At 36.6% G+C, this 57671-nt stretch carries 53 protein-coding genes and 5 tRNA genes (2 of these 58 running past the window's edge); 14 read left to right on the top strand and 44 right to left on the bottom strand.

Annotated features, from left to right (window positions below; translation table 11 throughout):
• The 27 genes from rpoB to AC3RVG_RS11290 form a co-directional block, all read right to left on the bottom strand.
• Positions 1 to 3042, bottom strand: partial view of a DNA-directed RNA polymerase subunit beta gene (gene rpoB / locus AC3RVG_RS11420; protein ID WP_489691586.1) — the 5' portion only. It extends 771 nt beyond the left edge of the window; only the first 3042 of its 3813 coding nucleotides appear in the window; its start codon is at positions 3040 to 3042; its stop codon lies off the left edge, out of view.
• 137 nt (positions 3043 to 3179) lie between these two features.
• Complete coding sequence (gene rplL, locus AC3RVG_RS11415; RefSeq protein WP_489691585.1) at positions 3180 to 3554, bottom strand: 50S ribosomal protein L7/L12; 375 nt, start codon at positions 3552 to 3554, stop codon at positions 3180 to 3182.
• Positions 3555 to 3612: 58 nt separating this feature from the next.
• On the bottom strand, positions 3613 to 4134 hold the full coding sequence (gene rplJ, locus AC3RVG_RS11410; RefSeq protein WP_489691584.1) for a 50S ribosomal protein L10: 522 nt from the start codon (positions 4132 to 4134) through the stop codon (positions 3613 to 3615).
• A gap of 12 nt (positions 4135 to 4146) precedes the next feature.
• A complete protein-coding gene (gene rplA / locus AC3RVG_RS11405) occupies positions 4147 to 4842 on the bottom strand; it encodes a 50S ribosomal protein L1 (RefSeq protein WP_489691583.1) in 696 nt (231 codons plus the stop codon).
• Between the two features lie 20 nt (positions 4843 to 4862).
• Entirely contained in the window at positions 4863 to 5300 is a 438-nt protein-coding gene (gene rplK, locus AC3RVG_RS11400; RefSeq protein WP_489691582.1) for a 50S ribosomal protein L11, read from the bottom strand.
• Positions 5301 to 5364: 64 nt separating this feature from the next.
• Positions 5365 to 5919, bottom strand: coding sequence for a transcription termination/antitermination protein NusG (gene nusG / locus AC3RVG_RS11395; protein ID WP_489691581.1), 555 nt, complete (start codon positions 5917 to 5919; stop codon positions 5365 to 5367).
• Between the two features lie 3 nt (positions 5920 to 5922).
• The gene (gene secE, locus AC3RVG_RS11390) at positions 5923 to 6111 is read right to left on the bottom strand and encodes a preprotein translocase subunit SecE (protein WP_489691580.1); all 189 of its coding nucleotides are present in this window, start codon (positions 6109 to 6111) and stop codon (positions 5923 to 5925) included.
• Between the two features lie 77 nt (positions 6112 to 6188).
• A tRNA-Trp gene (locus AC3RVG_RS11385) sits at positions 6189 to 6261 on the bottom strand.
• A gap of 104 nt (positions 6262 to 6365) precedes the next feature.
• On the bottom strand, positions 6366 to 7553 hold the full coding sequence (gene tuf / locus AC3RVG_RS11380) for an elongation factor Tu (RefSeq protein WP_489691579.1): 1188 nt from the start codon (positions 7551 to 7553) through the stop codon (positions 6366 to 6368).
• Positions 7554 to 7609: 56 nt separating this feature from the next.
• Positions 7610 to 7681 (bottom strand) — tRNA-Thr (locus tag AC3RVG_RS11375).
• 62 nt (positions 7682 to 7743) lie between these two features.
• A tRNA-Gly gene (locus AC3RVG_RS11370) sits at positions 7744 to 7816 on the bottom strand.
• A gap of 77 nt (positions 7817 to 7893) precedes the next feature.
• Positions 7894 to 7975 (bottom strand) — tRNA-Tyr (locus AC3RVG_RS11365).
• Positions 7976 to 8044: 69 nt separating this feature from the next.
• Positions 8045 to 8118: transfer RNA gene (locus tag AC3RVG_RS11360), tRNA-Thr, on the bottom strand.
• Positions 8119 to 8231: 113 nt separating this feature from the next.
• Complete coding sequence (gene hpf / locus AC3RVG_RS11355; protein ID WP_489691578.1) at positions 8232 to 8534, bottom strand: ribosome hibernation-promoting factor, HPF/YfiA family; 303 nt, start codon at positions 8532 to 8534, stop codon at positions 8232 to 8234.
• 64 nt (positions 8535 to 8598) lie between these two features.
• The gene (locus AC3RVG_RS11350) at positions 8599 to 9483 is read right to left on the bottom strand and encodes a tyrosine-type recombinase/integrase (RefSeq protein WP_489691577.1); all 885 of its coding nucleotides are present in this window, start codon (positions 9481 to 9483) and stop codon (positions 8599 to 8601) included.
• Between the two features lie 162 nt (positions 9484 to 9645).
• Positions 9646 to 9840: a 30S ribosomal protein S21 gene (gene rpsU, locus AC3RVG_RS11345; protein WP_489691576.1), complete on the bottom strand. Its 195-nt coding sequence runs from the start codon at positions 9838 to 9840 to the stop codon at positions 9646 to 9648.
• Between the two features lie 88 nt (positions 9841 to 9928).
• Entirely contained in the window at positions 9929 to 11347 is a 1419-nt protein-coding gene (locus AC3RVG_RS11340; protein ID WP_489691575.1) for a carboxypeptidase-like regulatory domain-containing protein, read from the bottom strand.
• A 39-nt stretch (positions 11348 to 11386) separates the two neighbouring features.
• Positions 11387 to 12553 carry an acyl-CoA dehydrogenase family protein gene (locus tag AC3RVG_RS11335; RefSeq protein ID WP_489691574.1) on the bottom strand — a complete coding sequence of 389 codons (1167 nt, stop codon included), beginning with the start codon at positions 12551 to 12553 and terminating at the stop codon, positions 11387 to 11389.
• Between the two features lie 47 nt (positions 12554 to 12600).
• The gene (locus AC3RVG_RS11330; protein ID WP_489691573.1) at positions 12601 to 13485 is read right to left on the bottom strand and encodes a ComEA family DNA-binding protein; all 885 of its coding nucleotides are present in this window, start codon (positions 13483 to 13485) and stop codon (positions 12601 to 12603) included.
• Between the two features lie 12 nt (positions 13486 to 13497).
• Positions 13498 to 15123 (bottom strand): alanine/glycine:cation symporter family protein, encoded by a 1626-nt coding sequence (locus tag AC3RVG_RS11325; protein WP_489691572.1) that lies wholly within the window; start codon positions 15121 to 15123, stop codon positions 13498 to 13500.
• A gap of 292 nt (positions 15124 to 15415) precedes the next feature.
• Positions 15416 to 17077: an alanine/glycine:cation symporter family protein gene (locus AC3RVG_RS11320; RefSeq protein WP_489691571.1), complete on the bottom strand. Its 1662-nt coding sequence runs from the start codon at positions 17075 to 17077 to the stop codon at positions 15416 to 15418.
• A gap of 99 nt (positions 17078 to 17176) precedes the next feature.
• On the bottom strand, positions 17177 to 18184 hold the full coding sequence (locus AC3RVG_RS11315; protein WP_489691570.1) for a potassium channel family protein: 1008 nt from the start codon (positions 18182 to 18184) through the stop codon (positions 17177 to 17179).
• A complete protein-coding gene (locus tag AC3RVG_RS11310; protein WP_489691569.1) occupies positions 18181 to 18411 on the bottom strand; it encodes a PspC domain-containing protein in 231 nt (76 codons plus the stop codon). The genes AC3RVG_RS11315 and AC3RVG_RS11310 overlap by 4 nt, the downstream gene beginning before the upstream one ends.
• 56 nt (positions 18412 to 18467) lie before the next feature.
• The gene (locus AC3RVG_RS11305) at positions 18468 to 19775 is read right to left on the bottom strand and encodes a DUF2851 family protein (RefSeq protein WP_489691568.1); all 1308 of its coding nucleotides are present in this window, start codon (positions 19773 to 19775) and stop codon (positions 18468 to 18470) included.
• 51 nt (positions 19776 to 19826) lie between these two features.
• Positions 19827 to 20207, bottom strand: a complete 381-nt coding sequence (locus AC3RVG_RS11300) for a DUF202 domain-containing protein (protein WP_489691567.1) — start codon at positions 20205 to 20207, stop codon at positions 19827 to 19829.
• 94 nt (positions 20208 to 20301) lie between these two features.
• Complete coding sequence (locus AC3RVG_RS11295; protein WP_489691566.1) at positions 20302 to 21660, bottom strand: pyridoxal-phosphate dependent enzyme; 1359 nt, start codon at positions 21658 to 21660, stop codon at positions 20302 to 20304.
• A 65-nt stretch (positions 21661 to 21725) separates the two neighbouring features.
• Positions 21726 to 22961: an ABC transporter permease gene (locus tag AC3RVG_RS11290; protein WP_489691565.1), complete on the bottom strand. Its 1236-nt coding sequence runs from the start codon at positions 22959 to 22961 to the stop codon at positions 21726 to 21728.
• A gap of 9 nt (positions 22962 to 22970) precedes the next feature.
• Here AC3RVG_RS11290 and AC3RVG_RS11285 point away from each other — a divergent pair, with 9 nt between their 5' ends.
• Entirely contained in the window at positions 22971 to 24305 is a 1335-nt protein-coding gene (locus AC3RVG_RS11285; RefSeq protein WP_489691564.1) for an exo-beta-N-acetylmuramidase NamZ family protein, read from the top strand.
• 75 nt (positions 24306 to 24380) lie between these two features.
• On the opposite strand, the gene AC3RVG_RS11280 is transcribed toward AC3RVG_RS11285, so the two are convergent.
• The 4 genes from AC3RVG_RS11280 to AC3RVG_RS11265 all read right to left on the bottom strand — a co-directional run bounded on the left by AC3RVG_RS11280 (position 24381) and on the right by AC3RVG_RS11265 (position 31523).
• Positions 24381 to 24881, bottom strand: coding sequence for a YkgJ family cysteine cluster protein (locus AC3RVG_RS11280; RefSeq protein WP_489691563.1), 501 nt, complete (start codon positions 24879 to 24881; stop codon positions 24381 to 24383).
• Between the two features lie 74 nt (positions 24882 to 24955).
• Positions 24956 to 26593: an amidohydrolase gene (locus tag AC3RVG_RS11275; protein WP_489691562.1), complete on the bottom strand. Its 1638-nt coding sequence runs from the start codon at positions 26591 to 26593 to the stop codon at positions 24956 to 24958.
• 81 nt (positions 26594 to 26674) lie between these two features.
• On the bottom strand, positions 26675 to 28411 hold the full coding sequence (locus AC3RVG_RS11270) for a porin family protein (RefSeq protein WP_489691561.1): 1737 nt from the start codon (positions 28409 to 28411) through the stop codon (positions 26675 to 26677).
• A 97-nt stretch (positions 28412 to 28508) separates the two neighbouring features.
• Positions 28509 to 31523 carry a tetratricopeptide repeat protein gene (locus tag AC3RVG_RS11265; protein WP_489691560.1) on the bottom strand — a complete coding sequence of 1005 codons (3015 nt, stop codon included), beginning with the start codon at positions 31521 to 31523 and terminating at the stop codon, positions 28509 to 28511.
• Between the two features lie 216 nt (positions 31524 to 31739).
• Between AC3RVG_RS11265 and AC3RVG_RS11260 the strand changes: the two genes are divergently transcribed.
• The 4 genes from AC3RVG_RS11260 to AC3RVG_RS11245 all read left to right on the top strand — a co-directional run bounded on the left by AC3RVG_RS11260 (position 31740) and on the right by AC3RVG_RS11245 (position 34836).
• On the top strand, positions 31740 to 32291 hold the full coding sequence (locus AC3RVG_RS11260; protein WP_489691559.1) for a transposase: 552 nt from the start codon (positions 31740 to 31742) through the stop codon (positions 32289 to 32291).
• A gap of 70 nt (positions 32292 to 32361) precedes the next feature.
• Positions 32362 to 32838: a hypothetical protein gene (locus AC3RVG_RS11255; protein ID WP_489691558.1), complete on the top strand. Its 477-nt coding sequence runs from the start codon at positions 32362 to 32364 to the stop codon at positions 32836 to 32838.
• Positions 32835 to 34202, top strand: a complete 1368-nt coding sequence (locus AC3RVG_RS11250; RefSeq protein ID WP_489691557.1) for a hypothetical protein — start codon at positions 32835 to 32837, stop codon at positions 34200 to 34202. Before AC3RVG_RS11255 ends, AC3RVG_RS11250 begins: the two co-directional genes overlap by 4 nt.
• Entirely contained in the window at positions 34153 to 34836 is a 684-nt protein-coding gene (locus AC3RVG_RS11245; RefSeq protein ID WP_489691556.1) for a cell division ATP-binding protein FtsE, read from the top strand. The genes AC3RVG_RS11250 and AC3RVG_RS11245 overlap by 50 nt, the downstream gene beginning before the upstream one ends.
• A 45-nt stretch (positions 34837 to 34881) precedes the next feature.
• On the opposite strand, the gene AC3RVG_RS11240 is transcribed toward AC3RVG_RS11245, so the two are convergent.
• Positions 34882 to 36516 carry a S8 family peptidase gene (locus AC3RVG_RS11240; protein ID WP_489691555.1) on the bottom strand — a complete coding sequence of 545 codons (1635 nt, stop codon included), beginning with the start codon at positions 36514 to 36516 and terminating at the stop codon, positions 34882 to 34884.
• Between the two features lie 121 nt (positions 36517 to 36637).
• Here AC3RVG_RS11240 and AC3RVG_RS11235 point away from each other — a divergent pair, with 121 nt between their 5' ends.
• The 3 genes from AC3RVG_RS11235 to AC3RVG_RS11225 are packed head-to-tail and all read left to right on the top strand — an operon-like array spanning position 36638 to position 39177.
• Complete coding sequence (locus tag AC3RVG_RS11235; RefSeq protein WP_489691554.1) at positions 36638 to 37363, top strand: class I SAM-dependent methyltransferase; 726 nt, start codon at positions 36638 to 36640, stop codon at positions 37361 to 37363.
• The gene (locus AC3RVG_RS11230; protein WP_489691553.1) at positions 37360 to 38238 is read left to right on the top strand and encodes a glycosyltransferase; all 879 of its coding nucleotides are present in this window, start codon (positions 37360 to 37362) and stop codon (positions 38236 to 38238) included. Before AC3RVG_RS11235 ends, AC3RVG_RS11230 begins: the two co-directional genes overlap by 4 nt.
• Before the next feature lie 12 nt (positions 38239 to 38250).
• Positions 38251 to 39177 carry a glycosyltransferase family 2 protein gene (locus AC3RVG_RS11225; RefSeq protein WP_489691552.1) on the top strand — a complete coding sequence of 309 codons (927 nt, stop codon included), beginning with the start codon at positions 38251 to 38253 and terminating at the stop codon, positions 39175 to 39177.
• Here AC3RVG_RS11225 and AC3RVG_RS11220 read toward each other — a convergent pair.
• Both AC3RVG_RS11220 and AC3RVG_RS11215 read right to left on the bottom strand, forming a co-directional pair.
• Positions 39160 to 39579 carry a sugar 3,4-ketoisomerase gene (locus AC3RVG_RS11220; protein ID WP_489691551.1) on the bottom strand — a complete coding sequence of 140 codons (420 nt, stop codon included), beginning with the start codon at positions 39577 to 39579 and terminating at the stop codon, positions 39160 to 39162. The genes AC3RVG_RS11225 and AC3RVG_RS11220 overlap by 18 nt on opposite strands.
• The gene (locus tag AC3RVG_RS11215) at positions 39566 to 40675 is read right to left on the bottom strand and encodes a glycosyltransferase (protein ID WP_489691550.1); all 1110 of its coding nucleotides are present in this window, start codon (positions 40673 to 40675) and stop codon (positions 39566 to 39568) included. The genes AC3RVG_RS11220 and AC3RVG_RS11215 overlap by 14 nt, the downstream gene beginning before the upstream one ends.
• 181 nt (positions 40676 to 40856) lie before the next feature.
• Between AC3RVG_RS11215 and AC3RVG_RS11210 the strand changes: the two genes are divergently transcribed.
• Positions 40857 to 41996 carry a glycosyltransferase gene (locus AC3RVG_RS11210; protein WP_489691549.1) on the top strand — a complete coding sequence of 380 codons (1140 nt, stop codon included), beginning with the start codon at positions 40857 to 40859 and terminating at the stop codon, positions 41994 to 41996.
• Between the two features lie 8 nt (positions 41997 to 42004).
• Here the strand turns inward: AC3RVG_RS11210 and AC3RVG_RS11205 are convergent, their stop codons facing one another.
• The 9 genes from AC3RVG_RS11205 to typA form a co-directional block, all read right to left on the bottom strand.
• Complete coding sequence (locus AC3RVG_RS11205) at positions 42005 to 42988, bottom strand: hypothetical protein (protein ID WP_489691548.1); 984 nt, start codon at positions 42986 to 42988, stop codon at positions 42005 to 42007.
• 129 nt (positions 42989 to 43117) lie between these two features.
• Positions 43118 to 44407 (bottom strand): O-antigen translocase, encoded by a 1290-nt coding sequence (locus tag AC3RVG_RS11200; protein WP_489691547.1) that lies wholly within the window; start codon positions 44405 to 44407, stop codon positions 43118 to 43120.
• Positions 44408 to 45508 carry a DegT/DnrJ/EryC1/StrS family aminotransferase gene (locus AC3RVG_RS11195; RefSeq protein WP_489691546.1) on the bottom strand — a complete coding sequence of 367 codons (1101 nt, stop codon included), beginning with the start codon at positions 45506 to 45508 and terminating at the stop codon, positions 44408 to 44410.
• Complete coding sequence (locus AC3RVG_RS11190; RefSeq protein WP_489691545.1) at positions 45505 to 46509, bottom strand: GNAT family N-acetyltransferase; 1005 nt, start codon at positions 46507 to 46509, stop codon at positions 45505 to 45507. Before AC3RVG_RS11190 ends, AC3RVG_RS11195 begins: the two co-directional genes overlap by 4 nt.
• Complete coding sequence (locus AC3RVG_RS11185) at positions 46499 to 47950, bottom strand: sulfatase-like hydrolase/transferase (protein ID WP_489691544.1); 1452 nt, start codon at positions 47948 to 47950, stop codon at positions 46499 to 46501. The genes AC3RVG_RS11190 and AC3RVG_RS11185 overlap by 11 nt, the downstream gene beginning before the upstream one ends.
• 15 nt (positions 47951 to 47965) lie before the next feature.
• A complete protein-coding gene (locus AC3RVG_RS11180) occupies positions 47966 to 49447 on the bottom strand; it encodes a sulfatase-like hydrolase/transferase (protein ID WP_489691543.1) in 1482 nt (493 codons plus the stop codon).
• On the bottom strand, positions 49437 to 50831 hold the full coding sequence (locus tag AC3RVG_RS11175) for a class I SAM-dependent methyltransferase (RefSeq protein WP_489691542.1): 1395 nt from the start codon (positions 50829 to 50831) through the stop codon (positions 49437 to 49439). The genes AC3RVG_RS11180 and AC3RVG_RS11175 overlap by 11 nt, the downstream gene beginning before the upstream one ends.
• Entirely contained in the window at positions 50815 to 51018 is a 204-nt protein-coding gene (locus AC3RVG_RS11170; protein ID WP_489691541.1) for a hypothetical protein, read from the bottom strand. Before AC3RVG_RS11170 ends, AC3RVG_RS11175 begins: the two co-directional genes overlap by 17 nt.
• 203 nt (positions 51019 to 51221) lie before the next feature.
• Positions 51222 to 53015 carry a translational GTPase TypA gene (gene typA / locus AC3RVG_RS11165; protein ID WP_489691540.1) on the bottom strand — a complete coding sequence of 598 codons (1794 nt, stop codon included), beginning with the start codon at positions 53013 to 53015 and terminating at the stop codon, positions 51222 to 51224.
• Between the two features lie 116 nt (positions 53016 to 53131).
• Here typA and AC3RVG_RS11160 point away from each other — a divergent pair, with 116 nt between their 5' ends.
• Together AC3RVG_RS11160 and kdsA are read left to right on the top strand one after the other, a co-directional pair.
• Positions 53132 to 54523, top strand: coding sequence for a T9SS type A sorting domain-containing protein (locus tag AC3RVG_RS11160; RefSeq protein ID WP_489691539.1), 1392 nt, complete (start codon positions 53132 to 53134; stop codon positions 54521 to 54523).
• A gap of 82 nt (positions 54524 to 54605) precedes the next feature.
• On the top strand, positions 54606 to 55424 hold the full coding sequence (kdsA, locus tag AC3RVG_RS11155) for a 3-deoxy-8-phosphooctulonate synthase (RefSeq protein ID WP_489691538.1): 819 nt from the start codon (positions 54606 to 54608) through the stop codon (positions 55422 to 55424).
• Here the strand turns inward: kdsA and AC3RVG_RS11150 are convergent.
• Entirely contained in the window at positions 55415 to 55774 is a 360-nt protein-coding gene (locus AC3RVG_RS11150) for a DUF1801 domain-containing protein (protein ID WP_489691537.1), read from the bottom strand. The two genes, kdsA and AC3RVG_RS11150, sit on opposite strands and share 10 nt — an antisense overlap.
• Positions 55775 to 56310: 536 nt before the next feature.
• Between AC3RVG_RS11150 and AC3RVG_RS11145 the strand changes: the two genes are divergently transcribed.
• The 3 genes from AC3RVG_RS11145 to creD form a co-directional block, all read left to right on the top strand.
• Positions 56311 to 56919, top strand: coding sequence for a hypothetical protein (locus tag AC3RVG_RS11145; protein ID WP_489691536.1), 609 nt, complete (start codon positions 56311 to 56313; stop codon positions 56917 to 56919).
• Positions 56920 to 57219, top strand: a complete 300-nt coding sequence (locus AC3RVG_RS11140) for a winged helix-turn-helix domain-containing protein (protein ID WP_489691535.1) — start codon at positions 56920 to 56922, stop codon at positions 57217 to 57219. It begins immediately after the preceding gene.
• 94 nt (positions 57220 to 57313) lie between these two features.
• On the top strand, positions 57314 to 57671 hold the 5' end (the start) of the coding sequence (creD, locus tag AC3RVG_RS11135; protein ID WP_489691534.1) for a cell envelope integrity protein CreD. Its footprint extends 992 nt past the window's final position; 358 of the gene's 1350 nt are visible here — the first part of the coding sequence; the start codon lies at positions 57314 to 57316; its stop codon lies off the right edge, out of view.

Genomic DNA, 57671 nt, shown 5'->3' with positions numbered 1-57671 from the left:
ACGACGCAAGTTACCTTGAAGGTCGTTTTCCTTAATTTTATAGTTGTGCATTAAATCTGCAACCAACACGTTGGTTTCATCATCTGTAGTCCAAGTACCTCCAATTAAGTGGGTATAATCATCTACAGAATGAAGCATTTTTAATGTGAACTTTTTCCCTTTTGGGAATACAATTTCACCAAGGTCATTGTTTATACCTTGTGCAGTTTTTCCGCCAACAATAGTGAAAAGTTTTTCAACTAAAACATCTTGAAGAGCTATAAATTTAGCTTCGTATTTTGCTTCAAGTTCTGCGATGTCTTCTTTGTCTTTCGCACGTTTGCGTTTGTCTTTTACCGCACGGGCAAACAATTTCTTCTCAATTACAACACCGTGTAAAGATGGCGAAGCTTTAAGCGAAGCATCTTTTACATCTCCTGCTTTGTCACCAAAAATGGCACGAAGTAGTTTTTCTTCTGGCGTTGGATCGCTTTCTCCTTTTGGAGTAATCTTTCCGATAAGAATGTCGCCAGGTTTTACCTCGGCTCCGATTCTAATCATACCAGCTTCATCCAAATCTTTTGTAGCTTCTTCAGACACGTTTGGAATATCGTTCGTCAATTCTTCGTTACCTAATTTGGTGTCTCGAACTTCCAATGAATACTCGTCAATGTGAATAGATGTGAAAATATCTTCACGAACTACTTTTTCAGAAATCACGATTGCATCCTCAAAGTTGTAACCTTTCCAAGGCATGAAGGCAACCTTCATGTTACGTCCTAGTGCAAGTTCTCCTTTTTCAGTAGCATAACCTTGACAAAGTACTTGTCCTTTTTTAACTCTGTCGCCTTTGCGAACAATAGGCTTCAAGTTAATAGATGTACTCTGGTTTGTTTTTCTGAATTTTACTAATTGATATGTTTTGTCGTCAGTATCAAAACTAACCATACGTTCATTTTCGGTACGGTCATATTTAATAGTGATTTCATTTGCATCTACATATTCTACAACACCATCTCCTTCAGCATTAATTAAAACACGACTATCTGAAGCAACTTGTCTTTCAAGACCAGTTCCAACGATTGGTGAGTCTGCAATTAATAAAGGTACAGCCTGACGCATCATATTTGAGCCCATCAGTGCACGGTTAGCATCATCGTGTTCCAAGAAAGGAATTAACGATGCCGAAATAGATGCAATTTGGTTTGGCGCAACATCTGCGTAATTTAGAATACTAGGATCAACCAATGGGAAATCGCCTTCCATTCGGGCAATTACCTTTTCTGCTTCAATTACACCTTTATCAGAAAGTGGAATGTTAGCTTGTGCAATGTGCTGATCTTCTTCTTCCTCTGCAGAAAGATAAATAGGAGCATGTTTCAAGTCTATTTTACCATCTACTACTTTACGATAAGGCGTTTCGATGAAACCTAGATTGTTCACTTTCGCATAAACCGCAAGTGAGGAAATCAAACCAATGTTTGGTCCTTCTGGAGTTTCAATCGGGCAAAGACGTCCGTAGTGTGTATAGTGAACATCACGAACCTCAAAACCTGCTCTTTCACGAGATAAACCTCCTGGTCCAAGAGCAGAAAGACGACGCTTGTGCGTAATCTCTGCCAATGGGTTGGTCTGGTCCATAAATTGTGAAAGCTGGTTGGTACCAAAAAATGAGTTAATAACTGAAGAAAGTGTCTTCGCGTTAATCAAATCTATTGGTGTAAATACCTCGTTGTCACGAACGTTCATACGCTCGCGGATGGTACGTGCCATACGGGCAAGACCAACACCAAACTGTTGAGACAATTGCTCCCCTACAGTACGTACACGACGGTTACTAAGGTGGTCAATATCATCAATCTCAGCTTTAGAGTTGATAAGCTCGATAAGATATTTTACTATGGTAATGATATCTTCCTTGGTAAGCACTTGCTTGTCCATTGGGATATCAAGACCCAGTTTTTTATTCATTCTGTAACGACCTACTTCACCAAGATTATATCTTTGGTCGCTGAAGAAAAGTTTGTGGATAATTCCACGAGCAGTTTCCTCATCTGGCGGCTCAGCGTTACGTAATTGTCTATAAATGTGCTCTACCGCCTCTTTTTCAGAGTTAGTAGGATCCTTTTGCAATGTATTGTGAATAATGGCGTAATCTGCCAATAAATTATCCTCTTTGTGCAACAAGATTGTTTTTGATCCAGAATCGATGATTTCATCAATGTGTTCTTTTTCAAGTACAGTATCACGGTCCAAAATAATTTCGTTACGCTCAATAGAAACTACCTCGCCAGTATCTTCATCTACGAAATCCTCGTGCCAAGTTTTTAGCACACGTGCGGCAAGTTTACGGCCAATGTATTTTTTAAGTCCTGTTTTTGAAGCTTTCACTTCTTCCGCAAGGTCAAATATTTCAAGAATATCCTTATCCCTTTCAAAACCAATGGCACGGAAAAGTGTAGTTACAGGTAACTTTTTCTTACGGTCAATGTACGCGTACATTACACTGTTAATATCTGTGGCAAACTCAATCCAGGAACCTTTAAAAGGAATTACACGAGCAGAGTATAGTTTAGTTCCGTTTGCGTGGAACGACTGGCCAAAGAATACACCAGGTGAACGGTGAAGTTGCGATACAACAACACGCTCAGCCCCATTAATGCAGAAAGTTCCGCTTGGGGTCATGTAAGGAATAGTACCGAGGTAAACATCCTGCACGATTGTTTCAAAATCTTCGTGCTCGGCATCTGTACAGTACAGTTTTAAACGCGCTTTAAGAGGCACGCTATAAGTAAGACCACGTTCAATACATTCCTGAATGGAGTATCTTGGTGGATCTACGAAATAGTCTAAAAACTCTAAAACGAATTGGTTTCGGGTATCGGTAATCGGGAAATTTTCCAAAAAGGTTTTGTATAATCCTTCTTGGCCTCTTTCTTCTGATTTGGTTTCCAACTGGAAAAAATCCTGAAAGGATTTAATCTGAATGTCCAAAAAGTCGGGATAATCCGGCTTATTTTTTACAGAGGAAAAATTCAATCTTTCAGTTTGCGTTGCTGACATCTATGGACGGAATTTTAATTAAAATAATAATGAAAATCGTATAAAAAAGGTGTTAACCATTATATACGCAAAATGGTTTAGGTCTTTCCGAAGTAAATTCGGAAGACCTAAACCTAAGGGTTTGGAACGTAGTGAGCTTACTTAAGCTCAACCTCAGCTCCAGCTTCTTCTAATTGTGCTTTTAAAGCCTCAGCTTCATCTTTAGATACACCTTCTTTTATTGGAGAAGGAGCACTATCAACCAATTCTTTTGCTTCTTTAAGACCAGCACCAGTTAATTCCTTAACTAGTTTTACAACTGCAAGTTTAGATGCACCAGCAGCTTTCAACATTACTGTGAATTCTGATTGCTCTTCAACTGCTTCTGCACCAGCACCACCACCAGCAGCAACAGCTACAGCTGCAGCAGCAGGCTCAATACCGTACTCGTCTTTTAATATTGTAGCTAACTCATTAACTTCTTTTACTGTTAGGTTAACCAATTTTTCTGCGAAATCTTTCAAATCTGCCATTTCTATCGTTTTTAAAAATAATTGTGTTTATATAAAATAATTAGTGCTAAATGAAATTTTATCCTTCTCTTTCGGATAAGGTTTTAACAAGTCCTGCGATTGTGTTACCACCACTCTTAAGAGCAGAAATAACGTTTTTAGCAGGTGATTGTAACAACCCGATAATTTCTCCAACAAGTTCGTCTTTAGATTTAAGTTCAACCAAGTTATCCAATTGATCGTCGCCAACGTAAATTGACTCTTGGATATAGGCTCCTTTTAAAAGCGGCTTATCAGATTTTTTTCTGAATTCTTTAATTACTTTGGCAGGTCCATTACCTGTTTCAGAGAACATTAAAGAAGTGTTTCCTTTAAGTATATCTGCTAATTCACCAAAGTCTTTATCAGAACTCTCCATTGCTTTTTTAAGCAATGTGTTCTTAACAACTGCTAACTGAATTCCTGCTTTGAAACAAGCACGACGAAGGTTAGTAGTACTCCCTGCATTAAGGCCTGAAATGTCTGCCAAATAAATGTTGGCATTATCAGACAACTGCGCAGTTAACGTTTCAATTACTTGTGATTTTTCTTCTCTTGTCATAATTTCCAGTTTTTACTGCTCAGAAAACCTTTTTGTGTCAATTTCAACACCTGGGCTCATGGTACTAGACATATAGATACTCTTTATGTATATTCCTTTTGCGGCCTGTGGCTTAAGTTTAACGAGGGTTGTTAATAATTCTCTTGCGTTTCCTGCAATTTTATCTGCATCAAAAGATGCTTTACCGATTGCTGCGTGTACAATACCAGTTTTATCCACTTTAAAGTCGATTTTACCAGCTTTTACATCAGAAACTGCTTTAGCAACGTCCATAGTTACTGTACCTGTTTTTGGGTTTGGCATAAGGCCACGTGGACCTAATATGCGTCCTAAAGGACCTAATTTACCCATTACACTTGGCATAGTTACAATTACGTCAACATCTGTCCATCCTCCTTTAATTTTGTCGAGGTACTCATCAAGACCTACGTAGTCTGCTCCTGCTTCTTTAGCTTCGGCCTCCTTATCTGGAGTAACCAATGCTAATACTTTAACGTCTTTACCTGTTCCGTGTGGAAGGGTTACAACGCCTCTAACCATTTGGTTCGCTTTACGTGGATCCACGTTAAGACGAATTGCAAGGTCAACTGAAGCATCAAACTTTACGCTGGTGATTTCTTTTATTAAAGCAGAAGCTTCAGCTACGGTATAGGTTCTATCCTCTACCTTAAGTTTAGCTTCCTTTTGCTTTTTAGTTAATTGTGCCATTTTATAGATTCTTTTTTAGATTAAAAAGGTGCATCACCTTTTAATTTAACTCCCATAGAACGTGCAGTACCAGCTACCATTTTCATAGCAGACTCAATAGTAAATGCATTAAGATCGGGCATTTTATCTTCCGCGATTGTCTTAACTTGATCCCAAGAGATTGTGGCTATTTTTTTTGCGTGTGGTTCACCGGAGCCTTTTTTTACTTTAACAGCTTCTAGTATTTGTACCGCAGCGGGTGGAGTTTTAATAACAAAATCGAAAGATTTGTCTTTAAAAACCGTGATCGCTACTGGCAATACTTTTCCTTGCTTATCTTGAGTTCTAGCATTAAACTGCTTACAGAACTCCATGATGTTAACACCGGCAGCACCAAGAGCAGGTCCAACTGGTGGTGATGGATTAGCAGCACCTCCACGAACTTGCAACTTAACTACTTTACTGATTTCTTTTGCCATTTCTAATTTTTAATGTGGTCTATCAAAAGTGGAAGCCTCTGAAAAAACCTATTAAGCGTAACAATTAAACTTTTTCTACTTGCATATAACTTAATTCTAACGGTGTCTTTCTTCCGAAAATTTTCACCATTACCTCAAGCTTGCGTTTTTCTTCATTTATTTTTTCAACAGTACCGTTAAATCCATTAAATGGACCATCAATAACTTTTACTGTTTCGCCAGTAACGAAAGGTATATTAACGTTATCATCTTTTACAGACAACTCATCAACTTTACCTAACATTCTGTTTACTTCAGATTGTCTAAGTGGCACAGGATCTCCTCCTTTTACTTCACCTAAAAATCCAATAACGCCGTTAATGGATTTTATGATGTGTGGAATTTCACCACCCAAATTAGCTTGAACCATTATATAACCAGGAAAGTAAACGCGTTCTTTGTTTACTTTTTTTCCGTTACGGATCTGTATTACTTTTTCAGTTGGCACGAGTACCTGATCAATATGATCTTCAAGCTCCAATCGTTTTATCTCAGATTCGATATACGATTTGATCTTGTTTTCCTGTCCACTAACTGAACGGACTACATACCACTTTTTTGTACTTGTTGTTTCGGACATTTCTTACGACTTGATCCAGATGAAATATTGATCTACCACCCAGTGGAATACTGTATCTACTCCCCAAACTGCTAAGGCTAATAGAACGGAAAACACAGCTACAATAACTGTTAGCTTCTGTGCTTCTGCCCATGGAGTCCAGGTAACGTGATTTTTAAGTTCTTTATACGATTCTGTAATATAGTTTACCATTTTGTCGCAGTATTAATTTTGGGTCTTTCTGAAATTTTTGGCTTGTGCTAAGCTTTTCAGAAAAAATATGTTTTTTGCACGGGTTGGGAGACTCGAACTCACGACACCTGGTTTTGGAGACCAGTGCTCTACCAACTGAGCTAAACCCGTTTATTAGGATTAGCACAATTAATTACAATACGCTAAACCCGTTATAAAAGCCAAGGTATCCCGAAGTATATTCGGGACACCCAGTACTTTTAATTATATGATAATTAGTCTAAAATTTCAGTAACCTGACCTGCACCTACAGTACGTCCACCTTCACGAATCGCGAAACGAAGACCTACGTTCATTGCAATAGCTTGAAGCAACTCAACGTGAATAGTTAAGTTATCACCAGGCATAACCATTTCAACACCATCAGGAAGCATAATTGTTCCAGTTACGTCAGTTGTACGAACGTAAAACTGTGGACGGTAGTTATTATGGAATGGAGTGTGACGTCCACCTTCTTCTTTTTTAAGGATATAAACCTCAGCTTTGAATTTAGCGTGTGGAGTTACAGATCCTTTTTTACAGATAACCATACCACGACTGATATCAGATTTCTCTATACCTCTTAGTAGGATACCTACGTTATCTCCTGCTTCACCTCTATCAAGAATTTTACGAAACATTTCAACTCCAGTAATTGTAGAAGTTAATTTTTCAGCACCCATACCAATGATGTCAACAACATCACCTGTGTTTGCTATACCGGTTTCAATACGGCCTGTTGCAACAGTACCACGACCAGTAATAGAGAATACATCTTCAATAGGCATTAGGAAAGGCTTGTCAACATCACGAACAGGAAGTTCGATCCATACATCTACCTCAGCCATTAATTTCAATACAGTATCAACCCATTTTTGCTCACCGTTAAGTGCGCCAAGAGCTGAACCTTGTACTACAGGTCCATTATCACCATCATACTCGTAAAAGTTAAGAAGGTCACGAATTTCCATTTCTACTAGCTCAAGTAATTCCTCATCATCAACCATATCCACTTTATTCATGAATACAACGATACGTGGAATACCTACCTGGCGACCAAGAAGGATGTGTTCGCGTGTTTGTGGCATTGGTCCATCTGTTGAAGCAACAACAAGAATAGCACCGTCCATTTGGGCAGCACCAGTAACCATGTTTTTTACGTAATCCGCGTGACCAGGACAGTCAACGTGTGCGTAATGACGATTAGCAGTTTGGTACTCAACGTGTGAAGAGTTAATTGTAATACCTCTTTCTTTTTCTTCTGGAGCGTTATCAATTTGATCAAATGATCTGGCTTCTGAAAAACCAGCATCAGCCATTACTTTGGTAATAGCTGCGGTTAAAGTTGTTTTACCGTGATCTACGTGTCCAATTGTACCTATGTTTAAGTGAGGTTTTGACCGATCGAATGTTTCTTTTGCCATTTTGTATTAATTTTAATCTTAGTTATATATTAGTGTTCAATTGCTTTCACAACTCGAGCCAATGATGGGAATTGAACCCATGACCTCTTCCTTACCAAGGAAACGCTCTACCCCTGAGCTACACCGGCGTAAAGTATTTAATCTTTTCCTTTTAGAAAAGGACGAGATCCCTGCCTTCGCAGGAATTTAGAGCGGGAGACCGGGTTCGAACCGGCGACATTCAGCTTGGAAGGCTGACGCTCTACCAACTGAGCTACTCCCGCATTTTTAATTCTGAAAAATCAGAATCTTGGATTTCATTATTTCAATTACTCCGTTTTCTCTGTTGAGAAAATTGATGTGGGGAGAGCAGGATTCGAACCTGCGAAGACGTAGTCAGCAGATTTACAGTCTGCCCTCGTTGGCCGCTTGAGTATCTCCCCGATTAGGAATCTCCAAAAAAGAAATTCCAAATTTTCAATATTTCAAAAATCCTTATTCAGAATCTTTAGAGCCGATAGAGGGACTCGAACCCACGACCTGCTGATTACAAATCAGCTGCTCTAGCCAGCTGAGCTACATCGGCTTTTTGATCTCTTTTTCGGGCTATATTTTAGCCATAAAAAAGTCCGCTATTTCTAACGGACTGCAAATGTAGAGAATTTATTTTTTCTACAAAACTTTTTCTAAAAAATATTACTATAAATATGCTTTTTCTTTTTGTTTCCTTTTTTTAAGTTGGCGCTCCAAAGTCTTAACAACTTCATCTGTAGCTTCTTCAAAAGTTCTGGCTTCTTTCTTAACCATCACCTCATCTCCTGGAATACTTAGCAATACTTCAACAATTTTATTTTCTTTCTCGCGTGTTTTCTGCACTTTTAAAAACACATCCGCAAAAACTATCCTATCGTAGAAGTGTTCCAGTTTCAATAATTTCTTTTCAACAAATACCAAAAGTTCATCCTTGGCAGCAAAATTGGGGGTTTGCACGTTTACTCTCATATTATATAATTTTAAAAGTTTAAATACTAAGTATTTTTATACCATACACCTCTTTTTGTTAGTTTTAGTTTCTAGGGTGAGCGTTTTTATAAACCTCTTTCAATTTAGCTATGCTATTTTGTGTGTAAACTTGTGTGGAAGCAAGACTGGAATGTCCCAACAACTCCTTTACCGCATTTATATCTGCTCCTTCATTTAAAAGATGTGTTGCAAAAGAATGCCGCAAAATATGCGGACTTTTCTTCACCTTTTCTGAAGTTTTACTAAAGTATGAATTAATAATCCGATAGACAAGATTTTCGTAGATTTTAACCCCCTTTTGGGTAAGAAACAAATATTCTGAATCTTTACTATTTTCAAGTTCATTCCTAAAAGGAAGATATTCTGTAATAGTTGCCAAAACCGTAGGCAAAAGTGGAATAATGCGCTCTTTGCTTCTTTTTCCTAAAACCTTGATTGTTTTTTGAGCGAAAGATACATCGTTCAATTTTACATTAATCAGCTCTGCCCTACGCACGCCAGTAGAATAAAACAATTCTACTATTAAGCGGTCGCGTAATCCTTCAAAATCTTTTTCCGTTGAAAGCAACTCCATAACATTTCCTATTTCATTTTCTGAAAATGGAACTTGAATTTTTTTGGAGGTTTTCAACGCTTTGTGTTTCGCCAAAGGATTCACTTCAATCTGTGCCGTTTTCAGCAGAAATTTATAATAGGTTTTAAGTGAAGAAATTTTTCGGTTTACCGTGCGGTTAGAAATGCCCGAATCTACGAGTGAAACAACCCAACTACGAACAATGGAATAATTTACAGTTACAATATTAGCATATTGAAATTCTTCCGAAGCAAACGTTTCAAAATCCTGCAAATCTCTTAAATAAGCAGTCACCGTATGTGGCGAATACTTTTTTTCAAGTTGCAAATAGTCTATGAAGGCTTGGAAGGACATTTTTTCGGTTATCTGTTATCTGTTATCTGTTATCTGTTATCTGTTATCTGGAACATTACAAAATAACTCAATAACCCATTAACGCAATAATTTTTACCCATAAAAAAATCCGTTGGAATAAATTCCAACGGATTTTTAGTTTCTATTTTCAAAAAAGAAATACTAGATTTCTTCCTGATCTCTTAAGTTCTGAATGTATTGAGCTTTTTGCATTTGTGCTCTTTTCTTAACAGATGGCTTCGAAAAAGCTTGTCTAGAACGCAACTGGCGCATAGTTCCTGTACGATCAAATTTACGTTTGAAACGCTTCAGGGCTCTGTCGATATTTTCTCCGTCTTTAACTGGTATAATTAACATAGTGTCATCACCTCCTCTCTTTAGGACGGCAAAAGTATAAAAAAGTATTTAGTTTTCAGTAATCAGTATTCAATTTTTTTAATAAAAATTATTCTTTATATAAAGAAGCACGTTTACTCAAGTCCTGAATTAGCTTTTCCTCTTCTTTACTCTCCAGCAATACGTTGTAATTCTTCCAAAACGACTCATTGTATGGTTTGCTAGAAAATATATCTGCAGACCAATCATTTTGTTGTAATTCTTGGTTTATTAATTCCGGATCTTGAATTATATCACTGAATAATATTTCCTGAATGGTGTAATAATATTGTTCGTCTTTATCAAATCCTGGCTCTGCTTCAGTTTTCACTCTTTCTGAAGATCGATCACCCGTGTTTACAAGCTTTGGAGTTTCGTAGTAAATATAGTTGGGATACATCTTTCCGTCGTATTCCATATACGTTATAACGAGTTTGTGGATAGTTTGAGAATCAAACAGGCTTTTACTGCGCTTTTTCTGAACATCAGAAGCCGCTACAAGTTCGTATTCCACCTTTTTAATAGCGTAGTTGTCGTAATAAATATAAATCCACCCTTTTGGCTCAAAACCTTCATTGTAGATGTTTGGAGTATTTAATCCTACAAAATCTGCACCTTTAGAAATTTTAATTTTATAAAGCTTTCTTCCGTTATCCACCAAGATAGTGTCTAAAGTAAACTGTTGCTTTTCAAAAATATTTTTCCCTAATAAGGCACCCGTAACATTCGAATTTCGAACTAAATTAAGTTTTCCTTTAAAAAGATTTTCCAAGCCGTTAACTCTGCTATCATTCCATTTTATGGCATCTACCAACGATTTCGTTTTTACTGAATTTCTACTTACCGTTCCAGTTTTCATCCCTTTACTTTTAAGAAATGCCGAATAGGTAAACAAACTATCCACATCTCTTAGATCGTAGCTTTTGCGGTTTTCGTCAACGTTAATCTTTAGGTTATTTTTCGCGCCAGCGGCATAACTAGAATCATACAAAGTGATGGCGCTTTCAACAAGCCACTTGTATTCTTTTTTATTGCGCTCTTTGTGACGTAAAAAACCTTTTTGAAGATAAGCTTGCTCGGGCAAATTACTTGGTAGTTTTTCAATGGCTTTCGCTACAATGCCGTTACCAGTAGTAGGTCGTGGATCTGCAATTATCACTACTTCATCTAAGGAGGCTACATCTTCTTCTAAAAAAATATCGGAGCCGTTTTCAAATTCACTAATTAATACATTGAAGCTTTTATAACCAATAGACGAAATTACCAACGTATCATTCAAATATTGCTGCGGAACTTTTAAAACGAAGTTTCCATCTGCATTTGTTATTGAACCCGTGGTAGTATTTTTTATGTAAACACTTGCGCTTTCAATGGGTTGATACGTTAAGAAATCTGCAACCTTTCCTTTTAGTTCGCTTTGGGCGAAGGTGGTGGCACCGATAAAAAAAATAACTAATGTGAGTAATTGGCTTTTATTGAAATACTTCATTTTTAAAGTTAGGTTTAAATTTTAGGTGAATATAAACAACTAAGTCGCAGGCTTATATTCTTTGCCTTCAATAACCATTTTCGAAATGATTTCTCGTAAAATTTCTGAAGTTCCACCGCCAATTGGCCCTAACCTACTATCGCGCATTAAACGCGCCAATGGATACTCTTCCATATAACCGTAACCACCTAAAAATTGCAGACATTCAGTCATAACCTCATCGGCAACTTTGGTAGAAATAAGTTTACTCATGGTTGCTTCCTTTACCACATATTCGCCATCATTCAAGCGTTTTGCGGTAACGTAATTAAATGTTTTACAAACTTCAATTTCGCTCGCAATCTGTGCAACGCGGTGACGCAAGGCCTGAAATTTTGAAATACTCTTTCCAAAAGCCGTGCGCTCTTTCATATATTGAATTGTATATTCTAAAGCAAACTCGCTACGCGCATGGGCATTAACCCCCATAATTAGCCTTTCTAAAGCGAAATGCTGCATTATATACGGAAAGCCAGCATTCTCATCGCCCATTAAATTTGTAAGCGGAATTTCAACATTATCGAAAGCTATTTCTGCTGTGTCGCTTGCACGCCAACCCAATTTGTCGAGTTTAGTTGCAGAAACGCCTTTTGTATCGCGGTCTACCACAAAAATGCTAATCCCTTTATTCCCCAATTCTGGTGAAGTCTTTGCAGCAACAATAAGATAGTCGCTATAAATTCCGTTGGTAATAAATGTTTTTGAACCGTTTAAAATATAGCTATCGCCTTTTTTTACAGCCGTCGTTCGCATACCAGAAACATCGCTTCCGCCAAATGGTTCGGTAATGCAAAGACAACCTATTTTTTCACCTGTTATACTTGGTGCTAAATATTTTTCTTTTTGTTCGTGATTTGCTTCTTTTTTAAGGTGCGTCATCGCCAAATAAGCGTGTGCCCACATCGCTGCAGCAAATCCGCCACTATTTACTTTCTGAAGTTCTTCTAAGAAAATTATGGTGTAAAAAAGATCTAAATCTAACCCTCCGTATTCTTCGGGCTGAAAAATCCCAAAGTAACCCATTTCTCCAAATTTCTCCCAAATAAAGCGCTCAATGTGCCCCGTTTTTTCCCACTTTTCAATATGTGGTACTGCTTCCTTTTGTAGAAAATCTTGAAAACTTTTTCTGAAAAATTCGTGCTCCTCTGTAAAATACATCTTATTCATACTGGTCTAAAACTATTATTTATAAGCCTTTTGGCGATTTATAAAATTTACTCAACGGACAAATATAACTGAATTAGCTGTAACTTTCTTACCGTCATTCCTTCAATTTTTTCCAGTTCTTGAATGCTGTTTATTTTTTCGCGTAGTCGTCTGTATTCCCAGATTTTCTTTGCCATTTCAAATGAAACTCCGGGAATGGTGGAAATATCGGAAGCGGAGGCTGTATTTATATTTATTTGTGAAATTACTTTTGGAGATTTTACGGTGAAAAGATTAAGCGTTCGTTGCACAACGGCAGCATCCAATCCATAAACACTGTTTAGTTGAATATCATTAGAAAATCCACCCATTTTTTCCCGATAAGAAACGATACGTTTACTCAGCGCTGCCCCAATACCACTAACTTGTTGTAGCTCTTCTTCTGTCGCTTTATTGAGATCGCCTTTCTGCGCGAAAGTCTTTTCACTAAATCCCTTTTCACTTTTATAATCATTAAAATCGCGTTTGGGTTTTGGATTTGTAACCCAATCTGGGAATTTAAAATAGGGACTCAACTCATTTAACAAAGAATCTGAAACGCCAGTTATATTTTTAAAATCTGCGGCGGAATTAATCCATTTCCCTTCGCTTCGAAATTGAAGAAGCCTATCAATTTCTTCGTTAGACATGCCTAAAACGTAGCCTTTATAATCGGTAATAAAATTAGGGTTGAACGGATATCTTTTCGGTTTTCTATTTTCAATTTCAACTATACGAAGCGAATCCAATTCCTTTTGAAGCGAAACAATTTCAGCGGATGTAGCGTCGAAACTATCTTCTTCAGAAAAATCGACAAACCAATAAACGCACAGTATCGAAACGATGAGTAGTAACAAAAGCAAAATCCCACTCCGTTGCTGTTTGCTGAACGTGAAGTGGGATTTTAATTCCATATAAATTAGTTTTTACATATGCTTCTGCAAATCTTCCAAACCGTCGTCGATTGCATCATGTTTGGTTTTGATGGCTTTCATATAGCGGTTTAATTCTTTTCTAACAACTGGTGTTAATAGCACTACCCCGATAATATTCGGCACTACCATTGCAAAAATCATTGCATCAGAGAAGTTGATTACGGAACCAAGACTGATTACCGATCCAACCCATATAAAGATACAAAATAACAGTTTATAAATAAGTTCGGTAACTTTTCCTCTCCCGAAAAGGTAGATCCAACCTTGCATTCCGTAGTACGACCAAGAAATCATAGTTGAAAAAGCGAAGAGAATTACGGCTATTGTAAGTACAATTGAAAAGTGTGGAATAACACTATCAAAAGCAGTCGCAGTTAGCTCAACTCCTTCTTTCACTTCAACACCGTATTGGATAATATTGTTGTCGAAATTTGTAATTACAATTACCAAAGCAGTCATTGTACAGATTACTACGGTATCAATAAAAGGCTCCAAAAGAGCTACAATTCCTTCAGAAGCAGGATATTTTGTGCGCACTGCAGAGTGGGCAATGGCGGCAGAACCAACCCCCGCTTCGTTTGAAAATGCACCACGACGAATTCCTTGAATCATAACACCTACCAATCCACCAGCAATTCCAAGACCGGAGAATGCACCTTCAAAAATTAATGCGAACGCATCGCCAATGTGGTGATAGTTTACAACCAGAACCACAAGTGCGCCCAAGACATAAAGTCCCGCCATAAATGGTACAACTTTCTCAGTTACTTTCGCGATACGCTTAATACCACCAATAATTACCACGGCAACAACTATTGCCATTACAATTCCAAACCAGATTGCTGCACTGGTTCCCTGTAAATCAAAAAGTTGAACAAATTGGGCAGCCGCTTGGTTTGCTTGGAACATATTTCCACCACCAAAAGAACCCCCAATTACAAATATTGCGAAAACTACTGCAAGTACTTTACCTAAACCGGCCATTCCTTTTTGAGCCAAACCTTTTTTAAGATAATACATAGGGCCACCGTAAACTGTGCCATCCGGACCTACATCTCGATATTTAACACCCAAAGTACATTCGGCGAATTTTGAAGCCATACCCAGCAAACCCGCCACTATCATCCAGAAAGTTGCACCCGGCCCACCAATGGAAAGCGCCACAGCAACACCTGCAATATTTCCTAAACCTACCGTAGCAGAAAGTGCTGCAGTTAAAGCTTGAAAGTGCGAAACCTCGCCTTCGGCACTGTCATCGCGAATGGTTTCAATTAAGTTTTCTTGTTCATTGGCAGTTACATCTCCATAGAGTGTGTCTGCTCCGTGTTTTTCAATGTCTTCATATTTTCCACGTACCACTTTTATAGCAGTTCCAAAACCCGTGAAATTTATTAACTTAAAATAAATAGTGAAATAAGTAGCTCCACCAATCAATACAATTAAAACCCAGGGTATCTGAAAAGATTCAGAAAATGGTATTTCATAAAAAATAAGATCTACAAACCAGCCGGTATAATTAGCAAAAGCCTCGTCGATATACTGAGAGGCGGTGGTTTCTTGAGCAAAGGTGATAATAGGAAGTAAAAAAGCAATTAGCGAAATAAGATATTTCTTCATAGTTTATTTTTAAGATGAAACGCTTTTTGAAATAAAACGAAGCAAGATGCTTAAAAAAAACCACAATTTCAATAAAATGTAGGAAAATTTGTTAACGGTTTCTTAAACCCCGAATTCATTAATAACTCCTTCAGCTTGTTGAGAAATCTCTAAGTAATTATGGATACAACTTCTTCATAAAAATGTAGTACAACAGAATTTCAAAAATGAAATAACTAATTGCAACAAAAAAAAATCCCACTTCGTGTTTCTTAATGAACATGAAGTGGGATTATATTTTCAGAAATAAAATTTAAATTTCTCTCTCTTCTTTACTTTCTTTATGAATAGTAGCATCCATTTTATCTATTTTAATAGCATTTAAGTATTTTTTCAATTCCTTTTTCACTTTAGGCGATAGCAATACTAAACCAATAATATTCGGGAAAACCATAGCAAAAATCATAGCATCAGAAAAACCGATTACAGCTCCTAAACTTGAAGAGGCTCCAATAACTAAAAATATTAAAAACAAGACTTTGTAAGTTGTATCGGAAACTTTTCCTTTTCCAAAAAGAAACTTCCAAGATTGAAGTCCGTAATAAGACCAAGATATCATTGTAGAAATTGCAAAAAGAACAACAGCAATAGTAAGTACAATTGAAAAGTGTGGAATTGCAGAATCGAAAGCTACCGAGGTTAAATCAACTCCGTTAATTGGTTCGTTCGTTGCATTAAGCATTACATTACTCGACTCATCAAGATTACCGTATGTAAATAAATTGTGCTTGGCATTTGTAATTACAATCACGATAGCTGTCATTGTACAAATAATAACGGTATCCACAAAAGGTCCAAGTAAAGCAGTTAATCCTTCACTAGCTGGATATCGGGTTTTTACTGCAGAGTGTGCAATGGCAGCAGAACCTACACCAGCTTCATTAGAAAATGCTGCACGTTGAAACCCTACTATTAATACTCCCATTACACCACCAAAAGCAGCATTAGGATTTATTGCTCCTTGCCAAATTTGTGTCGCAGCATAAGGAATCATATCATAATTTATTCCTAGAATTATCATTCCGGCACCTACATAAATTATAGCCATAAAAGGAACAACCTTTTCGGTAACAGAACCAATTCTTTTAATTCCACCAATAATTACAAGACCCACAATAACAGCCATAACCAGACCTACATAGAGTCCTGCATTTGGGCCATCCCAATCCATTAATTGCGTTAACTGTGCGGCTGCTTGATTAGATTGAAACATATTTCCACCTCCAAAGGATCCTCCTATACACATAACGGCAAAAAATACGGCCAAGACTTTTCCGAATCCAGCCATACCCATTTCTTTTAGACCACTTGAAAGGTAATACATCGGTCCACCGTAAGTTTTTCCATCGCCATCTACTTCTCTATATTTTACTCCTAAAGTACATTCCACAAACTTTGACGCCATTCCTAATAATCCAGCTACAATCATCCATATTGTTGCTCCTGGACCACCAATGGCGATTGCAACAGCAACACCAGCAATGTTTCCTAATCCCACCGTGGCGGACAAGGAAGCTGTTAGTGCCTGAAAGTGTGAAACTTCTCCTGGAACATCGCCCGTTAATTGAACGGTATCGTGAATTTCACCGTCTTTTACTACAATTTCTTTATCTGCTGGAACGTGATGATCTAGTTTATCATACTTTCCTGAGGCTGTTTTTATACAAATTTTGATGTATCTAAAATTGACTCCATTAAAGTATAGCGTAAAAAAGAGTGCTCCCAACAGTAATATAATAATTACAATTGGCATATCCTTTCCCGCTATTGTTACGGGATAGAAAATTAAATCTACGATTGGTGTTGTATATTTAGCGAAAAGGCCGTCGATTTTTTCACCGAAACTTTTTTGCTCTTGGGCGAATGTGATAAATGGTAAGAAAAATACAATTAGCGAAAGAAGAAATTTCTTCATAATGGATTTTTAAGATTTGTTTTAGAAATGTAAAAAAAGCAAGATGCCTAAATTTTATTACAATTTCAATGAATCCACTATAAATTTGTTAACGAATCGTTAAACTCCGTATTCTTTTTTAAGGCTTTCTATCTGATCAGGACGCCCTATCAGTATTAATTTTGAGTTTTTCTGAAGAACCAAAGACGGTTCTGGATTTACAATATATTCTCCCGTAGGAGAACGATACCCAATAATAGAACAACCTGTTTTTTTACGAACATCCAAATCTTTAATGGCTTGCTCCCTGCCTTGCGGGCACATTTTTTCAAAAGGTATTTGTTCTACATTAATGCTATCCTGCTCTCCGGCAACGGTTAAATTGTCTAAAAACTCTACAAGATCTGGCACAACGACCAAAGAGGCCATGTGATCGCCCCCTATTTTGTCTGGCATAATTACATTATCTGCGCCGCCAAGTTTCAGTTTTTTATAGCTAGTCTCTTCGCTGGCGCGACTTATTATTTTAAGGTTTTTATTCATTTGCCGCGCTGAAAGCACGATAAACAAATTGTCTGCATCATTAGGAGTAGCGCATATTAAAGTGGAAGCTCTTTCTATTCCAGCTTTTATTAAAATTTCATCTTCTATTGCATTACCTAAAACGAAGAGATATCCATCGCTTGAAAAACGATCTATTATTTCTTCATCCTTTTCAATAATAACGAAGGGACGATTATAGGCTGACAGCTTCTGGGCTGCTTGTTTTCCGTTTCTTCCATAACCGCAAACGATGATGTGATTATGCATGGAGTCCAATTTTTTCTGCACTTTTTTCTGTCTTAAAATACCTATGTTTTTACTTAAAATATATTCTGTTATAACCGAAATAGCATAACCAACGATAAAGATACTCGAAATGATTAGAAGCGAAACAAAAATTTTTTCACTGGGACTCAGCGGCATTACTTCGCCATAACCCACCGTAGTTACAGTAATAACCGTCATATAAAATGCATCGATCCAACTGTAATCTGAAAAATAATGAAAGCCAATTACACCCGTCATAAATACTACAATTAAGAGTATTATGGCGACTGTTATTTTAGAACTGAAGAATTGCTTCATAAATCAAAAACCGAGGTTCGTTTGGTATTCACCAAATCTTTCAACCTTAAAACGAAGGCTAAAGTAAGATAGATTGCAAAGCCTGCGCCCAAAGTGGCAAAGGAAACATATATAAAAAAAAGACGCACACTTTTAGCGCGCATACCTAACCTATCTGCCAAACGAGTAGATACGTAGAATCCACGTTTTTCAAGGTAATGCCGTAATGAATAAACCGCTTGCAACATACCTGCAAATTACGCTTTTTCACGATAAACTTGTAAACTGTAATGAAGAAAAAAAATCAGTTTTCAATCTTTGCATCTGTACTCCCTTTATCTTGGGAGCCAAGAAAAACATTTCCAATAGCACATTGCAAACATTTGTTTTTATCGCAATATTCATTTTTTAGTTGAAGCAGCGCTTGGCTTTGCCATGCTTTAATTGCAATGTTTTGTAGTGAGTTGTATTTATTTACAACGGTGTTTTTTTCGGAAGAAATTTCAGAAGCCAGTTGCATTATTTCGTCGGAAGCGTCCTTGCCGTGTTGTATTGCATAGCAGAACTTCAACGGAATAATGGTATTGATTATTAATAAATCGACAAAACTTTTGGTAATCCGCTTTTTACGTCCTAAAGAACCAATGCCAAAATTGTAATGAGTATCCCAATATTCGCTGCCAGATACATTAAAAAGCGAATAAAAATCTTTTAAATTATTGGTGTCAATTACCTGAGAAAACAAGTTTTCCCGCTCAGAATAAAGCGTTGCAAATTGTGCTAAACGTACGGTGGGAAAGTTTGGAGGCCGCAACCTAAAAAATTTGGGAGCAATGACAGTTTCATTTTCCAACCCAAATTTATGTTTTAAATATTTGTAGGTTGTTTTAAGTGTTTTAAAATACCAATCTTCGGTTTCACCTTCCAGCAAACCTGCTTGACCAATGAGCAATGCTTCAAGATCTTGCCGTTCTTGGCTACATTTTTTTATCACAGAAAAATCTATAGACTTCGCTATGCTGAAAAAGGAGTCGCTATTTACCTTTAACCCAAAATTTTTACACAGCATTCTAAAAAGCAAAGATTCCCAGTGATTCTGAGTGTCTTTCAATTCTTTTAAAAGCAACTCTTCCTTTTTTTGAAGCCTTTCAAAATAAAGTCGTTCCAACCAATTCTGAAAAGTAAAAGAATCCACAGACGCAAATTCGTTTTCACAATTAATCCACTTTTTTTCTCCTGAAAATAATTTTTGGTATTGTACAAGTGAAGTTTTCGGAATGTGTTTTTGTACTACAAAAGTAGGAATGACGCTCCCGTCTTTTCTATAAATTTCGGCGTCATGTTCCCAAACAACGTGCAGTATTACATTGTCATAAGCAGCATCAGTTTCGTGGCCGTGCGCGTACCAGTCTGAAGATTTTATGTGTATTTCAATATTGCCTGCCCAAAGTTGCCCGTCTAGCTCTATCTGGGCATTGAAAAAATCAGGACCCGAATTTAAGTTGTGGCTCCCTGGTTTTTTTATGTGGAGATTTTCATCATTCGAAGTGTAAAAACTGCTCACATCAAATTTCTGAAATTTCCACACATAGTGCAGAAAATCTTCTTTCATTTGAATAATATTTAAGTGAGGAGCTCTAGAAAGTAAAGGTAGGTAAAAATGTTAGGCCTCAGCCTCCTCCTTTTGCTTTTTATTGCGCGTATCAGCTTGTTTTTCAACTTTTTCTGTGATAGTATCCACATACAGAATGCGGTTCCACTTGTATAATCTTCGTGAAAGTAAAACATATCTGAAAATGCCAATTGCTAAAAAAATTACACAAACAACCAATGCAACATAGCCCAACCATTGTATTCTTTCAAAATCTTTTAATTGTAAAATACCGATGCCGCCCAAAAGGAGATAGAGTGAAGAACGTATGTAGGAAAGCAGCGTGCGTTCATTTGCCAATTTGGTTCGCTCCAACGCCAGAATTTCATTGGTATTGGCAGGAACAGGCCTGGTGCGCAGAAAGCGGAATAATTTTTTAGCTTCATTTTTCATAGAAGTCTAAAATTACGAATTATTTTGATGAAAGTTTAACCACGAATTCACGAATTATAATTTTTACTTTATTCGCGAATTCGTGGTGGTAAACTTAAAGCGCGCGTATAATATCGTGCTTTGTAATTATATTGAATTTCCCTTCTCCTAAATCTACCAAGACAGCGTTGTTGTCTTTATGTATTAATTTTGAAACTTCTTCAATAGTTGTGGTTTTCTTCACTATTGGGAAGGGTTTGTGCATCACTTCTCTAATTGGAAGATCTGCCACATTTTTGTTTTCAAGATATTTTCTAAGTAAATCAGTTTCATCCACAGCGCCCACAAAACCTGTTGTGTCTTCCACTGGAATTTGGCTGATGTTGTATTTTTTCATGCGCTCAATGGCGTGACCAACTAATTCTTCGGTTCTTACCGTAATCAAAGGTTTGTCTGCGTGCTCCTGTATTAAATCGGAAGCATTTTTAGCTTCGTCTTCTACAAAACCGCGTTCGCGCATCCACTCGTCGTTGTACATTTTACCCACATATCTACTTCCGTGATCGTGGAAAAGAATGACTACCACATCATCTTTCGTGAAATGGTCTTTTAGTTGGAGTAAGCCTTTTATTGCTGCTCCAGCAGAATTCCCCAAAAAGAAGCCTTCCATTTTAGCGAGCTTTTGGGTGTAGATTGCAGCGTCTTTATCGGTTACTTTCGTAAAACCATCAATTACACTAAAATCTACATTCTTCGGAAGAATATCTTCACCAATTCCTTCGGTTATGTATGGGTAAATTTCGTTTTCATCAAAAATCCCAGTTTCGTGATATTTTTTGAAAACACTTCCGTAGGTATCAATTCCCCAAACTTTTACATTTGGGTTTTGTTCCTTTAAGTATTTACCAACACCGCTAATAGTTCCGCCAGTTCCAACGCCTACAACAAAATGTGTTACTTTTCCATCGGTCTGTTTCCAGATTTCTGGGCCAGTGCTTTCGTAATGTGCTTTTGCATTGCTAGGGTTATCGTACTGATTTACGTACCAACTATTTGGAGTTTCTTCAGCAAGTCTTTTTGAAGTAGAATAATAACTACGCGGATCTTCGGGCGCAACGTTTGTAGGACAGACAACTACTTTGCTCCCTACAGCCTTTAAAATATCAATCTTTTCTTTACTTTGTTTGTCGCTGATTACGCAAATCATTTTGTAACCTTTAATAATGGCAACCAAAGCTAAGCCCATCCCAGTATTTCCAGATGTGCCTTCAATGATTGTTCCGCCCGGTTTTAAACTGCCATTGGCTTCTGCATCTTCAATCATTTTTACCGCCATTCGGTCTTTTACCGAGTTGCCGGGATTAAAAGTTTCGTATTTGGCAAGCACCAAAGCGGGAATGTCTCCAATTATTTTATTGATTTTCACCATTGGCGTGTTGCCGATGGTTCCTAATATATTTTCTGCGTATTCCATAATAAATTTTAGAATGGCAAAGGTACAAAAGAGAATTAGGATAGATTGCTTCGTTCCTTGCAATGTTATTCAAAACGAATCGCCTTCACCGGAGAAATCTTCGCAATAATAAATGAAGGAATTAAAAGCATTATAAGACACAGTAGAAAAGTGCCCGCATTCAATATTAAAATGTAATCCCAATTTAAATAAATAGGAGCTTCATTTACATAATAGGTGTCTGGATTTAGTTTGAAAACTTTGCCGTATTTCTGAACCAAAAGCAGTCCAATGCCAATCACATTTCCCCAAAAAAGACCGACGCCAATTAAATACATCGCATTGTAAAGAAATACTTTGCGCACGCTCCAATCGCTACTTCCCAAAGCTTTTAGAATCCCGATCATTTGGGTGCGCTCCAAAATTAAGACCAAAAGCGCAGTAATCATATTAATCCCCGCAACCAAAATCATAATCCCAATAATCATTATAATGTTGAAGTCGAAAAGATCCAGCCATTCAAAAATGGAGGCGTATTTTTGGCGGATGGTTTGGGTGTCTAGCGTGCTGCTGGTTTCGTTGTAAACGTCGTTACCGATTGGTATAATCTGATCAAAATCGTTTACAAAAACTTCAAAAGCACCAATCTGATCGTCTTCCCATTTGTTTAATCGCTGAACGTGGCGAATGTCTGTAATTATAAATTGCTCGTCAAATTGTTGAAAACCGCTATTGTAAATACCCACAATATTAAAACCACGACTGCGTGGTGTTTTAGAAACCTCGTCATTTAAAAAGAAAGTGGTTATTCTATCGCCAAGTTTTAAGTTTAGCCTGTTCACCAAATATTCCGAAATCAAAATATCGCCGTTCAAATCACCTTTAAAATCAGGGATTTTTCCTTCAATTAAATAGTCTTCAAAATATTCCCAAGAATAATCGTCACCTACGCCTTTTACAACCACGCCTTCAAAATCGGTTTCTGTGCGGATTACGCCACCTTTAGAAGCGGTAATCTGTACGTGTTTTATGCCTTCAATGTTTTTGAACGTTGGATAAAAATCTTGGTTTTTTGAAATTGGGTTTTGGGAATCGTTGGAAAAATTGGTGTCGAAATTCGTAATAATAATATCACCATTGAAAGCAGAAACCTTTTCGCGTATCTTTTTTTGAAGTCCGACGCCAGTTGCTATTGAGATTAGCATCATAATAATACCGAGCGCGATTGCAGTGATTGCAATTTTTATTATCGGTGCCGAAATACTACTTTTATAGTCCTTGGAAGCAATGATGCGCCGGGCGATGAAAAATTCGAAATTCACTGAAGTTTTATGGCTTTAACTTTTTTCAAAAATACAGTTTTATTGGTTGTTTTGACCATTTTTTCCTGCGGAAGTTCGGTGGAGAAAAAAGAACAAAGAGAAAAGAACAAAGACAAAAATCAGGACCAGAAAACAAGACTCATTACTCAAGACGACACTTCGACTTCGCTCAGTGACCAAGAAATTATTGTTGGTGCAGAGAAATTTTATCTTTATGCTGAACTTTTGAAAGGTAAAAATGTTGGCGTTGTTGCCAATCAAACTTCAATTGTATATCAAGAATCTAACCGACCCGATATTTACCCTGAACGAAATACACCAATTACAAATGTGCATTTGGTAGATTTTCTAATTTCGAAAAAAGTTTCCGTAAAAAAAGTTTTTGCCCCAGAACACGGTTTCCGTGGCACTGCCGATGCGGGGGAACATGTAAAAGATGGCATTGATTCAAAAACGGGCGTTCCCTTAATTTCACTTTACGGAAGCAACAAAAAACCGTCGCAGGAACAATTAAAAGGAATTGATGTTGTGGTTTTCGATATTCAAGATGTTGGCGCACGGTTTTACACTTATATTTCTACGCTGCATTATGTTATGGAAGCTTGCGCAGAGTTGGGAATTCCTGTGATAGTTTTAGACCGTCCGAACCCGAACGGGCACTTTATTGACGGACCAATTTTAGAAAAAGAGCATCAAAGTTTTGTGGGAATGCACCCAGTGCCTATCGTTCATGGAATGACTATTGGCGAATACGCCGCTATGATAAATGGTGAAGGGTGGTTAGATAATTTAGGAAGCGATTGGTCTAAAAAAAGAACGTATTGCGACCTTACCATTATAAAAATGAAAAACTACACGCACCAAAAACCATATTCCTTACCCATAAAACCGTCACCAAATTTGCCGAACGATCAATCCATAAACCTCTACCCTAGCCTCTGTTTTTTTGAAGGTACATTTATAAATGCTGGTCGTGGCACGGATATGCAATTTCAAGTTTTTGGGGCACCGAGTCTGCCTGCTTCAAAATATACTTTTGCATATACACCGCAATCCAACGATGGCGCGAAAGACCCAAAATTTAAAGGCCAACTTTGCCACGGAAAAGATCTTCGGAAGGAACCGCGATTGAGTAAAATTAATTTGGAATGGTTGATTGACGCATTCAACGCCAACGGGAAAAAGAAAGATTTTTTCAATTCGTTTTTCGTGAAATTAGCTGGAACAAAAACATTGCAGCAACAGATTGAACAAGGATTATCTGCGGAAGAAATTCGGGATTCTTGGAAGGAAGGACTTGTAGATTTTGAGAAGGTACGGAGCAAGTATTTGCTTTACCCTTGAATAAGTAGCAGAGGCAGTTGCAGTTGGCAGTCTGAGTGAATACTGCGCAATGCAACTGCCTACTGCTACTTTTTTTCACTGATACTTACTTAAAAGTCGTTTCATTTCCTCCACAATATTAAATGCCGCCGGACAAATAGCAACATTCTGCATCGTTAAGTTTGAAATCTGCTGAAACTTTTTTCGATCTGTATGTGGGAATTCGCGGCAAGCTTTCGGGCGCACATCGTAAATACTACAATAATTATCGGCTCCCAAAAAAGTGCAGGGAACACTTTTTAAAACATAATCTTTGTCTTCATCAACCCGTAGATAGGCTTCAATAAACTGCTGCGGTTTCATTCGGAAATGTTTCGAAATACGCTCAACGTCTTTATCGGTAAAAAGCGGACCCGTGGTTTTGCAGCAATTGGCGCAGGTAAGGCAATCGGTTCTTTTAAACTCTTCCTCGTGCAATTCCTGCATTAAAGTGTCCAAATGTTTGGGCGGCTTTTTCTTCAGCTTTGCGAAAAACTTTTTGTTTTCAGGCTCAGCTTCCTTTGCTTTCTTCGGAAGTTGTTTCAGAATATTTTCCATTATAATCCTTCTTTACGACTTAACGGCTTGGCGTGCAAAAATTTCTCGCAAAGGCGCAAAGACGCAAAGTCTTATTATTTCGCTTTGTAAACCAAATCGCCATTAATGAAAGTGGCAATTACTTTTGTATTCGGAAGTTCTTTTTCGTCAACCTTCATAATATCTCTATCGAGCACAGTGAAATCTGCAAATTTCCCTACTTCTATACTTCCTTTTTCATCTTCTTCAAAATTGGCAAATGCAGCCCAAATGGTCATTCCGCGTAAGGCTTCTTCGCGCGTTAAAGCATTATTCATTTGAAAACCATTTTCTGGATAGTTTTTCAAATCTTTTCGCGCCACAGCTGCAAAAAAAGTGTACATCGGGTTAACGTGCTCAACTGGAAAATCTGTTCCCAAAGCAATACTTCCAGCTTTTTCCAACAATTCTTTATAAGCATAAGCACCTTTCATTCGCTCTGCTCCTATTCTATCTTCAGCCCAATACATATCGCTGGTGCCGTGAGTAGGCTGTACGGAAGGAAGTATATTGTTTTTGTCATCAAAATAATTGAAATCCTGTGGCGAAATAATCTGCGCATGCTCTACGCGCCAACGTCTATCTGTTTTACCTTCCAACGCTTTTTTGTAAGCTCGTAGAACCGCAATATTTGCAGAATCGCCAATTGCGTGGGTATTCATTTGGAAATCTGACGCTGCAATTTTCTCGGCTAAATAATTCAAACTATCGGCTGTGGTAATCATAGCTCCAAAATGTCCGGGCATATCGCTGTACGGCTCGCGCATTGCGGCACCTCGCGAACCTAATGCGCCATCAGAATAAACTTTAAAAGAACGTACATTCAGCCTATCGGTTTTATAAACTCCTTTGTTTAAATAATAGTCACGATTTTCCCGACTATGACTAATCATAGCATACATTCTGAGTTTGAACTTTCCTTCTTTTTGAAGCGCATCTATTAATTCAATAATATTTCTATCTAAACCAGCATCATCAACAGTTGTTAGGCCGTATTGAAGACTGATTTTTTCAGCTTCCAAAAGCGCTTCTGTTGAAACTTCACTTGTAATTTCGGGAAAAGTTTTTCTAATCAAAGCCATCGGGGCATCGATGATTATTCCGCTGGGTTCGCCATTTTCTAAAACCACTTCGCCTCCAGCTACCTTTGTTTTTTTAGTTATTCCCGCAAGTTCCAATGCTTTTGAATTCACCAAATAAGCATGCCCATCTACACGTTGCAGCGCAACAGGAGTATTTGGAAATAAGGAATCCAATTCTTTTTTAGATGGAAAATTTTTATCGTCCCAATCATTTTGATCCCACCCGCGACCAATAATATAAGACACATCTTTTTCTTGTTGAAAAGCCACTACTCGCCCTAAAACTTCTTTATAACTGGCAGTGCCAATTAAATCTACGTTAAGCAAACCAAGTCCGAGTCCGTACAAATGTGCGTGTGCATCAATCAAACCGGGAACCACTGTGTTACCTTTGGCATCGTAGGTTTCCTTTATATTATATTTCAACTCAAGTTCGGGTTTTAGTCCTATTTCGAGGATTTTTCCGTCTTTTACAACCAAAGCGTTTGCCGTGCTGAAATCTTTGTCAACCGTATAAATAGTGGCATTTTTTATAAGTAAATCTGCAGCTATTTTATCGGGGGCGCAGGAAAAAAGTGAAACTGCGAATAATAGGGAAAGTAGTTTTTTCATCAATGGTAATATTTAAGGTGTAAAAATAAAAAAACATCCGCCACAGACGGATGTTTTATGAAATTATAATTTATTGGGTTTTTACCAGTCAAACTTATAGGTAGCCCCTGCCAAACCTTGAATTCCCTGCACAGGATAATTCATCCATTTTTCGTAATTATCGCCAAATAGATTACTTCCTTTTACAAAAACAGAGAGCCTATCGGTAAATCTATACCCAAAATTCACATTGGCGTCTACGTAACCATCCAGCGTTACTTCCTCAGCGAATGAACTGTTGAAAGGACTGTTATTATAAATTAAATCTTTTCTTTCGCCAACATAAAACAATGAAGCCCCACCGTATAATTTTTCAGTAATGTTGAAATTTGAAAATATTGAAGCCTTTAAATCTGGCAAGTTCCAAGCTTCAGTTTGCAAATCTGTGCTATAACTGTAATAATTTGCATTAATTCCTAAGGAGAATTTATCTGAAATTTCCACTTTCAATTCCCCGAAAAAAGCCAAGGTATTTATGTCGTCATAAACTACGTTGAAAGAATTTCTGTATTCATAACCTTCTAAATTCGGATTCGGATTTAGATTATTCATTGCATTGGCTTGAAAAAGCGCTCTGTTTTCATCTTTTCCGTAGGAAGCTCTTACGTTATAACCAACGGAATTGGACAATTTTCCTTTAATTCCTCCAAAACCTTCATAGAGATTTTTGGTTGGAAGAATATATAAAGTAGGCGATACAAAAGGATTTTCTTCCTTGAAATTATAATACGTATTTTGCTGAAGTCCGCCTTCGGCACCTCCGTATAAAATTACCATTTCGTCCATTAATCGGTACGATAGATTAAGTTTTGGATACAGTGAAAATTCAGAATCGCTATTCTCAGAATCTACACTTATAAATCCTGCAACACCCAACGAAACGGTTAAATCATCATTTACAAATACAATTGACGGAGCTATTCCAGCATTTAAATAACTGTATTTAATATCGGAATTGTTTGCATAATTTCTATCAAAACTTCCGCTTAAATAGTCAACATCGCCATCAATTTTTAAAGTCAAACTTTCTAAAGGAAACGAAAACTCGGGTTTAAATGTGGCGTTAAATTCCGAAGAAGAAAAAGCATCGCTCAAATAGCGAATATTTGCAGTCCCTTTTTCGAAAAACGAATCATCAATTGCAATACTACCGCCAACATAACCACTTATATAAGTTTGTTGCGGATCAATATCCACATTTGGGTTTTGTGCAAAAATAACATCCGGCACCCCGTACCAATTATATAGCTGATGCTCCACACCCGCGTCAAGCCTATAAGTTGCTTCTCGCTGGCGACTTGTATAATTTGCGTCAAGACTTGTATCGTAATATTTATTATCCAACTTTACGTCTTTAATATCGCCCTGTGACGAATTGTGACGAAAGAAAAACCCAGCATTATCCGTTCTGCTTATTTCGAAATTGCTATACAATTCACCTAAAATAGATGTGTAATTTCCGAAGCCAAGCGTGGCGTAATTATCGTACAATTTTATTGCTTTTGCCTTTTCTACAGTAGTTGCTTTTCCTTTTGCAGGCGTAAAAGTTGAAGCTACTGGCACAGAGAAAATACTGTATTTCACAGCTTTTTTTGTTGTGGAAATAGAATCGTTCAACGATGGCGTTTCCTTTACTTTAAAAGCATCCGAAATTGAGGGAGTGTATGGTTTAACAATGTTCACCACTTCAGGGTCCAGTTCTTTTTCTTGTGAAAAAGCCGAAAAATGAAATAGAAATAAGGCTGGAATTGAAAATAAAACTATTTGTTTTATGGACATATTTTCAAATTTTTATAGATTTTTTTTATAGTTTGCTCTGCGTTCTTTGCGCCTCTGCGGTGGAATAATTACCGCAAAAACGCAGAGGAAGCTGAGATTAGTTTCCGGTTTCTACCGATGAATTAGTTTTTGCTTCTGCGTTTTTAATTATCGCTAGTTCCGCTTTTGCTTCTGCGACCACCTCTGGGAAATCGGTGAAATTTTTAGTTACACTTTCCAAAATATACGAAGCTTGGTATGCATCTTTTAAAGCGTAAAAATTCTTCGCCATTAGCACCAAACCTTTAGCACCGTATAATTTGTAACCAGAATAATCCTTCGCCAATTTCTGTACTGAAGCATTTGAAGCTTCATACTTTCCTTCCTTATTTTTGAAATAGGCATCAAAATAAAGCGATTCCGCAGCAAGTTGGCCGATTGCAATTTTTTGCACTTCGGCGTAGGCGGTCTTAGCTTTGGATTCGTTATTGGTTTTCATTGCAGAACGGGCAATAATTACCTGCGCATCACTTTTTATTGAATTGTCAATTTTAGAATTCTGAAGTACTTTTTCGGCATAGTTTACAGCTTCAGCATATCTTTTCAATTCATACGAAGCTTTCATACTATTGGTCTGTGCAAAAATAATGTTCTGCGGAAAATCTGCTTCGGCCTCTAAACGCGTTAAGTATTTTAATGCGTTCTGATAATCCTTTTTGCCTAAATACAATTCTGAAACACGAGCTAAAGCTTGCTCGGTAAATTCGCTTCTTTCGCGTTTAACTACAGTTTCAAAATGTGGGATGGCTTGATCACTTTTTCCGTCAGCGAAATAAATCTGACCTAAATAGAAGTGCGCATTTAAGGCGTGTTGTCCATTCGGGAATTGTCTTAAATAATCTTCAAAACGGCTCTGCGCTTGTTTTTGATTGTTTTCTAAATAAGGCTGCTCTGCTGCGGAATAAGCTGCATCATCGAGTTCCGTATCGCCCACTTGCACGTAATCTAAAGTTTTTACCCAACGTGCATATTCGTCAACATTTCCTTGATCTATATAAATAAGTTTAGCTGAAGAAACGGCCTGCAAAGCTTCTGCCGTTGACGGGAAATCTTTCGCAACTCGTTTAAAAATAGCTAACGCCTCATTACTTTTTCCTGTATTTTCATAAATCAATGCTTTTTTCAGCAATGCTTTTGAAACAAAACTGCTGTTTGGAATATCGCGAACCAATTGGTCGTAGCTCGAGATTGCTTCATTATTTCTATTTTTTGCAACGTATGTATTTCCCAATTCATACAAAGCATCATCGCGGTAAACAGAATTTGGATATTTTTTTATGAATGCAATTAATTCTTCAATTTTGGTGTCGCTTCTATCCACAAAACCATAACTAATGGCTTTTTGAAATTGCGCATAATCGTTGTCGCCGCCCATTTCCATAGCGGTATTGTAGTTTTCCATTGCTGGCCAATACTGGCTAGTAACAAAATAACTATCGCCCAAACGCAAATACGCGTCCTTTTTACGCACTTTTTCTGCGGAAGAAGAATTCACATAACTTTTAAAATTGGTTATGGCGTCCGTGTAATTTTTCTGTTTAAATTGATTGTAAGCTAAGTTGTACTTCAAATTTTTATTTTCTGAAGTATTTTGTGCACCAGGCATCTGCGCAAACTTTTTATAACCAGCCAACGATTTGTCGAAATTTGATAGCTGAAAATCACTTTCTGCTTTCCAATATGTAGCGCGAGCAGTAAAATTAGCGTCTTGAGGTTCCTTTAAACTTTTATCGAAAAAAGTAATTGCTAGGTTGTAATCTGCTTCATTATAAAGTTCAATCCCGCGATAAAAAGCAACTTTCTGATACGCCGTTTTATCTGCGAAATTTTTGTTGTTTTCTAACAAATCCAACGCTTCCTTATAATTTTTTGAAGTGATGTAACTATCAATCAACAATTTTTTAAGTTCGTCGTTATTGGCATTATTCGGATATTTTTCAATAAACGAAAGCAAAACCTGAGGCGTGCTTTTGTAGCTGTTACCAATTTCGTAACTCAACTTTGCATAGTTTAAATATGCGTCCTCTTGAATTTCGAGACTGAAATCCATTTCCGAAGCATTTTTAAACGCGTTTAAAGCTTCCTGTTTTTTATCTAGTTTCAAATAGCTTTCCGCCAAATGGTAATAGGCGTTTTGGGCAACGGCATTCTTTCCGTCTACAATTTTATTGAACTCGCCAATTGCACTTTCAAAATCGCCTTCTTTGTAATAAGCGTATCCCAATTGGTAATAATCTGTGTTATTCCATTTGCCGCGAGTGCCTTTATATTCCTTCAAATATGGAATTGCTTCAGCATATTTTTCAAGATTAAAATAGCTTTCGCCAATAATTTTTGAAAGCTGACTTTGTTCCTGCGGATTGCTTTTGCTGTACTGCTCCTTCCCCATATCAATAGCTTTTTGGAAGTTACCGAGTTTAAAATTCATATCGGCTTGGTAATAACTAAGATCTTCGGAATAGCGCTCTTCGCCTTTTACTTCTTCGAAATTTTTGTTCGCTTCTTCATAATCATCGCCTTCGTAAGCAATAAAACCTAAATAATATTTTGCTTGTGAACCGTATTTCTGAGAATTTGAAACCTTATTAAAATAGCTTTTAGCGTCGTCGTATCTTTTCGCTTTAAAGTAAGCGTAGCCGTTGTTAAAATTGAAACGTTCCTGCTCGCTTCGGCTTAAACTACTGGCATCAACTTTATCGTACCATTTTTGAGCGTGCGAATATTTTCCGTTTTCAAAATAAAAATTCGCCACATCTATATATGCCGAATTTCGTTTTAAACTCGTCGGGTATTTTTCTACAAAACTTTCCATCAGTTTGTCAGCATTTTGCTGATTCAACCGCACGGCAGCATTGGCGATGTAATAAGCGCAATCGCTTTCCACAGTTTCATCGTTGCTACTGCTTTTTATTTTGTCGAAAAGACTTTGGGCAGCTAAATATTGACCATTATTATAAAGTTCTAGCGCCTGATTAAAGTCCGCTAGGTCGTTTGAATAGGCCGCAGTTTGCTGCGAAAAAGATGAAAATGAAAGGAATAGAAAAAGCGATAAGACAAGGAAATTCTTAACCATTTGTTACAGTTTTTTTGTGGTGTAAAGGTATTTAACTTTAAAGGTAGCTTTATACGATACTGTAATTTTTTAAGGTTTTATTAACGAATGATTTTTCGGTGAATTTCTCGGTATCATAACGGCACAATTAGCAATAAATTACATTTCAAATTTATATAGGAATATTATTTATTTTTAATAATTAAATTTTTTTTTCAATGATTTGAAAATCAATTGATGATGAAAAAATTCAAAGGAAAATATAGAATTGAATCCATTCGTGCACAATGGTGGGATTACGGATGGAACGGCGCCTATTTTATAACAATTTGCACCAAAAATAGAAATCATTTTTTTGGCGAAATAAACAATGGGAAGATGGTAATTTCACCGTTAGGGATTATTGTGGATATGTTATGGCTCGAAATTACAAATCATTCAACCCACATTTCATTGGGTGAATTTGTTGTTATGCCCAACCATATCCACGGTATTTTATTGATTGATAAACCTGATGACGATGATGCTGCAGAGGCAAGGCATGCCTTGCCTCTACGGGGCACAACGGGCAAAAATCGATTCCAAAATCAGGGGAAAAATACCATTTCATCAATCGTGGGTTCCTATAAATCGGCGGTCACGCGACATGCCAATCGTTTACAAATAGAAAATGGTTGGCAGGCAGGGTTTTATGATGTTATTATTCGGAACCATGGGCAATATAACCGTATTGAAAATTATATTAAAAAAAATCCACAAAATTGGAAAGAGGATAAATTCCATAATTAATACCCTAACTGAAAAATCAAAAATGTCCTAATCCATAAATATCACCTATTTTTATAAAAATTTAATTTTCATGAAAAGAATCATAACTACAGTCTTTATAATAACTGTCCTGCTATTTTGTTTTTCCGCAACGGCCCAGCGTAACCCATTTAATAACCTTACCGAAAAAGATGGAAAAATTGGTATCGGAACCAATTTTCCCGACGAACTTTTAACCGTAAAAGGAAAAATACACACGCAGGAAGTTTTGGTAGATTTGAATGGTGTATTAGCACCCGATTTTGTTTTTGAAAGCTATTTCAATGGTTTTTCGGAAGCCATGCCTGAATACAACTTAATTTCGTTGGAAGAATTGGAAGTATTTTTAAAAGAAAACAATCATTTACCAAATATACCTTCCGCCGAAGAAATGCAACAGCAAGGAATTTCGTTAAAAGAAATGAATCTCCTTTTACTTCAAAAAATTGAAGAATTGACGCTTTATACACTTCAGCAGCAAAAGGAAATTGACGCGCTGAAAAAATTCGTTCAAACTTCAAATAAATGATTTTAAAAAAAACGTGGGAATGGGCTAAAAACCATCCCTATACTTTTCTTTTCGTTTTTGGAGTATTGGCGCGGGTTTTAGTGTACGTACTTTATAATGGGCACATAAGTATTTTTAATGATTCTGGCGGTTATATAACCATCGCCGAAATGATTAAAAACTGTGATTTCACCAACTATAATGGCACGCGTACTCCTGGATATCCGTTCTTAATATTTTTAGCAAATCTCTCTGTACCAATTACCGCCTTTTATCAAAACATACTGGGGATACTGACTTCTTTTATGCTTTTTTATATTTTTTATAAGAATAGCAGAAACATAAATTTTTCACTTTTTGTTGGACTTATTCCTTCTGTTTTTATGCATCTTCTTTTTTACGAACGTGCAATTCTTACAGAATACCTCACCCTGTTTAGTTTGGTGCTTTGCGTTTGGGTTTTGTTTAAAACTGGTTTTTTCGCGCAGCGGCTAAGTTACCTCAATATTTTACTGATAGGTTTAGCGGCAACATTGGCACTTATTGTGCGACCTATGTTTGTAATTCTTCCACCGTTTATTGCCTTTTATTATTTGGTTTTAAACTTCCGAAGAGGAATATTTCACAATGCTATTAGTGTAATTCTTTTATGTCTTCCAGCTTTCCTTTTTTATATATCCTGGAGTTCTTTCAACGAAAAACATACCGGATACAAAGCCATTACAGCATACTCAGGGATAACTATAGCCCAAACAACTGTGTTCTTTGCCGAAAGTGCAGATGCTAAATACGCCGATCTTAGAGATTTACACGTTCGGAAAAGAGATTCACTGATTATTATTGGCAAAGATCCTGCAATGGCTATTTGGCATGTTTTTGCAGAATTGGAAAGAAAAGACTCTATTTCAGTGGCAGATTTTTCTCAGCTACTTAAACCAATGAACGACGATTTATTAAAAAATAATAAGCTAGCATACATAAAAAGAGTCTCATTATCTTGGATAGACTTTTGGGGAACAGGCATAATGTGGGATTACGATTCATTCTCAATCAAAGAAATTAAGTGGGTTTTAGCAGGATTTTGGCTGTTTATAATGACGCCAATCATTATTTTACTGAAAATACTTTTTTTAATAATATGTGCATTTCATTTTTATGAAAGAATACGTAATAGAAAATGGCTATTTACTTTTGAATTCTTCTGTGTTTTACTAATTTTGGGGGCATCGCTCGGTCAAGCTTTGGTTGTCTTTGGAGGTAACTCCCGCTTTTCAATGCCATTTTTCCCATTAATACTTATAGTTGTAGTTCAATTTTACCTAAACAATAAAAAATATGTCCCAGACAGTTTTAGAATTAAAAAACGCAGCCATTTATCAAACTGATAACTTGGTGCTCTCCGACGTTAGCGTGCGGGTTGATAAAGGTGAATTTGTTTACCTAATCGGGAAAACAGGAACTGGGAAAAGTAGTTTTATGAAAACCCTCTATGGCGATTTGCCGCTTCGAGAAGGCGAAGGAAATATTGTGGGTTATGATCTTGCAACCTTAAAAGAAAAAGACATCCCGTTTTTACGTAGAAAATTAGGCGTAGTCTTTCAGGATTTTAAATTACTGAATGATCGCACCGTTCACAACAACTTACTTTTTGTACTTACTGCAACTGGCTGGAAAGATAAGCCCGCAATGGAAAGTAAAATTAACGACGTTTTGTCTAAGGTAGATATGAAAACCAAAGCGTTTAAATATCCCTACCAACTTTCTGGTGGCGAGCAACAGCGCGTGGCAATTGCCCGAGCACTTTTAAACGACCCAGAATTGATTCTTGCAGATGAGCCAACTGGAAACCTCGATCCGCAAACTAGCGTGGAAGTAATGGAAGTTTTACGCGAAATAAACAAAAATGGAAACACCATTTTAATGGCAACGCACGATTACGCTTTACTATTGAAATATCCTTCCAAAACATTAAAATGCGACGAAAACCAAATTTTTGAAGTAGTTCAAAAAACAGTTTAGCTCTTTAATTGAAAAAAGTCATGGTTCAAAATGTCCTGCCAAGAACTAATCATCCAAAATACTAGGATCCCGAAGTTGAAGCTCACAATCTTTTGTTAGTGAAGGGTCTATTTTCAGATGAATTTTACCCAAAGCATTGGGTTTTAAAACCGTATTTTTTGAAATAATTATTCTCTTTTTCGAAGTTAAATTCAAAGTAGCGTTTTCCGTAAATTCTTGATTTTGGATCATTACTTCCGAAATAGCATTTAGTTTAAAATCCCAGCGGCTAAAACGCTGATTTTCGATTCTAACTGGTTCTTTTTCAGCAAACATATCAAACACCATTTTCACTGCACGACCTGTATTTAGCATTCCCGCGCCGTACATTCCTGCGTAAGGTTTATTGGGCTCTACATCGTCAATGTTCGTAGAAGTTAGTTTTATGATGCTCTCCACTTGTTCGGCAGGAAGACACGGATAAAGTGAAAACATAAGTGCTACACTTCCCGTTACCAATGGAGCCACCCCCGAAGTTTGATTAAATTCACTCACGTCTATTTTATCCCGCAGTGAGAGTTCACTGTATCTAAATATTCCACTTGAAGGCGCTACAATATCAATTGCACTGTTCAAGTTTCGGATACTAATAGGATACATATGCGGAACTTGTGTAGTATCATTATTTTTAAAACCTGCAGTAAGCCCAACATAATTGCGGATGTTTTTCACATAATACAATCCTTTGTCTTCTTCTATTTGTATGTTTTCCTCAAAATTCTCATAACGGTGCGAAGCTGAACTAACCGCGATTACTCCATCATAAGATGCGGGATAGTAAAATTTCTTTCCGTGGGTTTTAATATAAGATGGGTTATGGCCGATGGCAACCACTACAGTTCCATTTTCCAGCATTTCATAAATGGCTTGTTGTGCTGTTTCATAATAGTGTGTAAGTCCCCAACTGCAATTAATTACTTTCACGCCCAATTTAGAAAGCTCCACCAACTGTTCTAAACTATCAAAATGGCGGTAATTTGTAGAATAAATACTGCAATCGTAACAAACTCCTGCAATTCCGTAAGCGTTATTCCCTTGTCCTGCAGCAGATTCAGCTACCGAAATACCGTGACCTTTTGCCAAATATGACTCTTGAATAACCTTGCTTTTTCCTGCAAATTCTTTGTCGTCAGGGGGCACGGAACCGTCTGAAATCCCAACAATAACATCGCGAGAACCTGTTGTATAATACCAAGCTTTTGGCACGCCCATCACATCCAGATAGTCGAGGTTTACTTGCGCGCCTAAATTTTCACCTATCGTACTAGTCAAGCCATAATCATTTGGCTCAAATATTTTTTTGTCTTCCTCGGCTATCAATTCGCCAAATTCAAAAAGATGAGAAGCATTTTGCAGCAAATCTGTCATCATTGCTTCATTATTGGCAATTACAAAAAATGTCTTTTTCAGATTTTCCTTCTTGGCGTGCTTCCACGTTTTTTTGAAACTCTTGATTTTATAATTTCGTAATGCGGCTTTTAACCTGGCATCGTTGCCTTTATAAATTAAAAACTCATCTTCTTTTTCAAACTTTGGCACGAATGCCGTATCGCGTGCACGCAGATAAAACCAAGCATCAGGCTGCGCATTTGCTGAAAATGCAATGAGAAAAATTAGAGAAAATAGGAGAGTTATACGCACTTAAAATTCTTTTCACACAAGATACTTCTTTTTTAGAAAATTGAAGAAATATTGAAACTTTACGAGGCATTTCTAATAAGAAATATTCCGCATCCAAAAAAGTTTGCTGTATTTTAGCGGCATGTATCAAACACTTAAAAAAGTAGCACTTTCGTTAGTTCCGAAGAAAATTCTTTTTAAACACGAAGTGTTTTTTCGCTCCATTTTTGCATTTCACTTACGCGGAAAAACCCACGAGTGTCCCGTATGCGGAAAGGGTGTTAAAAGCTTTATTGAAATACCTGCCGATCTACTCTGCCCCTTTTGTGGAAGCCGTTCGCGAACCCGAAGACTTTATTCACTCCTAATTGAAAAGAACTTACTTCACGGAAAAGTGCTTCATTTTTCGCCTTCCCGAAGTGTTTACAGATTACTAAAGAAAAACCCAAACATAAATTATTTCAGCACCGATTACGAAGATGAATTTATTGCTGAATACAATTACGATATCACCAAAATTCCGTTGGAAGACGATGTTTTCGATTTGATAATATGCTATCATATTTTAGAGCATATCGAGGACGATAAAAAAGCCATGGAAGAATTGTTTCGAGTTTTGAAAGCGGATGGAACTTGTATTATCCAAACCCCTTTTAAAGAAGGTACTATTTACGAAGATTTTTCAAAAAAGTCGCCAATAGAGCGGCTGGAAGCTTTCGGGCAAGAAGACCATGTGCGCGTTTATTCTGTGGATGGATTACAAAAAAGACTTAAAGAAAACGGTTTCCAAAATGTTGAAATCAAAACTTTTTCTGCAAACGAGCATTACGGGTTTATGGAAGAAACTATACTAATTGCAAAAAAATGATTTCAATCCTAATTCCTACTTATAATTACAATGTATTTCCGTTGGTTGAATCATTGCATAGTCAGGCTATAAAACTGGCGATCGACTTTGAAATCAATGTTTACGACGACTGTTCGCCAAACCCCGTTGCTGCTAACGAAAATATAAATAGCTTAGAAAATGCCTCTTTCCAAATATTGAAGAACAATATTGGCAGAAGTGCAATTCGGAATCTTTTGGCGAAAAACGCGAAATACGAAAATCTACTTTTTCTAGATGCAGATACCGAAGTGATAAAAGAAGATTTTCTTCAAAATTATATTGCCGCAATTCAAAAAGATACTGAGATAATATATGGCGGAATCCTTTACCAAGCCGATCCTCCCGCAAAATCAGAAACATTGCGCTGGCACTACGGCCAAAAGCGAGAAGCTTTGCCTGTTTTGGAAAGACAAAAACAGCCACATTTACGATTTCTGACTTTAAATTTTCTGATAAAAAAATCAGTTTTTTCCAAATTAGCATTCAACGAAGAAATACCTAATTTAAGACACGAAGACACACTTTTCGCTTTAGACGCTAAAGCAAAAAATGTAAATGTTACACACATTGATAATCCCGTAATCCATCTTGGATTGGAGAGCAGCGAGATATTTCTTAGAAAATCAAGAGAATCTGTTGAAAGTCTACATAGCTTTGTTTCTCAAGGTCTCATAAACTTTGATCAAACAGCACTTTCTAAAAAAGCTCAAACGCTAAAAAATTATAAATTGAAAAGTGTGTCGGCTGTATTTTACAAAACTTTTCGCGGCATTATGGAGCAAAACCTTTTGTCGTCTCAACCATCATTAATTATCTTCGACATCTATAGATTGGGATATTACCTCAGTTTGTAAAAAATTAAAAAAATGAAGTTTTCTGTAGTCATATCGGTATTTAACAAAGAAAAGTACATTGGTGATACTTTAAAATGTGTCTTGGCTCAAACAATTACTAATTTTGAAATCGTTATTATAAACGACGGCTCCACAGATAATAGTGAAGCCGAAATCTTAAAATTCAAAGATCCGCGGATTTGTTATTTTTCACAAAAAAACCAAGGCGCTGCCGCAGCCCGAAACGCAGCAATTGAAAAAGCAAAGCACGAAAACATAGCCCTTTTAGACGCAGACGATTATTGGTATCCATTCTATTTGGAAGAACAAAATAGGTTGTTAACAGAGTTTCCGAACGAATCCGTTTTTGCCACCGCCGCCGAAATTAAGCGTAACGGAAAAACTTTTCAAAATAGTTATTCCATCAAAACCATTGGCAAAGATGCCGTGCTCGTAGATTATTTTGAAGCAAGCCAAATAGACTCGGTTTTGCACAGTTCGTCAACTGTTATAAAAAAAGAAGTGTTCGAAAAAGTTGGTTGGTACGACTCAACAATAAAAAGCGGCGAAGACACAGATTTGTATGTGCGAATAGGCCTGAAATATAAAGTTGTTTTTAGCCCGAAAGTTTGCGCTACATACGCAGTTAGAGAAAACGGTTTATTTAAAAGCGTACGAAAACTTGACGAAAAAGCAAATTTTGAATCGTACGAACCATTCGAAGAGTACAACCCTGCTCTTAAAAAGTTTCTGGATTTAAATAGATATTCGCTTTGTATTTTTGCGAAAATGGAAGGTGATGAAGAAGCATTTCAGAAAAATTTCAGAAAAATAGATCAGAGCAATCTCGGTAAAAAGCAACAGTTCTTATTGAAGCAAAATAAAACTATTTTGAAATATATGTTGAAAACCAAAAACGGACTCGAGAAATTAGGGCTGCGATTAGGTACTTTTAAATAGCTTGAATTCGTCGTATTCGCGGATATAATCATCTTCGTTATATTCTGCGCTAACCAACGATAAACAAACAGCTCCGGAAGAGAAAGTTTCTAACTCTCGCCAAACGCCATTCGGAATTAACAATCCTCTGTCTGGTCTATTCAAAGTTATAGTTCTTCGCTTTATTCCATTGTCCAAAACCACGTCGAAACTCCCACTTAACGCAATTAAAAATTGCTGTAGCTCCTTGTGAGCGTGACCTCCGCGGGTAGAAGAACTTGGAACATCGTACAAATAATAAACCCGTTCTATAACAAATGGAAGAAAATTCTTTTCAACCACCGAAAGGTTTCCACGACCGTCCGGATCGCTTATTTTGGGGATTTCTTTAAGTTCAATTTTATCTAAATCAACGTATTGCATGGTGTAAAGTTTGATTCCATTTTTCGGAAATGTGTTGCATTGAAAATTTTTCTACGGAAGGTTTTGTATTCTTCTTTAATTTTTGATAAAGTGTTTCATCAAAACAAATGCTTTGGAGCGCTTCAGAAAATAAAGGTAAACTTCTTTCGGCAATCAACAAGCCGTTTTTTTGGTGTTGTATTATTTCCGAAGGCCCTGAAATTATATCCAACGAAACCACCGGAGTCCCTAAAGATAGTGATTCTACAAGCACCATCGGGAAACCTTCGTATTTGCTCGTTAAGGTTACGCAATGCGCATTTTTTATTATTTGAAAAGGAGTTTTTGTGAATGGTAAAAAGATAATTTGATTTGAACATTCTTTAGAATTCACCAACTTTTGAAGCATTTTCTTATCCTCCCCATCGCCCAAAATAACAAGATTTACGCCCTTTTGCCAAACTTTGGATTGCGAAAAAGCCTCAATTAAAAACGAAAAATCTTTTATAGAATCATCCAACCTTCCGTAAGAAAGTATGTATTTTTTATTTTGAAGAATTTCGGGTAATTCGCTGCTATCATTTTCCCAAGATGGGTCAAATGCGTTATGGATTGTTGCGGAATTTTCGATTCCTTCTTTTCTTAAAATTTCCCTTTCAATGTATTCAGATACAGCAACATTCAAAATATTTTTTCGACAAATTTTTGAAAATGCGCTTAGATTTTCAGTTAAGTATTCTGTCTTTTTCGAGCTGTGAACCACGTATATTTTATTGATTTCACGATAAATGAATTTTGAATAAAACCGTTCGCGCTCCAAATTATTTTTTGGTCGGTGATCGATAACAACATCAAAATTTTCGGTTTTAAGATAATTGCGAAATTTTCGAAATCTGAGCAACCGTTTTACCAACGTATCTTTTTCAGTTTTCAGCTTACCCAAATTGAGCAATTTTCCGCTAAATGGATAATCAATTTCATCATTTAAAACTACCAAATGCACTTCGTGACCTTGCGTTTCCAACATTTGAGAAAGCATTGCGCAAGACCGCTCCAACCCGCCTTTTGCAAGCGAAATTGAAACTAGGCACACTTTGAATTTCTTTTCAGTTGCCATCGTTTTTATTTGTGTATTTTTGGTTGCACAGGGCAAATATAGGTTTATAAGAATACTTTTAATCTGGTGCACGAAAAAATTAACGACAAACTTTTCACCGCAAAAGTGCGGAGCTCGCAAAGAAATCTTTGTGAACTTTGCGTAAAGTCTTGGTGCCGTTTGTGGTAAAATAAAGCGAACAATGAAAATACTTTTGGTAGGCGAATACAGCAGACTCCACAATTCCTTAAAAGAAGGATTATTGGCGCTGGGCCACGAAGTAACGTTAGTTTCCACAGGCGATGAATTTAAAAGTTTTCCGTCAGACGTACTACTAAAACGCAATTACGATTCTGGAATCTTCAAAAAAGTGAAGGTTGGATTGTACAGACTTTTCGGTTTGGATATTACTTCGCTTTCTTTGAAAAACCAATTTTTTCAGCAAAAAGAAAAATTTAAAGGTTTTGATGCCGTGCAATTAATAAACGAAAGTCCGTTCGGAATTTTGCCGAAATACGAAAAGGAAATCATTTCATATTTAAAAACTAACAACAAAAAACTATTTCTAGTTTCCTGCGGCACGGATTATACGAGCGTAAAATATGCTTTTGAAAAGAAGTTTCGTTACTCTATTTTCAATCCACTTTTTGAAGGGAAAATTTCAGAAAAAGACTATTTCCCAGCCTTAAAATATTTAAAACCCGAATACGAAGATTTACACAAATTTGTTCTTAAAAATGTAAGTGGTGTAGCCGCTTCAGATTTTGATTATGACATTCCACTTTTGGGAACTGAAAAGTATTTCGGACTAATTCCGAACCCTGTAAATACTGAGAAATTAAAATTTCAATCTATTTCATCACAGGGGAAAATCATCATTTTTCACGGCATAAATAGAGAAAATTATTTCAAAAAAGGAAATGATTATTTTGAAGCTGCGCTTGAAAAAATACTAAAAAAACACCCTTCAAAAGTTGAAGTAATTACCGTTGAAAATGTACCGTATTCAGAATATATCGAAAAATACAATTCGGCACATATACTTTTAGACCAAGTGTTTGCGTACGACCAAGGTTATAACGCGTTGGAGGCAATGGCAAAAGGAAAAGTGGTTTTTACCGGAGCCGAAACCGAGTTTTTAGAAAGGTTTAATTTGAAGGAAGACGAAGTGTGCATTAACACGCTTCCCGATGTAGATTATTTAGTCGAAAAGCTAGAAAACTTGATTTTAAATCCTGAAAAACTGAGTGCCATTTCAACCAATGCCCGAAAGTTTATAGAACGGGAACACCACTATATTTCCATCGCCAAAAAATATTTGGAGTTTTGGAATGCGGATTAATTTCGACTTTAAAAAGGCAATTCAATAGATTCGGGATCGATAAAATCTTTGGAATATGGATTCTCAAGAAAGCTAAGTGGCGGCTTTTGAAACTTTAAAATATCTTCTCTTTCAATACCATAAACCTGCCAATAATTGGAAAGTAATTGGGCAAATATATCTTCATCCCAAAACCCGAAAAGCGGCTTGCTACCCACAGCTTTAACGGGCAAAGATTCAACGATAATTTTATCTTCTCGTGTTTCAATTTTGTACTCAGGTTTATATTGATATATATAATCTGAATAGTGAAAACGCGCGTATAATTCCTCAAATTGAATAGGATGTAAAACGTGGCCTTTCATTTTTTCAACGATATCATTTTGCTTCTCTCCTATTACACCATTATCCTGCAAACACGCAATAATTCCAAAACCATTAACGCCCATTGAAAACATTAAATTCACAGTGTCATCGCGGTAACTAAAAATATCTGATGAATATTTAAGTGGGAAAACGATAATGCTCCAAGGCTTTTTGCCAACAAATGAAACTGGGTTTATTAATGATTGAAGCATTAAATGAAAATTTCCAAATCGTTCCCGAAGCATCGGAGAAAGTTTAAATTCCTCACCTTGCCTTAGCAGCCTGTCTTTTTCATAAACCATCTCGTAATACAAAAGTCCATATACAATTCTACCTGTCCATTGAAAAAGCACTTCTTCATCAAGAGCTGCTACGCCTTCAAAGCCTTTATTATATGCTGTTTGAACTTTTAAATCGAGTTCTGCGAAAGCTTTTTTTACCTCAGGAGAGCAGGGCAATTCAAGATCGGAATATTTGTAAGATTTGGTTTTATCCATCATCTCAATTTTCTCTTCACCAAATTTAAAATGATCCATCAGCCATTCCGGAAAAACCGAGATGCGCTCATTCGTTAATGCCCCCGAAAGGAAGCAAAAGTGTTCGTCAAAAATTAAATCGTCAAATGGATTGAAAAGAGTAAAAGACATAAAAATTAAGCTTCAAAATTTTGCTGCAAAGATAACCATATTGAATTGTTTGCGCCGCCCAATTTCCAAAGAGATTACTACAGAATTACAATAAAGAAATCCCTAAATAAAAGAATCAAGTTTTACTTACTATTCAACTACTTTGGGTTGTTTTTTGAAATAACGGAACACTAGGAAGAATACCACAAAAAAGTAAATTACATATCGTATAAAGTGCGCCATTACTACGCCTTCAATGCCGTAAATTCCAGCTAAATAATAGGCAAAACCATAAAAAACTGCAAGTGAAAGTAATTCTGAAAATATGAAATTTCGCACCATTTTTTTAGCTAAAAATTGATACCCTAAAACCAGAGCTGCCAAACGCACAAAATCGCCCAACAATTGCCATTTGAAAAGGGGCGCCATTGCCACAAAATCTGGATAAATAATTTGGATTACGTAATCTCGTAAAAAGAAAAGCAGCAACATCCCAACAGCAAAAAGTGGTAGTAATGTTTTGTAGATATTGAAAAGTTCTGCTTTAAAATCAGTTTTATTGTGAATTCCTGCAAACTTTGGAAGCACATACAGCGTAAAAATGGCACTCGAAAAAACCATGTAATTTTTTGAAATATTGGTCATCGCGGTCCAAATTCCCGCATCGGACATTGTGATGCGATTTTGAATCATAACACGAATATCAATTTCAACATAGTTCAACAAAACCGTAGAGAAAAAAGACATTAATGAAAAAGCCAACAACCCTTTGGCCATCGGCATTTTAAAAGAAAGTTTGGAAAACTGAACGTATTCCCGAAGTACTTTTATAAAAATGAAAAGCAATACAAAAAACTGTAATGCGGGAGTAATAGCGATGGCAACAAGTGCGCCATCAATATTGTTGTTAAGCAATAAAACCACTGTTAAAACAGCACTCAAAATATAACTGAAAAGATCTATTCCAGCCAATTTTTTATAACGCGAAAGCCCGTTGACTATCCCATTAAAGATGCGATACATACTTATAAATGGCACAATTACGGCCAAAAGTTTTATAAGGTATATATAATCTGGAGAGTCGAAAATAGTAGTGCTTAAATAGCTTGAACCAAAAAACAGGACTGTGGAAACTACAATTGTACCTACAGTGGTAAAAACAAAAGTGGTAGAAAACAATTTTTGAAGCTGCTCTTTATCATCTTTATATTCGGCAACGTATTTTACAACGCCACTGAAAATACCCACAGATGCAAATGAGCTAAGCATTTCCAAAAGGTTACGGAGGGAACCGATTTTTGCGATTCCAGCTTCTCCAACCATTTCAGCCAATAATCGCTGAATAAAAAGGGAAATAAACAACCTAACGCCAATAACACCGGCGTTTAAAGAAGTCATCTTTAAGAGTAAATTTCCTTTTATGAATTGTGGAACTTTCAATTAGTAAAGATTTAAAATTGAAATCACTTTTGTTACTTCTTCTTTTGTCATTATCGGACTCATAGGAATACTTATTACCTCGTTGTGTATTATTTCGGTAGTTGGAAAACTTAACTGTGAAAACTCTGAAAGTGCCTGTTGTCTGTGCGGTGGAATTGGGTAATGTATTAAATGACCGATTCCATTTCTGTCCAAATAATCTATAAAAGCATTCCTATTTTTTACGCGAACCACAAAAAGATGAAACACGTGATTTTCACTGCTATCGTACTTCGGAAGTACGATTTTTTCATTCTTTATTTCAGAAATGTACCTTTTCGCAATTTCTCTTCGGTTTTCGTTATCAGCATCCAACGTTGGCAATTTTACATTCAAAAATGCTGCTTGCAACTCATCCAGTCTAGAGTTAAAACCTAAATATTCGTTGACGTATTTTGTTGAAGTGCCGTAATTTCTAAGCTTGTGAATTACTTCGGCTAAAGCCTTGTCATTAGTAGTTACTGCTCCCCCATCTCCCATAGCTCCGAGGTTTTTAGAGGGATAAAAACTAAAACCCGCAGCATCGCTTAAATTTCCTGCGCTTTTGCCAACTTCATTTTTTGCTCCGTGCGCTTGTGCCGCATCTTCAATAACTAACAAATTCTTTTCACTGGAAAATTTCAAAATCTCCTCCATTGGCGAAAGCTGGCCGTATAAATGAACGGGCATTATCGCTTTTGTTTTTTTGGAAATAGAATTTTTAAGTGAAGTTATATCGAAATTATAATTATCGAAATCTGCTTCTACCAAAACTGGTTTTAAACCCGCCTGTTTTATTGCTAAAATTGTTGCAATATATGTATTTGAAGCCACCAGCACTTCATCATTTTCTTCTAGCTTCCCAAGTATTTTATAACCCTCTAAAATCAACCGCAGTGCGTCCAAACCGTTTCCAAGGCCTATGCAATAAGTTGTTCCGCAATAGCGCGCAAAATTGGCTTCAAATAGCTTAACCTGATTTCCTAAAATATAATAACCAGAATCCAAAAATTGTTGGAATTCATTTTGAAATTTCGCTTCAAAACGCTGGTTGATTGCTTTCAAATCTAAAAAGGGAATCATATAAATACGTCGTTTAAAAGGTGATGGTTCTCCGTTCTAATTTCATAAAAGTCGTGAACAATACTTCTCCCGCCGAAGCTTTCTTTCCAGTTTAAAAGCCCTTTGTTCACTTGCATTCCCTGCGCTTCGTTACTGATGCCAAAGTCGAAATATCTTTTATGCGAAAAATGCTCCAATAAATGATTAAAGAGAAAATCTAAACCACCTGTTTGTTTCCCAATTTCGTTTGCCGAAATATATTGGGCGTGTGCTACAGTAGCCGATTCAAAAATGGTGGTTCCGGCTACAATTTTTTCGCCTTTATAAACATCGAATTGTTTGATGTTTTCAGGAAAGCGAGATTGCAGTAACACAATTTCTTCTAAAGAATGAACAGGTTTTTGATTGTGAATTTGTTCTAAATTAGGCTCCAAAACTTCGTTCCAAAAAGGTGCGAAATTTGCTTCTTCCCTAATCTCCAATTCATTTTTGACTCCTTTTTTTATTCCGCGTAAGCGATTTGAAGATTTAATTTTCAAACGGTTTTCGAAATCAACACAGCTGGTTAAATCGCTACGTGTTAATGTGGCTTTGATTAAAAAAAGTAGATATTGAATTTCGTCACTTGGTAATTGATGATAAATTTTTGGAAGCATTTTCAGCCTTAATACATCTATTCCCTCATTATTCAGAAAAGTAAGTATGTTTTTGAAAATCGGCAAAATTTCTTCGAAAGTGGCTTTCTTACTTAAAACTAGTCCGCCATAACTTAAACCTTGATGCGAAAGTAGCTCGGCACCCGAGATATTTGCAGGAAGTATCGCAACCAACTTTTCGCCTTTAAAAACCAACAACGAATGGTCTGTAAACCTTTCGGAATGATAGTCCATAAAATCCCGCTGAAACAAAAACGTAGCATTCTTTGCTTCTTTTACAAAGCTGTCCCACACAGTTTTTTGCGATGGTTGATATTTTTCTATGTTGTAATTATCCAATTCGCTAGTTTCGGTTTTAATTTGCAATCACTTTTCCACTGTCGTCAATTACTGCCCTCACAGATTTTGAAAAAGTGCCATTCTGTAGGTTATAACTCGAATCATCTTCCAAATATTTCAAATACTCAGAATTTTCGCTCAAAATTGAAAATAGCACTCGAAATACATTTACGTTGCTTTTCAATTCAGCATCCATTCCTTCCACTAAATTTCCGTTCCATTTTATGGCTGCCAAAGTAGAATAAGTGGAATGTATTTGATTTGCATCTGTGGTTGAAAACATTTCTGGGTAACTTCCTAAACCAACCCAACCACCGTGATCAGCTAAAATTACAATAATTGCATTCGGGTCTTTCTCAGAAATATAATTTACCGTGTTTTCCAACCAGCTATTAACCTCTTTAATTTTTTCAATATACGTATCGCGCTCCTCCTCTTTTGAAGCTGCAAAATGTATGTGATGCGGCAACAATTTTTCCACAAAGAAAAACTTGGGACCGTCGATTTCTACCGTATCCATTGCAGCTTTTAGATCGTCAAAAACTACTTTTTTCACATTATTATCGTTGCTAAAATATGGTATTTCATCAGTATTTAAATTGTAATAATCGTAGTTCGCTTTTGGGCGATTTTGCTGAAAATATTCGTCTTGAACGATGAAGAAATTTTTATACCCATTGTTCCGTAAAGTTGCAATGGCGGAGTTGTCTCCAGCAATTAGATCGCGCGAATTCGGCATATCAATCGATGGAAAAAGCACCTGTCCAAAACGGTGTTGCTTCATTGAAAAAAGCGATGAATTGGAGGTTAAACTAGCTGGATAATTACTTCGGAAATTATTATAAATCTTAAAACCATTATTTTCCAACCAACCGTAAAATGGATTGTCAAAATGATACAATTCACTTTCCATCATATCTCGCCCTACGTAGCCGTCTGGCTGAATCATATAAATATTTGGAGTAGTTTTAAATGTAGTTTTTGTAATAGAATCTGGTAACTGCGTCCACTTCATTTGCTGCTCGTGCTCCACAATTTTTATAATGCAAGTGATCGTTGGGAGAATACTCATCAACAGAATTATAACAAGTAATTTTTTAAAATGTGCGTGTAATTTCCAAGCTGCCAAAATTGAAACAATCAGCAGTCCCAAAAGCATTTTCTTTTTAATTGTAAGATACATTGCTTGCGACATAAGCGTAGCCACAGTCATAATTATCAGTACAAAAAGTATATGAGTTTTATATTTTGAAAGTGTTTCAGAATATTTGAAGACTAACGAAGCGATCGAAAAAACAACGACTGGAATACCAATAAAAAACAGTAGAAAAAATCCTAAATGCTCCCACGAATTAATAGCCGAAAAGTTATTCGAAAAATAAAAAACTAGCGGATAAAATCCACAAATTAGACCCGTGAGCAACGGATTAAAATTTCCTTTGAAGTATTTTACCAAGAAATTACTCATTAAGTTTTTATGAATTTATACTTTTTTAGACACTATATTTCCGCTATCGTCAATGCATTTATATACGCCCGGCTTGACTCCTTCCTTTAAAATAAGGTAGCTGCCATCCGCTTCTAAATGCTGCAAATATTTTTGATCATTGCTTAAATAGGAGAACAAAATCCTGAAAACGTTCACACAACTTTTTAAATGTGAATCTATTTCGGGTGCTTCACCATCGGGCCATTTTATAGCCAGCATAGCTCCAAAAGTAGTATAAATTATCTCGGGATTTGTGGTTTTCGTGTAAACTTGGCGGGTATAATCTAAGCCCACGAAACCACCGTGGTCGGCCATAATCATGATCAAAGCTTCCGGGTCTTTTTCGGAAATAAGAGTTACCATTTTTTCAATTTTGCTATTGGCCACTTGTAGCTTTTCAATCCACTGCTCCCGCTCTGCTTCTTTTCCTTTCGACGCTTCCTTTGTTGTGGAAATATGACTGGGCTCAAAGATTTCAATAAAGAAGAAATTTCCACCGTCCTTTTTAGCGGCAATTGCATTTTCTAAATCTGGATAAACTTCTCTTTTAACATTGAAACCAGTGGTGATATACGGTATTTCGCCATAATTAAAATTGACAAAATCGAACCCCACTTTTGGGCGATTCACCAATAAATAGGGATGCTCCGTAATAAAGTGCGTTTTGTAACCATTGTTTTTAAAAATAGAAAGCACCGGGTTTTCTGTGATAATATTTTTCCGGGCGTTTAGCATTTCAGAATAGTCCTTTCCATTATTGTAGTAATGGTGCTTCATCATAAGCGTAGCGCTGTTTGATGTAATAGTTGTAATATAATTACTTCGAAAATCGGGGTAATTATTAAAGCTGTTTTTAGCCAATAATGCATTGAAATCTGAATTATCTACTTTATAATAATCACTTTTCATTTCAGAAAAACTAGCGTAACCATCGGGCTGAATATAGTAAATGTTTGGCTTTTTCTGAAAAACAACTTCTTCAATATTGTCGGGTTGCTGCATCCAATCTGAAGAATAATTAAGATATTTAAACAGCATTGGTATTAAACCTACAAACCCAATAACCGCTAAAATTAACTGAAGCAAAATCCACTTTTTGAAATGTTTGTACAGAAAATAGGCTATCAGTGCGGAAACAATAAAAATTCCCAATATAATTTTACGCTCAATAGCGGCGTACAAAATGATTTTGATGTAAAATAGAAATATGAAAATACTGAAAAACGGAAGCATAAATTTACCCCATTTTGAAGTAAATGTGAACGATGAAAACCACTTCAACACGGAAAAGAAAACAATTGGAAGTACTATAAAAAGAAGCAAAAAATACCCGAATTGTTCCCAAGAATTAATCATTCCGAAGTTGCGGGAATAGTAAAAAACTAAAGGATACAAACCAACCCCAAGTGCGATTAAAACAGGGTTTTGCGAAATATTTTGAAAATGCTTTCCTAGAATACTTTTTTTAGGCTTCAAGATTCTTGTTTTTCAACAAATATAGCAAACGTTTTGTGCCTTTTACCGTTTCCTTTTTTTCAAGGGTGAAGTATTGTAAATAGCCTTTTTCAAACTCCATTTCATTGTAAAAATCGAAATGGTTTATAAATTCACGCTTGCGAACTAACAACGATTGCGCCCAAGAATCGTCGCGAGTTGGAAATTCAATGATTAAATTCTTCGAAAAAGACGCGAAAAATTCAGCCGATTTTTCAAAAGGCACATTTCCAGAAAGTGTAATATGATGAATCAATGCCAAGGCCATAGTAACGTCTGGCGCATATTCTGCCAAGCGTTCTATTAAAGAGTTGCGTTCTGTATTATTGAAGCCAATACCGGGCGCTGGTTGCAAAACATCGCACACAAAAGGCAACATATTAGTTTCCTTGTTTTGCTGCACTTGCTTGTAATTATAATCGACGGCGTTACTATCAATATCGGTAACAATTATATGCGGAACACTGTCAATAACTGTGCGTGCAAAAGTGCCGTCGTTACCGCCAACATCAATCAATTTTTGTGGTGCCAATGGCTTTATCCACTCTTTTATCAGCGTTTTTTTGGCTTCAAAAGCAGTTTCGTCGTAATTTGTTTTATCGTAGTAATCACCCCATTCGCTGGCTTCTTTCAGCGTTAAACCTTTAATATAATCGTAAAGACTTTCAATAATATTTTCTTGCGATTTTTTGGAAAGGGGCGTGATTTTGGTTTCGGCTTTGTAGTCTTCCCTGTGCTTGCTTTCCATTTTTGCGAGCAAGTGGATATTTGGATAAATTACCGAGCTCAATTTGGTGCGCGTTGGCAGCAAGGATGAAATTAATTTCACAGGGATTCCATCAATGTGAGATTGCATCATTTTGAAAATTTCGGTGCCGTGATATTTCGCCAAAACTAGCGGTCCTAAAAAATGCGTAATGAATTGTTTGTATGCGCGCCAAGGCGTACCTTCTTCGTAAAAATCGAAAGAAAGTGTGTCTATAAAAACAGGTTTCCCTTTGTGAAAAGTAATGTTGTATGCAGAAGCATCTTTCAAAATAAAACCTTTTGAAAGCGCGTATTTCTGAATTTTCAGGGTGTGAAGCGCGGCGTGTTTGTATTGCTCAAAGCTCCATTCGTAAGGATTTGTGATGAATGGGATTTCTTCCGGAGTAATAATTATTTCTTCCGAAGAAACCGAAGTCTCTTCATGGGGAATAAGCAAATCATTAGAAATTAGGCTTTTAAAAAAACCAGTTTCTTTCAGTTTTTTGTATTGCGCGAAATATATAGGATTGATAGCCCTTCTTAGGGTTTTTCCATCATAAAACATATATCCCGAAGGATCGCGGAATGAGGCTTGGTGTGCGTTAGCTTTTTTTGTCATCTGTATCAGTGTCTTCCTCTTCAACATCAATTGAATCGTAAGTATCTTCCTCTTCTTTTATTAATCCGAAAAAAGATTTCACCTTATACATAACTCCTTTTGAAAAAAGCAAAATGCCAGCTGCTGCTGCCACTACTGCTTGTACCAACATTGCTGCTATTCCTGCATCGAAATAAAGAAAATTCATACCTATTATTTTTTACTATTTTGCCGTTAAGCGACCACAAATAAACTAAAAAACGCCGAGTTTAATGGATTGAAAGCCGAGTTTCTTTTTGAAAAAAGACTTAAGACTAAAGGACGTAAGACACAAGACCAAAAAAATGAAACCTAATTTTAATCATTTTTTTTTAGTCCTACGTCTTACGTCTAAAAGTCCTACATCGTTAATTATATCTTGTTACGCTTACGGTCTGCTTCCTTCAAATGTATTTTTCGAAGTCTTAAGAAATGTGGCGTTACCTCTACGTATTCATCTTTTTGAATGTATTCCAATGCTTCTTCCAAAGAAAACTTAACAGCTGGAATAATTTTTGCCTTATCGTCAGCTCCCGAAGAACGTACATTCGACATTTTTTTGGTTTTAGTTATATTCACCGCCATATCATCCTGACGTGTGTTTTCACCAATAACCTGACCTTCATAAATATCCTCGTTCGGATTTACAAAGAAACGGCCTCTGTCTTGCAATTTATCAATAGAATAAGGAATTGCAGAACCTAGCTCCATAGAAACCAAACTTCCGTTTTGTCTTTCTGGAATTCCACCTTTCATAGGTTGGTATTCAAGAAAACGGTGTGTCATAATTGCTTCACCAGCAGTTGCAGTCAATAGTTGATTACGCATACCGATAATTCCACGAGAAGGGATAAGGAATTTGCAAATCATTCTATCGCCTTTTCCTTCCATACTTATCATTTCACCTTTACGGATAGTCACCATATTAATAGCGGTTCCACTTACATCTTCAGGTAAATCGATAGTCATTTCTTCAACAGGCTCACATTTAACACCATCAATTTCCTTGATGATAACTTGTGGTTGTCCAATCTGCAATTCGTAACCTTCGCGACGCATCGTTTCGATTAAAACAGAAAGGTGCAAAACCCCACGACCGAATACCAAAAACTTATCGGCACTATCGGTTGATTGCATACGCAATGCAAGGTTTTTCTCCAATTCTCTTTCAAGACGTTCTCTAATGTGGCGTGATGTAACAAACTTTCCGTCTTTTCCGAAGAAAGGCGAATCGTTAATAGTGAAAAGCATACTCATTGTAGGCTCATCAATAGCGATGGTTTGCAATGCTTCTGGGTTTTCTACATCGGCAACAGTATCACCAATTTCAAAACCTTCCAAGCCAACCAAAGCGCAAATATCTCCTGCTTGTACTTCAGTAACTTTTTTACGGCCTAAACCTTCAAAAATATGAAGTTCTTTTATTTTAGATTTTACTATTTTTCCGTCGCGCTTAACAAGTGCAATCTGCATACCTTCTTTCAAAGTTCCACGTTGCAAACGACCGATAGCGATACGTCCTGTAAATGATGAAAAGTCTAATGAAGTAATTAGCATTTGCACAGTTCCATCTTCAAATACTGGAGTTGGAACGTGTTCCAAAACCATATCTAATAAAGGTTCAATGTTATCTGTTGGTTTTTTCCAATCGTCACTCATCCAGTTATGCTTTGCAGAACCGTATACGGTTGGGAAATCTAGTTGCCATTCTTCGGCACCTAATTCAAACATTAAATCGAAAACAGCTTCGTGCACCTCTTCTGGTGTACAGTTTTCTTTATCTACTTTATTAATAACCACACAAGGTTTCAAGCCAAGTGAGATTGCTTTTTGAAGCACAAAACGTGTTTGTGGCATTGGCCCCTCAAAGGCATCTACCAATAAACATACACCATCTGCCATATTCAATACACGCTCTACTTCTCCACCAAAATCGGCGTGACCAGGGGTATCGATAATATTAATTTTAGTGTCCTTATATATTACTGAAACGTTTTTTGAAGTAATAGTAATACCGCGTTCACGCTCCAAGTCATTGTTATCCAAGATAAGATCTCCAGTATTTTCGTTTTCACGAAAAATACTACAGTGGTGCATGATTTTATCAACCAAGGTGGTTTTACCGTGATCAACGTGTGCAATAATTGCGATGTTTTTGATTTTCATAAAGCTACTCCTTTTTTAAGAGGGTGCAAAAGTAGTGTTTCTAAGTGGATTAGAAGTAAAAGTTGTGATTTAATTTTATCAAATAAAAACGATATATTTATTCTAAATCTATTAATATGAAAATATTTCTACTTTTCACACTTTCAATCTTTTGGACTATTTCTGGGTTTGCGCAGCGGTTTGGCCAACAACAGATTATTTCTACAGTTACTGAAAAACCATATTTATCCATTCCCTTTGATATTGACAATGATGGGTTTGTTGATATTTTAACCGCTTCGGGTGAAACATACGAACTTAGTTGGTATAGAAATCTTGATGGTGCTGGAAACTTCGGAAGCGAAAATGTGATTGAAGGAACAAGTGCCTCATATCTTTCCGTAGACTTTGTGGATTTAGATAGTGACGGAGATAAAGATATTCTTTACTTAAGAAATAATCCTCGGCAGGTGGTGTGGGTTGAAAACCTTGATGGAGCGGGTAATTTTGGAGCAGTACAAATATTAATGGAAGAAGATTTTATAGGTACTGTAAATTCAATCGATATGGACAATGATGGCGATTTAGATTTATTGGCGACGCTAACAGATACTTTTACAGGATGGGTAGTTTGGTATGAAAATATAGATGGACAAGGCACCTTTGGCCCAGAAAATTTATTGATAGACAACCCAAATGAATTTGCGAAAATTGCATTGGAAGATATAGATAACGATGGGCTTTTAGATATTCTTGCCACAGAATTTATCTATAGTCAAGGAAAAATTTTTTGGTATAAAAATATGGGTAATGCAAGCCTTGGCCCAATGCAAATTATTCACCAATTTAATTGGGTACAGTCTGGCGGAACTAATATTGTTGAATTTCAATATGCCGATATAAATACTGACGGTAAAAAAGATGTAATAATTACCTGGATAGATGACAACTCAAGTTATGGGACGGACTGGCTCGAAAATTTGGATGATTCGGGAAGTTTTGGCCCTCTACAATTTCTGATGAATGATATAGGCTTGTATGAATTTTACGATTTTGATAACGATGGCGATAATGATATGCTTCTTTGGAACAGTAACGTAAACTTCGTTGCTTGGAAAAAAAACGAGGACGGATTAGGCACCTTTAGCGCTCGACAATCCGTTAACACAGAGGTGGATTTTCCAAAGGATGCCGCAGCGGCAGATTTTAACGGCGATGGCTGGCTAGATATTACCACCGCTTCCATTGGCGACAACAAGTTAGCTTGGTATACAAATAGTACCTTGGGCATTTCAGAAAACGAAGTTTCCAACTACCAGGTTTATCCAAATCCAACAAATGGTGTGCTTTATATAAAAGCAAAACAACCTATTTCAAAAGTTTCAGTATTTAATATTTTGGGGCAATTGGTTGAAATAACTTCAGAGAACAACCAAATCGACATTTCCAAAGCAGAATCGGGAGTTTACTTTTTAAGGATTGAAGGTGAAAATGGAAATTCACAAACAATTAAAATTTTAAAAGATTAATTCTTCTTAAACACTCTATTGGTTTTTCAAAGTTGAGTGAATGATGCTTTTAACTACCTTTGTATTAAAATAAGCTTTTACGATGCAACTAAACCTAATCCCAAAAATAAAACACACAACCTCCAATAACTTTTTTCTCCTCGCTGGCCCCTGCGCTATTGAAAGCGAAGAAATGGCAATGCAGATTGCTGAAAAGATCTTGAAAATTACCGATAAGCTCGAAATCCCCTTTATTTTCAAGGGAAGTTTTAAAAAAGCAAACCGAAGCCGGATTGATAGCTTTACAGGAATTGGCGATGAAAAAGCCTTAAAAATATTACGAAAGGTTTCTGAAACTTTTGATGTTCCCACTGTAACAGATATTCACGAAGTAAGCGATGCCGCAATGGCTGCAGAATATGTAGATGTTTTGCAAATCCCAGCGTTTTTAGTGCGTCAAACAGATTTAGTGGTTGCCGCTGCGAATACCGGAAAAGTGGTGAATTTGAAAAAAGGGCAATTCATGAGTCCGGAAAGTATGAAACACGCTGTTACAAAAGTAACGGACTGCAATAACCAACAAGTGGTAATTACCGATCGTGGAACTATGTTTGGCTACCAAGATATGATTGTAGATTTCCGTGGAATTCCAACAATGAAACAATACGCTCCTGTAGTTTTAGATGTAACCCACAGTTTACAACAACCCAATCAAAGTGCAGGTGTTACTGGAGGAAGACCCGAAATGATTTCTACAATTGCGAGAGCTGGAATTGCAACTGGCGTAGATGGAATTTTTATTGAAACCCATTTCGACCCCGCAAATGCAAAAAGCGATGGCGCCAATATGCTGAATTTAAACCTGCTTGAAAAACTATTGACAGATCTTGTAGCAATTCGCAAAACGATTAATCATTTATAGTACTTTCTATCGCGTAAAGAATAAGCTTCCGAAAGAACATCATTTAAGACTTGTTGATCTATTCCTTCCAATGTTTTATAACGAAGGGATTTCATGTGTTTTCGTCCTTCAGAAACCAAAACTTCTGTATGCTGCGTTAAATGGGTGCCATGCCAAAAAACCAAATCAACATATTTTTTTGAAAAATTGAGATAACAAAACGGATTGTTCTCAATATAAAAGAAAGGCATTTTCCATTTGTACAAAAGTTCTGTTTCAGGAATAATATTTTCTATCGTTGCCTGCAAATGCAATAATATAGCGCGGAAGGGTTCTGGTTTTTCTAAAATATATACAGCAGCTGGTTTCACAAAGTGAAGTTACAAAAAAAATAAAGCGCCCTGCCATTCGTAAATGGCAGGGCGCTTTGGCTAAAAAAAGTCTATAAATATAAAATAGGCTAAATAATTGATAGGAAAAATAAACTTTTCAGTTAAGGGCAATATTCATTATTTCAATACTTTATAATACCATTATTTTATAAGCATATAAATATCGCTCATAAACAAACACTAGGCAATAGGAAATTTCCTGTTTTTCCTACAGGGTTTTCCCTCTTTTCAAAATTTACAATATCTTTAAAAGATAAAAGCTGCTTCTAAAAAGAAACAGCTTTTTACCATTATTTTAAATTAACTCCCCAATTAATTTAATAATGTAAAGATGCGAAGAAGTCCCGCATTAGTCAAGAGGAAAATGCCTGAATTTAAAAGGGGTTTTCCCCTTTTTATTTTGTAGGATAATTCTTTCTTTTCAATATTTCTAAAATCGTGCGTAACAATATTTTCTAAATTAATTTGGCTATGAAACATTTTTGCATTTACTTTGTTTTTCAAAGTACTTTATTATGAGTGAGCAAGATTATTTAAAAGATATCAGTGAGATTAAAAATTTAATGAACCGATCGTCACGGTTTATTTCACTGAGCGGACTCTCTGGAATTTTTGCAGGTCTCTACGCAATTGTTGGCGCTGCAATTGCTTATGTATACCTTTTCCCGGCTCCGGGCGAATATATTGCCATTAATAGTTTAGATTTTAAACTTCTTGTGGCACTTCTAGCATTGGTGGCAATACTAAGCATAGTAACGGCTTTCCTCTTAACCACCCGAAAAGCCAATAAAAACAACGAGAAAATTTGGGACGCAACAACACGCCGACTCCTATTGAACTTTCTAATTCCATCGGCAACCGGTGGGATTTATATTCTAATAAAAATCAATAGCGAACACTACGGGCTCACCGCTGCGCTGATGCTTATTTTTTACGGACTCGCGTTAGTAAATGCTTCAAAATACACCATTGGAAATGTAAAATATCTGGGGTATGCCCAAATAATTATCGGACTTTTCTGTGCCGCTCTTCCGGGTTATGGCTTTTGGTTTTGGTTATTGGGCTTTGGATTGTTCCACATTATTTACGGAAGCATTATGTATCTTAAAGAAAGAAAAAACTAAGTGGGCATAATAGACAACATAAATAAACTTTTTGACCATCGTATCCGGCTGGGTATTATGAGCATACTTGTGGTTAACGAGGATGCAGATTTTAACCGCCTTAAAGAGTTGCTGGATGTTACCGATGGTAACCTTGCCAGCCATATTAAAGCACTTGAGCAAGCCGAATATATTTTGGTTGAAAAAAGTTTTGTAGGCAGAAAACCAAATACTAGTTACAGTACCACCAAACTTGGCAAAGCAGAATTCAAAAAACATATTGAAGCACTTGAAAAACTAATTCAGCGCCCTAAACCCTGATGGGAGACTGATAAAGCAATAAATATTTTTTTACCTATTTGCTTTGAAATACAAAGTACTTTCAAATTAACTATTCACTCTACAAACAAAAATTATGGAACAGAAAAAAAGTAAATTCAACAATTGGATGCGAAACTCCATCACCGCAAGAATGTTGGTGGTTGGGTTTTTATTATTGGTATTATTAATACCGCTTGAATTTGTAAAATCTCTTATCTACGAAAGAGCCAGCAGGCAGGAAGCCGTTGTTCGCGAGATTAACGAGAAGTGGGGAAACGAGGTGCTTCTCTCCGGTCCCATCGTAAAAGTTCCCTATAAAATAATTTCCGAAGAAAAAATCTTTAACGAAAAAAGCAGTTCTTATTTCACAAAAACGAAGGAAACAATAGAATATGCCTACTTTTTACCAGACAAATTAGACATCAACTCTCAAGTTGAAACAAAACCGCTTA

Source organism: Aequorivita sp. IT1282 (assembly GCF_058068205.1).
This window is presented reverse-complemented; position numbering and strand designations above follow the sequence as displayed.

Excerpts from the sequence above, each read along its gene's own strand:
- rplA (WP_489691583.1), bottom strand. The coding sequence starts at position 4,842 with ATGGCACAATTAACTAAAAAGCAAAAGGAAGCTAAACTTAAGGTAGAG.
- AC3RVG_RS11350 (WP_489691577.1), bottom strand. The coding sequence starts at position 9,483 with ATGTCCTTCCAAGCCTTCATAGACTATTTGCAACTTGAAAAAAAGTAT.
- AC3RVG_RS11300 (WP_489691567.1), bottom strand. The coding sequence starts at position 20,207 with ATGAAAAATGAAGCTAAAAAATTATTCCGCTTTCTGCGCACCAGGCCT.
- AC3RVG_RS11175 (WP_489691542.1), bottom strand. The coding sequence starts at position 50,831 with ATGACAAAAAAAGCTAACGCACACCAAGCCTCATTCCGCGATCCTTCG.
- kdsA (WP_489691538.1), top strand. The coding sequence starts at position 54,606 with ATGCAACTAAACCTAATCCCAAAAATAAAACACACAACCTCCAATAAC.
- rplL (WP_489691585.1), bottom strand. The coding sequence starts at position 3,554 with ATGGCAGATTTGAAAGATTTCGCAGAAAAATTGGTTAACCTAACAGTA.
- AC3RVG_RS11275 (WP_489691562.1), bottom strand. The coding sequence starts at position 26,593 with ATGAAAAAACTACTTTCCCTATTATTCGCAGTTTCACTTTTTTCCTGC.
- AC3RVG_RS11235 (WP_489691554.1), top strand. The coding sequence starts at position 36,638 with ATGTATCAAACACTTAAAAAAGTAGCACTTTCGTTAGTTCCGAAGAAA.
- AC3RVG_RS11310 (WP_489691569.1), bottom strand. The coding sequence starts at position 18,411 with ATGTTGCAAGCGGTTTATTCATTACGGCATTACCTTGAAAAACGTGGA.
- AC3RVG_RS11225 (WP_489691552.1), top strand. The coding sequence starts at position 38,251 with ATGAAGTTTTCTGTAGTCATATCGGTATTTAACAAAGAAAAGTACATT.
- AC3RVG_RS11145 (WP_489691536.1), top strand. The coding sequence starts at position 56,311 with ATGAGTGAGCAAGATTATTTAAAAGATATCAGTGAGATTAAAAATTTA.
- AC3RVG_RS11305 (WP_489691568.1), bottom strand. The coding sequence starts at position 19,775 with ATGAAAGAAGATTTTCTGCACTATGTGTGGAAATTTCAGAAATTTGAT.
- rplJ (WP_489691584.1), bottom strand. The coding sequence starts at position 4,134 with ATGACAAGAGAAGAAAAATCACAAGTAATTGAAACGTTAACTGCGCAG.
- AC3RVG_RS11250 (WP_489691557.1), top strand. The coding sequence starts at position 32,835 with ATGATTTTAAAAAAAACGTGGGAATGGGCTAAAAACCATCCCTATACT.
- AC3RVG_RS11215 (WP_489691550.1), bottom strand. The coding sequence starts at position 40,675 with ATGGCAACTGAAAAGAAATTCAAAGTGTGCCTAGTTTCAATTTCGCTT.
- AC3RVG_RS11320 (WP_489691571.1), bottom strand. The coding sequence starts at position 17,077 with ATGAAGAAATTTCTTCTTTCGCTAATTGTATTTTTCTTACCATTTATC.
- AC3RVG_RS11340 (WP_489691575.1), bottom strand. The coding sequence starts at position 11,347 with ATGAAGTATTTCAATAAAAGCCAATTACTCACATTAGTTATTTTTTTT.
- typA (WP_489691540.1), bottom strand. The coding sequence starts at position 53,015 with ATGAAAATCAAAAACATCGCAATTATTGCACACGTTGATCACGGTAAA.
- secE (WP_489691580.1), bottom strand. The coding sequence starts at position 6,111 with ATGGTAAACTATATTACAGAATCGTATAAAGAACTTAAAAATCACGTT.
- AC3RVG_RS11220 (WP_489691551.1), bottom strand. The coding sequence starts at position 39,579 with ATGCAATACGTTGATTTAGATAAAATTGAACTTAAAGAAATCCCCAAA.
- AC3RVG_RS11205 (WP_489691548.1), bottom strand. The coding sequence starts at position 42,988 with ATGTCTTTTACTCTTTTCAATCCATTTGACGATTTAATTTTTGACGAA.
- AC3RVG_RS11160 (WP_489691539.1), top strand. The coding sequence starts at position 53,132 with ATGAAAATATTTCTACTTTTCACACTTTCAATCTTTTGGACTATTTCT.
- AC3RVG_RS11325 (WP_489691572.1), bottom strand. The coding sequence starts at position 15,123 with ATGAAGAAATATCTTATTTCGCTAATTGCTTTTTTACTTCCTATTATC.
- AC3RVG_RS11255 (WP_489691558.1), top strand. The coding sequence starts at position 32,362 with ATGAAAAGAATCATAACTACAGTCTTTATAATAACTGTCCTGCTATTT.
- AC3RVG_RS11170 (WP_489691541.1), bottom strand. The coding sequence starts at position 51,018 with ATGAATTTTCTTTATTTCGATGCAGGAATAGCAGCAATGTTGGTACAA.
- AC3RVG_RS11330 (WP_489691573.1), bottom strand. The coding sequence starts at position 13,485 with ATGGAATTAAAATCCCACTTCACGTTCAGCAAACAGCAACGGAGTGGG.
- AC3RVG_RS11315 (WP_489691570.1), bottom strand. The coding sequence starts at position 18,184 with ATGAAGCAATTCTTCAGTTCTAAAATAACAGTCGCCATAATACTCTTA.
- rpsU (WP_489691576.1), bottom strand. The coding sequence starts at position 9,840 with ATGTTAATTATACCAGTTAAAGACGGAGAAAATATCGACAGAGCCCTG.
- rplK (WP_489691582.1), bottom strand. The coding sequence starts at position 5,300 with ATGGCAAAAGAAATCAGTAAAGTAGTTAAGTTGCAAGTTCGTGGAGGT.
- AC3RVG_RS11335 (WP_489691574.1), bottom strand. The coding sequence starts at position 12,553 with ATGAATAAGATGTATTTTACAGAGGAGCACGAATTTTTCAGAAAAAGT.
- AC3RVG_RS11280 (WP_489691563.1), bottom strand. The coding sequence starts at position 24,881 with ATGGAAAATATTCTGAAACAACTTCCGAAGAAAGCAAAGGAAGCTGAG.
- AC3RVG_RS11210 (WP_489691549.1), top strand. The coding sequence starts at position 40,857 with ATGAAAATACTTTTGGTAGGCGAATACAGCAGACTCCACAATTCCTTA.
- AC3RVG_RS11295 (WP_489691566.1), bottom strand. The coding sequence starts at position 21,660 with ATGGAATACGCAGAAAATATATTAGGAACCATCGGCAACACGCCAATG.
- AC3RVG_RS11265 (WP_489691560.1), bottom strand. The coding sequence starts at position 31,523 with ATGGTTAAGAATTTCCTTGTCTTATCGCTTTTTCTATTCCTTTCATTT.
- AC3RVG_RS11195 (WP_489691546.1), bottom strand. The coding sequence starts at position 45,508 with ATGATTCCCTTTTTAGATTTGAAAGCAATCAACCAGCGTTTTGAAGCG.
- AC3RVG_RS11230 (WP_489691553.1), top strand. The coding sequence starts at position 37,360 with ATGATTTCAATCCTAATTCCTACTTATAATTACAATGTATTTCCGTTG.
- AC3RVG_RS11185 (WP_489691544.1), bottom strand. The coding sequence starts at position 47,950 with ATGAGTAATTTCTTGGTAAAATACTTCAAAGGAAATTTTAATCCGTTG.
- AC3RVG_RS11285 (WP_489691564.1), top strand. The coding sequence starts at position 22,971 with ATGGCTTTAACTTTTTTCAAAAATACAGTTTTATTGGTTGTTTTGACC.
- hpf (WP_489691578.1), bottom strand. The coding sequence starts at position 8,534 with ATGAGAGTAAACGTGCAAACCCCCAATTTTGCTGCCAAGGATGAACTT.
- AC3RVG_RS11270 (WP_489691561.1), bottom strand. The coding sequence starts at position 28,411 with ATGTCCATAAAACAAATAGTTTTATTTTCAATTCCAGCCTTATTTCTA.
- AC3RVG_RS11260 (WP_489691559.1), top strand. The coding sequence starts at position 31,740 with ATGATGAAAAAATTCAAAGGAAAATATAGAATTGAATCCATTCGTGCA.
- tuf (WP_489691579.1), bottom strand. The coding sequence starts at position 7,553 with ATGGCAAAAGAAACATTCGATCGGTCAAAACCTCACTTAAACATAGGT.
- nusG (WP_489691581.1), bottom strand. The coding sequence starts at position 5,919 with ATGTCCGAAACAACAAGTACAAAAAAGTGGTATGTAGTCCGTTCAGTT.
- AC3RVG_RS11245 (WP_489691556.1), top strand. The coding sequence starts at position 34,153 with ATGTCCCAGACAGTTTTAGAATTAAAAAACGCAGCCATTTATCAAACT.